General features: G+C 30.4%; 47 protein-coding genes (1 of these 47 running past the window's edge). 9 read left to right on the top strand and 38 right to left on the bottom strand.

Annotation, left to right across the window (positions count from 1 at the left end):
- From addA to N4A55_RS05255, 6 genes are all read right to left on the bottom strand, one after another.
- Positions 1-2462 carry the 5' portion of a helicase-exonuclease AddAB subunit AddA gene (addA, locus tag N4A55_RS05280; RefSeq protein WP_293754460.1) on the bottom strand. 1225 nt of this gene lie to the left of the window's left edge, so 2462 of the gene's 3687 nt are visible here — the first part of the coding sequence; its start codon is at positions 2460-2462; its stop codon lies off the left edge, out of view.
- A gap of 275 nt (positions 2463-2737) precedes the next feature.
- Entirely contained in the window at positions 2738-3607 is an 870-nt protein-coding gene (locus tag N4A55_RS05275; protein ID WP_293754459.1) for an MBL fold metallo-hydrolase, read from the bottom strand.
- Positions 3608-3803: 196 nt separating this feature from the next.
- On the bottom strand, positions 3804-4508 hold the full coding sequence (locus N4A55_RS05270) for a DUF1868 domain-containing protein (protein WP_293754458.1): 705 nt from the start codon (positions 4506-4508) through the stop codon (positions 3804-3806).
- 34 nt (positions 4509-4542) lie between these two features.
- Positions 4543-5403 carry a carbohydrate ABC transporter permease gene (locus N4A55_RS05265; RefSeq protein ID WP_293754457.1) on the bottom strand — a complete coding sequence of 287 codons (861 nt, stop codon included), beginning with the start codon at positions 5401-5403 and terminating at the stop codon, positions 4543-4545.
- Complete coding sequence (locus N4A55_RS05260) at positions 5404-6279, bottom strand: carbohydrate ABC transporter permease (RefSeq protein WP_293754456.1); 876 nt, start codon at positions 6277-6279, stop codon at positions 5404-5406. It lies immediately after the preceding gene.
- Positions 6280-6339: 60 nt separating this feature from the next.
- The gene (locus N4A55_RS05255) at positions 6340-7626 is read right to left on the bottom strand and encodes an extracellular solute-binding protein (RefSeq protein ID WP_293754455.1); all 1287 of its coding nucleotides are present in this window, start codon (positions 7624-7626) and stop codon (positions 6340-6342) included.
- A gap of 458 nt (positions 7627-8084) precedes the next feature.
- On the opposite strand from N4A55_RS05255, the gene N4A55_RS05250 reads away from it, so the two are divergent.
- Positions 8085-10187: a LacI family DNA-binding transcriptional regulator gene (locus N4A55_RS05250; protein WP_293754454.1), complete on the top strand. Its 2103-nt coding sequence runs from the start codon at positions 8085-8087 to the stop codon at positions 10185-10187.
- Between the two features lie 72 nt (positions 10188-10259).
- On the opposite strand, the gene N4A55_RS05245 is transcribed toward N4A55_RS05250, so the two are convergent.
- From N4A55_RS05245 to N4A55_RS05195, 11 genes are all read right to left on the bottom strand, one after another.
- Positions 10260-10868, bottom strand: a complete 609-nt coding sequence (locus tag N4A55_RS05245; protein WP_293754453.1) for a V-type ATP synthase subunit D — start codon at positions 10866-10868, stop codon at positions 10260-10262.
- A gap of 42 nt (positions 10869-10910) precedes the next feature.
- Positions 10911-12305 (bottom strand): V-type ATP synthase subunit B, encoded by a 1395-nt coding sequence (locus N4A55_RS05240; protein ID WP_293754452.1) that lies wholly within the window; start codon positions 12303-12305, stop codon positions 10911-10913.
- A complete protein-coding gene (locus tag N4A55_RS05235) occupies positions 12302-14089 on the bottom strand; it encodes a V-type ATP synthase subunit A (RefSeq protein WP_330666321.1) in 1788 nt (595 codons plus the stop codon). The genes N4A55_RS05240 and N4A55_RS05235 overlap by 4 nt, the downstream gene beginning before the upstream one ends.
- A gap of 13 nt (positions 14090-14102) precedes the next feature.
- Positions 14103-14699 (bottom strand): V-type ATP synthase subunit E, encoded by a 597-nt coding sequence (locus tag N4A55_RS05230; protein ID WP_293754451.1) that lies wholly within the window; start codon positions 14697-14699, stop codon positions 14103-14105.
- A 52-nt stretch (positions 14700-14751) separates the two neighbouring features.
- Entirely contained in the window at positions 14752-15060 is a 309-nt protein-coding gene (locus tag N4A55_RS05225) for a V-type ATP synthase subunit F (RefSeq protein ID WP_293754450.1), read from the bottom strand.
- 24 nt (positions 15061-15084) lie between these two features.
- Positions 15085-15510 (bottom strand): ATP synthase subunit C, encoded by a 426-nt coding sequence (locus tag N4A55_RS05220; RefSeq protein ID WP_293754449.1) that lies wholly within the window; start codon positions 15508-15510, stop codon positions 15085-15087.
- 128 nt (positions 15511-15638) lie between these two features.
- Positions 15639-17567 (bottom strand): V-type ATP synthase subunit I, encoded by a 1929-nt coding sequence (locus tag N4A55_RS05215; protein WP_293754448.1) that lies wholly within the window; start codon positions 17565-17567, stop codon positions 15639-15641.
- A 22-nt stretch (positions 17568-17589) separates the two neighbouring features.
- Complete coding sequence (locus N4A55_RS05210) at positions 17590-18624, bottom strand: V-type ATPase subunit (RefSeq protein WP_293754447.1); 1035 nt, start codon at positions 18622-18624, stop codon at positions 17590-17592.
- 4 nt (positions 18625-18628) lie between these two features.
- Entirely contained in the window at positions 18629-18940 is a 312-nt protein-coding gene (locus N4A55_RS05205; RefSeq protein ID WP_293754446.1) for a hypothetical protein, read from the bottom strand.
- Between the two features lie 86 nt (positions 18941-19026).
- Complete coding sequence (gene addB / locus N4A55_RS05200) at positions 19027-22443, bottom strand: helicase-exonuclease AddAB subunit AddB (RefSeq protein WP_293754445.1); 3417 nt, start codon at positions 22441-22443, stop codon at positions 19027-19029.
- Positions 22444-22569: 126 nt separating this feature from the next.
- Positions 22570-23745 carry a polysaccharide deacetylase family protein gene (locus tag N4A55_RS05195; RefSeq protein ID WP_293754444.1) on the bottom strand — a complete coding sequence of 392 codons (1176 nt, stop codon included), beginning with the start codon at positions 23743-23745 and terminating at the stop codon, positions 22570-22572.
- A 188-nt stretch (positions 23746-23933) separates the two neighbouring features.
- On the opposite strand from N4A55_RS05195, the gene N4A55_RS05190 reads away from it, so the two are divergent.
- The gene (locus tag N4A55_RS05190) at positions 23934-24386 is read left to right on the top strand and encodes a hypothetical protein (protein WP_293754443.1); all 453 of its coding nucleotides are present in this window, start codon (positions 23934-23936) and stop codon (positions 24384-24386) included.
- Here N4A55_RS05190 and N4A55_RS05185 read toward each other — a convergent pair whose 3' ends face one another.
- Both N4A55_RS05185 and N4A55_RS05180 read right to left on the bottom strand, forming a co-directional pair.
- Positions 24387-24671 (bottom strand): hypothetical protein, encoded by a 285-nt coding sequence (locus tag N4A55_RS05185; RefSeq protein ID WP_293754442.1) that lies wholly within the window; start codon positions 24669-24671, stop codon positions 24387-24389. It abuts the gene before it with no gap.
- Positions 24672-24695: 24 nt separating this feature from the next.
- Positions 24696-25592, bottom strand: coding sequence for a YegS/Rv2252/BmrU family lipid kinase (locus N4A55_RS05180; RefSeq protein ID WP_293754441.1), 897 nt, complete (start codon positions 25590-25592; stop codon positions 24696-24698).
- Positions 25593-26114: 522 nt separating this feature from the next.
- Between N4A55_RS05180 and N4A55_RS05175 the strand changes: the two genes are divergently transcribed.
- The 3 genes from N4A55_RS05175 to N4A55_RS05165 all read left to right on the top strand — a co-directional run bounded on the left by N4A55_RS05175 (position 26115) and on the right by N4A55_RS05165 (position 33738).
- Positions 26115-27167: a copper amine oxidase N-terminal domain-containing protein gene (locus N4A55_RS05175; protein WP_293754440.1), complete on the top strand. Its 1053-nt coding sequence runs from the start codon at positions 26115-26117 to the stop codon at positions 27165-27167.
- Between the two features lies 1 nt (position 27168).
- Positions 27169-32574, top strand: a complete 5406-nt coding sequence (locus N4A55_RS05170) for a glycine rich domain-containing protein (RefSeq protein WP_293754439.1) — start codon at positions 27169-27171, stop codon at positions 32572-32574.
- Positions 32575-32757: 183 nt separating this feature from the next.
- Positions 32758-33738, top strand: coding sequence for a CgeB family protein (locus N4A55_RS05165; protein WP_293754438.1), 981 nt, complete (start codon positions 32758-32760; stop codon positions 33736-33738).
- A 77-nt stretch (positions 33739-33815) separates the two neighbouring features.
- On the opposite strand, the gene N4A55_RS05160 is transcribed toward N4A55_RS05165, so the two are convergent.
- From N4A55_RS05160 to N4A55_RS05115, 9 genes are all read right to left on the bottom strand, one after another.
- Positions 33816-34853, bottom strand: coding sequence for an NAD-dependent epimerase (locus N4A55_RS05160; RefSeq protein ID WP_293754437.1), 1038 nt, complete (start codon positions 34851-34853; stop codon positions 33816-33818).
- Positions 34854-34877: 24 nt separating this feature from the next.
- The gene (locus N4A55_RS05155; RefSeq protein ID WP_293754436.1) at positions 34878-37181 is read right to left on the bottom strand and encodes a glycosyltransferase; all 2304 of its coding nucleotides are present in this window, start codon (positions 37179-37181) and stop codon (positions 34878-34880) included.
- 48 nt (positions 37182-37229) lie between these two features.
- Positions 37230-38303, bottom strand: a complete 1074-nt coding sequence (locus N4A55_RS05150) for a glycosyltransferase (protein ID WP_293754435.1) — start codon at positions 38301-38303, stop codon at positions 37230-37232.
- A gap of 114 nt (positions 38304-38417) precedes the next feature.
- A complete protein-coding gene (locus N4A55_RS05145; RefSeq protein WP_293754434.1) occupies positions 38418-39446 on the bottom strand; it encodes a hypothetical protein in 1029 nt (342 codons plus the stop codon).
- Positions 39447-39507: 61 nt separating this feature from the next.
- Positions 39508-40749 (bottom strand): glycosyltransferase family 2 protein, encoded by a 1242-nt coding sequence (locus tag N4A55_RS05140; protein WP_293754433.1) that lies wholly within the window; start codon positions 40747-40749, stop codon positions 39508-39510.
- A 16-nt stretch (positions 40750-40765) separates the two neighbouring features.
- A complete protein-coding gene (locus N4A55_RS05135) occupies positions 40766-41431 on the bottom strand; it encodes a glycosyltransferase family protein (RefSeq protein WP_293754432.1) in 666 nt (221 codons plus the stop codon).
- Positions 41432-41450: 19 nt separating this feature from the next.
- Entirely contained in the window at positions 41451-42500 is a 1050-nt protein-coding gene (locus N4A55_RS05130) for a glycosyltransferase (RefSeq protein WP_293754431.1), read from the bottom strand.
- A gap of 24 nt (positions 42501-42524) precedes the next feature.
- The gene (locus N4A55_RS05125; RefSeq protein WP_330666319.1) at positions 42525-44324 is read right to left on the bottom strand and encodes a nucleotide sugar dehydrogenase; all 1800 of its coding nucleotides are present in this window, start codon (positions 44322-44324) and stop codon (positions 42525-42527) included.
- 3 nt (positions 44325-44327) lie between these two features.
- Complete coding sequence (locus tag N4A55_RS05115; protein WP_293754430.1) at positions 44328-45473, bottom strand: DegT/DnrJ/EryC1/StrS family aminotransferase; 1146 nt, start codon at positions 45471-45473, stop codon at positions 44328-44330.
- 181 nt (positions 45474-45654) lie between these two features.
- On the opposite strand from N4A55_RS05115, the gene N4A55_RS05110 reads away from it, so the two are divergent.
- A complete protein-coding gene (locus tag N4A55_RS05110) occupies positions 45655-46671 on the top strand; it encodes a glycosyltransferase (RefSeq protein WP_293754429.1) in 1017 nt (338 codons plus the stop codon).
- A 74-nt stretch (positions 46672-46745) separates the two neighbouring features.
- Here N4A55_RS05110 and N4A55_RS05105 read toward each other — a convergent pair whose 3' ends face one another.
- Positions 46746-47780 (bottom strand): glycosyltransferase, encoded by a 1035-nt coding sequence (locus N4A55_RS05105; RefSeq protein ID WP_293754428.1) that lies wholly within the window; start codon positions 47778-47780, stop codon positions 46746-46748.
- A gap of 202 nt (positions 47781-47982) precedes the next feature.
- Here N4A55_RS05105 and rfbD point away from each other — a divergent pair, with 202 nt between their 5' ends.
- Positions 47983-48837: a dTDP-4-dehydrorhamnose reductase gene (gene rfbD, locus N4A55_RS05100; RefSeq protein ID WP_293754427.1), complete on the top strand. Its 855-nt coding sequence runs from the start codon at positions 47983-47985 to the stop codon at positions 48835-48837.
- A gap of 16 nt (positions 48838-48853) precedes the next feature.
- Complete coding sequence (locus tag N4A55_RS05095; RefSeq protein WP_293754426.1) at positions 48854-49873, top strand: glycosyltransferase; 1020 nt, start codon at positions 48854-48856, stop codon at positions 49871-49873.
- A gap of 125 nt (positions 49874-49998) precedes the next feature.
- On the opposite strand, the gene rfbB is transcribed toward N4A55_RS05095, so the two are convergent.
- The 5 genes from rfbB to N4A55_RS05070 form a co-directional block, all read right to left on the bottom strand.
- Positions 49999-50967 (bottom strand): dTDP-glucose 4,6-dehydratase, encoded by a 969-nt coding sequence (rfbB, locus tag N4A55_RS05090; RefSeq protein WP_293754425.1) that lies wholly within the window; start codon positions 50965-50967, stop codon positions 49999-50001.
- 18 nt (positions 50968-50985) lie between these two features.
- A complete protein-coding gene (gene rfbC / locus N4A55_RS05085; RefSeq protein ID WP_293754424.1) occupies positions 50986-51543 on the bottom strand; it encodes a dTDP-4-dehydrorhamnose 3,5-epimerase in 558 nt (185 codons plus the stop codon).
- Between the two features lie 6 nt (positions 51544-51549).
- On the bottom strand, positions 51550-52416 hold the full coding sequence (gene rfbA, locus N4A55_RS05080) for a glucose-1-phosphate thymidylyltransferase RfbA (RefSeq protein ID WP_293754423.1): 867 nt from the start codon (positions 52414-52416) through the stop codon (positions 51550-51552).
- Positions 52417-52567: 151 nt separating this feature from the next.
- A complete protein-coding gene (locus N4A55_RS05075) occupies positions 52568-53581 on the bottom strand; it encodes a glycosyltransferase (RefSeq protein WP_293754422.1) in 1014 nt (337 codons plus the stop codon).
- An 11-nt stretch (positions 53582-53592) separates the two neighbouring features.
- Positions 53593-54597: a glycosyltransferase family 4 protein gene (locus tag N4A55_RS05070; protein ID WP_293754421.1), complete on the bottom strand. Its 1005-nt coding sequence runs from the start codon at positions 54595-54597 to the stop codon at positions 53593-53595.
- A gap of 181 nt (positions 54598-54778) precedes the next feature.
- Here N4A55_RS05070 and N4A55_RS05065 point away from each other — a divergent pair, with 181 nt between their 5' ends.
- Complete coding sequence (locus N4A55_RS05065; protein ID WP_293754420.1) at positions 54779-55078, top strand: hypothetical protein; 300 nt, start codon at positions 54779-54781, stop codon at positions 55076-55078.
- A 172-nt stretch (positions 55079-55250) separates the two neighbouring features.
- Here N4A55_RS05065 and N4A55_RS05060 read toward each other — a convergent pair whose 3' ends face one another.
- The 4 genes from N4A55_RS05060 to N4A55_RS05045 all read right to left on the bottom strand — a co-directional run bounded on the left by N4A55_RS05060 (position 55251) and on the right by N4A55_RS05045 (position 57226).
- Positions 55251-55418: a hypothetical protein gene (locus N4A55_RS05060; RefSeq protein WP_293754419.1), complete on the bottom strand. Its 168-nt coding sequence runs from the start codon at positions 55416-55418 to the stop codon at positions 55251-55253.
- Entirely contained in the window at positions 55402-55629 is a 228-nt protein-coding gene (locus tag N4A55_RS05055) for a hypothetical protein (protein WP_293754418.1), read from the bottom strand. Before N4A55_RS05055 ends, N4A55_RS05060 begins: the two co-directional genes overlap by 17 nt.
- A 430-nt stretch (positions 55630-56059) precedes the next feature.
- Positions 56060-56371 carry a hypothetical protein gene (locus N4A55_RS05050; RefSeq protein ID WP_293754417.1) on the bottom strand — a complete coding sequence of 104 codons (312 nt, stop codon included), beginning with the start codon at positions 56369-56371 and terminating at the stop codon, positions 56060-56062.
- 36 nt (positions 56372-56407) lie between these two features.
- Positions 56408-57226 carry a hypothetical protein gene (locus N4A55_RS05045; protein ID WP_293754416.1) on the bottom strand — a complete coding sequence of 273 codons (819 nt, stop codon included), beginning with the start codon at positions 57224-57226 and terminating at the stop codon, positions 56408-56410.
- Positions 57227-57671: the final 445 nt, after the last annotated feature.

Below are 57671 nucleotides of genomic sequence, written 5' to 3'. Positions count from 1 at the left end.
AGTATAGGTTTGGTAAGATCTTGCATATTGAACTGTTTACCTATCCCAGCAATAAAAACTATAGGAAACTCAAGTCCCTTACTCTTGTGTATACTCATAATTCTAACTAGATTCTCACTCTCTCCAAATACAGTAGCTTCTCCCATATCAATGGAATACTTATGTATTTTCTCCAGATATCTAATGAAGTTGAATAATCCTTTATAACTGGTTGATTCATATTTTATAGCTTTATCAATAAGCAGATCTAGATTAGCCCTTCTCTGTCTTCCTCCCGTCATTACTGATACATAATTATAGTAATGTGACCTATCATAGATATCAAGAATCATGTCATTAAGAGGCATGTAAACAGCTTTTTCCCTCCAATCATTCAACAACTTATTGAAATGATTTAATTTTACACTAAGCTCGTCTTCATTAATTGTTCCACTGATATATTGCTCATATGCATCATAATACTCACCTTCTGGTAGAGCTGTCTTAATTCGTACTAATTCATCAGCTTTTAATCCAACAATAGGTGACCTTAATACAGATATCAAAGGAATATCTTGTCTAGGATTATCTATTATCTTTAATAATGAAAGTACTGTCTTAACCTCAATAGTATCAAAATACCCAGAAGTAGCATCTGTATAAGCCGGTACATCATAATTAATTAATTCATTAACAAATCCATCTGCTCTAGTACTGGTACTTCTCATTAATATAACTATATCCTTATACATAGCTGGTCTATATTTATCTAGCTTTTTATCATATACATAATATGGGTTAGATTGATTAACAAACTCTTTTATTCTCTCAGCAATAACTTTTGCTTCTAATTCTTCCCCTTCACTATTTTCTTCACTATACATACCTTTCTTATCTATAAATATAACTTCTGAAGGTCCTGCTGTTTCACCATCTGTAAATTCTTCATAATTAGCCCCAAGATACAAAGCTGCTGTATCATCATATATTACATCTCCATATTGATCGGACATGATTTGGCTGAATAAATAGTTAGTACAATCTATAATACTTTTCCTACTACGAAAATTCTTATGCAGATCAATTTTCTGATATAAGCTTTTTTCTATAGAATATTTCTTATATTTTTCCATAAACAACTCTGGCTTAGCTAATCTAAACTTATAAATACTTTGTTTCACATCACCTACCATAAACATATTAGGTTCATTACTTAATACTTTTGATACACTTTTCAATATAGTTTCCTGTACCAAGTTGCTATCTTGATATTCATCTATTAGTATCTCAGTAAATTTATCTTGTAATTCTATCGCCGCATTAGATGGTATTTTTTTACCTTCTTCATCTTCTCCTATCAAAATGTTTAACGCTAAGTGTTCTATATCATTAAAGTCAATTATATTCTTTTCAGCTTTGGCATCTTGATATTTTTCTATGAATTCTTTCACAAGATTACACAGTGTCTTTATTACTGGGTATGTATTATTTATGTCATTTATAATACTATCCCCACTCTTGAAAAAGAAATCAGATTTTATTTTATTAAATTTTTCCTTAACATCATCTCTGATACCTTTTATTCTCTCCTGTAGAACTTTGTCCACACCTTTTTTACATCTTCCAATAGCACCAAAAACAACCTTAATTATTTCTTGGGAAATATTTTCCAACGAAGTATCTAAGATATTATTAATTCCATTCAAATTCTTTAAATCCAATAATATAGCATCCAAATATCCTATTGGTCCATTTTCACTATTACATATACTCCTACATTCTTCTAAAATCTTTATGTACATTGGTATCTCATCTTTTAGAACCTGTTTTATCATCAAAGCCCACTGAGAATCATCAATATTATCTATCCCTTCCATATTGAGTTGCTCTGACATTTCATCCAACCATTTCTTTGGCCAAGGATTACTCATAGCAAATCTATGTAATTCCAAGATTAATTCTTCTATCCTATCATCTGATTTCCCAGAAGTATAACTCTCAATTAAATCTATAAAATCCCCATTATCCTCTAATTGATATTTCTCTTCCAACAATTCTTTTATAGTATCACTTTTAAGAAGGATCAATTCTGTCTCATCAGCTACTCTAAAGGAAGGGTCTAAGTTAATAAGATGAAAATTATTCTTAATGACATTAAGACAAAAAGCATGTATAGTCATTATATTGGAATTAGGTAATAAGGACAGCTGTTTATGTAAATATCTGTTCTCAGGGTTTTCATCTATCTTCTTCTCCAATGCATCTGATATCCTCTCTCTCATTTCTGAGGCAGCTGCATTAGTAAAAGTTACAACAAGGAGTTTATCAATATCAACAGGCTTTTCCTCATCAACAATCATTTTAATAATACGTTCAACAAGTACAGCTGTCTTTCCTGAACCAGCTGCTGCAGAAATTAATAAATTTCGGTTCCTTGTATTAATAACACTTTGTTGTTCTAACGTCCATTTCACAACTGACATGAGCATTTCTCCTAAACAATTCTTATTCTTTTTTATTATAGTCTATATGTATACTTAGGGCAATAGCTAGAAGTTTTCTCCTACGACCGTCTTGTAAAGTATACATTATTTTATTATATTATGGAATACACGTTATATTACAATCCATATCTAATATAATAAAATAAATCCCCACTTATAGTTTTTAATATATAAGTAGGGGTTTTTATTTTTAACCATGTGAAGATTTGAAGATTGGTTTAATAAATTATTCATTGATAACTCATGTGCTACTACTAATTACAATTAACATTTTCATCGATTATCATACCATCATATGCCACTTCAAACTTGTGATGAAAAGTTTGTTTCAACATATTTTCTAGTTCAATATGTATCATTTGGCTGTTATGTGCAATATGGGTACCTATCAGTCTTGTTGTACTTTTTATTGCATCATATTTAAGCAATTGATGTATTAATTGATTGAATTCATAGAAGTTAGAATGATTCTTTGAGTACTCTCCATCAATGCCGTTGTTGCAATCATAGATTATAACATCAAAGGAATAATTCTTAAGTAACTTTAGGGTTTCGTCGTTATACGAACCTGTATCTGTACCATAAAGAATCGTTTGACCCTCTCTTGCAACAATATAGTTAAATGCAAATTCGTCACCCTTGACATAATGAGATGAAAAAAAAGGTATTACATTATATTCTCCAATTCTATTAACCTTATTAGGTTTCAAAACATTGAACTCAATAGAATCAACACCTTTTTTTGTAATGTAAGAGTTTAATGAAGCTTTCTCAATGGCATCTATAGCATTGTCATTAGCAGCCTCGCTCATATAAATATTTAGTACATTTATACCGTCGCTCATACTGATTTCCTTACCAAAACATTCCGGATAAGCAAAGTGATCACTATGGGTGTGAGTTAATAATGCTGCCTTCAAACCTGTCAAATTGATATTATTTCTTATGCACTGGTGAAAGATGTCAGGTCCTATATCTATAATTAAGTCATCATTAATAATTATGCTACTTCTTGTTCTGACGTTTTTATCTTTATGAGTTCTAGCATATTCGCAGACCTTGCATCTGCAAAACGGGGAAGGAATGCCAATAGCATTACCTGTTCCAAGAAATGTTACTTTCATTTATTTCTCCTTTCTTCAAAGCTAAACGAATATTCATAATTCAACCTCATCACTTTAACACCGTCTAGTCAAGAAATCTCAATTCAGTATATACTGGGTAATGGTCTGACTACCACTTTTGCTCAAGCTCTTGTGATCCTATAATATGGCTATTATACTTAGTGATAGTCTTTGTTGAAGCTCATCACACGAAGGCTCATATCATCTTCACACTCTGTTCACTATCAATGTATATACCAAGATGCTCTCGTCCCGCACCATATTTTCTGAACTCAGACATATCATTAAATACAGCAAAAATTGGTCTGTCAATAATTATTGAAGAGAAATATTTTGAGTAGTCTTGTGTTAATTTCATCTTCAAATCATGCCATTCTTCAACTTCCTCATCTGTCAGGTTATCCATTAAGTATGCAATACTTATGTGAAATTTATAGTCTTCATTTAATTTCATCCCTATGGCATTTGAAACATTTTCTATATAAGTCCAAAGCAACTCATGATCTCTTTTAGTTTTTGGTTTTAGTATTATCTTATTTATACTAAACTCTACAATTGTCATCTCTATGCTCTGTGGTATTTTGACCGCTGACAGTCTCCCCGCAATATACTCATCTATTTCCTGCATATTATTAAGTTGTTTGATATCCTCAGGGAGTATATCACTATCTTTATCAAGAGCCTGTTGAGTTAAGATACTGAATATCGTCATATGAAATGAATCGACAGGTAAGAAAGCACATTTGTCAGCAAATGACAAGCCTTTAATATAATTCTGAACAGATGCCAATACCTCCCTTAAAGGATTTTCTAACAACATGTTAACAATTGTGTTACCTGGGAAATATTTCATGTCTCCATTTTTGTAAAATTTTGCTTCACAGTTACTAGATTTTTTCATCACACTTCACCTTTCAATGTTTTATTAAAAAATATTATCCTTTCACTCCGCCTTTAAGGACGTTATTAATGATTGAACGCTGGAATATCAAAATTATGATAATGACAGGAATAATTGTCGTCATAGCTGCTGCAGAAATCACACCAAAAGGAATTTCATGATCAGATTGATACATAGTGATACCCACCGTCAATGTTCTATGACTCTTGGCCATATTTAATATTTGTGGTAACAAAAACGCATTCCATGTTCCAATAAACTTAAGTATCGACAACGAACCAATACCTGCTTTCAACAAAGGAAAGTAAATATGTATCAGCAATTGGAAAATATTCGCCCCCTCAATTCTTGCACTCTCCTCAAAGTCAATAGGTATTTGTTTAATGAGTGCCGTCATAAACCATGTACTCATGGGAAGACCCATAACTGCCTCTAAGATTGCTACACCTAAATAAGTATTCAGAAGTCCCATTTTACTGAACATTTCATAAATCGGTTGCAGGATTGTGATGATTGGTAGTAGCGTAATAGCTAATATAAATGACATAAACAGCTTCTTGTATTTGATATCTGTCCTTACTAATGCATATGCCGACATAACAGAAATGGAGATATTGAGGAACACTGCAATCAAGGTTATAATAAAACTATTCTTCATATAGTGAAGTATTGGCTGCCGAGTATAGGCAATAATATAGTTATCAAAAACTCCTCTGCTTGGAAGTAGTCTAACTGGAAAGCTAGTTATATCCGCTTCACTCATGAATGAGAGTGAAAGGGTATATAGGAACGGGAATACCATAACTAATGCAAAAGTAATGATTGATATGGAAAAGAGTACTTTTCTTATATAATGTGTTCTTCCCTTTTGAATTTGAACATTCTTTTCATTCATCTATACATCAACCTTTCTCATTAGTTCCTTCAGGAATATCAGACTTAGTAACAGTGATATAATCATCATTACCACTGCAATAGCAGAACCGTAGCTTGTTTTCCCGAATCTAAAAAATGTATTTACAGCATACATAGCAGCTGTCTCGGTTGTACTCCCAGGACCTCCACCCGTCATTGAAACAACTAGCCCATATGATCTCATCGCTGAAATAAGCCTAAACATTATCGTAATTGATAAGGAACTTTTCAACAACGGTAAAGTAATATGGAAAAATTGCTTTATTTTACTTGCCCCATCAACTTTTGCTGCTTCATAATATTCATCAGGTATACCCATCAATCCAGCAAGTATAAGCAATGACATATATGGCGTTGATTTCCATATATCTACAATAATGATTGCTCCTTTAGCTGTTAATGTCTGTCCTAGGAAATTTATCGGTTCTGATAACAGGCCCGACTGCAAAAGTAGCGTATTGAAAAGTCCATAATGTCCAAACATATTCGTCCACATCATACCGGCAATAACAGCAGGAATAACCCAAGGAAGAAGGATTATAGCCCTAATAATGCCCTGCCCTCTGAATTTCTTCTTCATAAGCATGGCAAGGCCTGTGGCCACTATCGTCTGAATTGCCACTGAATATATAGTAAATTCAAGCGTCCATCTCAATGAACTCATAAAATACTTGTCAGTAAATAAATTTATATAATTTTGTAGTCCAATAAACTCACTACCCTGTTGTAGAGTTTGAATCTTTATATTATAGAAACTCTGAGTAATCGTCTTTATAACAGTAAATAATATAAAGGTACCCATTAAAAGCACTGAAGGCAATAACAATAGATATCCACTTCGTTTATTACTTTTCATTCTTTCCTCCTAAAAGTCTCCTGCCAGTCAAGGTTGACCAGCAGGAAATACACGTTAATGTTAATCTATGATTCTTGTAATCTCCTCTTTAATAGATGTTGCTGCTTCTTCAGAAGTAATTAAACCACTAATTGCACTATGGACCTGAACCTGAATGATTTGGGATACCTCTCCCCAGTATGGAGTAATCGGTCTGGATTTACTTGTCTTTACCACTTCAAATATCTCATCTTTATATCCCAGTAACCGTTCTTCCAATCCTACATCATCATATGAACTTTCAATAGTAGGCAAAGCACCAATCATATCGTTTTGTAGTAGGAGTGATTCCTTACTTGCACGATACTTAGCAAAAGTTGCAGCAGCCTCTTTATTATTGGAGTACTTAGAAATCATCAGTCCCCAGTTACCCAATGTTCCATGACCACCTGGCATAATAGCCACACCAGTCTTATCATAATATTCATTTCCTTCTGGATTGAGGAAGTGCTTAGTTGTTGATGTCACCCAATCCCTAGCAAAAATCAGATTACCTGATTTGTATAAAGCCCTATGCTCACTTCCATATGTAGGCATTTTTTCAGGTGAAATACCTTCATCCATCAGATTAACCATAAACTGTATTGATTTTTCCATTTGTTCCTCATCAATATCCACTTTGCCATCCTTTACAATATCCATGCCATTTGGCCACATGTATTCAAGCACTACACAGGAAAGACCTTCTGATTGCTTCCATCCTGCAGCATAACCAACAAGATTAGGATTGTCTTCTCCTGCCATAATAACATTTGCAGCCTCTTTAAGCTTATCCCATGTTGTAGGTACTGATAGATTGTATTTCTCTAGCAAGTCTTTTCTATAAAACAGAGCACCTACATTGGCCTGAAATGGGATACCATACACCTGACCATTCTGCATAAAGTTTTCTGTAGTCATGTAATTGTCAATAATATTTCCCTCTAGAGCATTTGGAATCTCATCATAAGGTACCACCCAACCTGCTGCAGTAAAAATTGTCGGCCAAGTTGCATCTGCTGCAAAGAGATCCATAGAATCATCTTGAGCCTGCAATATAGTTTGTATCGCCTGCAACTTATCATTTGAACCTCCTGTGAGTGCAATGTAGTTCACCTTGATATTAGGATACTCCGACTCAAATGATTCAATAATCTTTAATTCTAGTTCTTCATTTGGTTTTCCATAGTAATTAATAGTCACTTGTTCATCTTTAGCTGGTGCAGACTCTTCTTTTTCAGTTGTTTCTTCTTGCTCTGTTTTCTTTTCTGATGTTGACTGTTCACTATCTTTTGTTTCTATTGTCTGATGCTTTTGGCATGCTGCCAAAGTGAAGGCCATTACAATGACCAAGAGAACTGCAATTTTTTTCATAATAAGCTCCTTTTCAATTTAATTATTAAAAATTATAACCGATTATATATTCAATATAACACATTAATTGATAGGTGTCAATAATTAATTTATTTCTATTGAATCGTATCAAAATTACCACAATTACCATGAACTCCCATTAGTATCAATTTAGTTTTTTGATCTGTCATGTTTAAGTTTACCCCACCTCTGTCAATAAAATACATGAGGTTTTATTACATACTATAATTAATAAATAGTGCATAATCAATTGTGGTACACTAAGACATTATTATAATCAATTAGAACGTATCAATTTGACATAATAGTTTTTTGATTTTTAGTTAATTCTATGTTAAAATAGATTAATTAGAGTACTCTCTGAAAGTAAAAAGTAATGAATAAAGTTTAATTAATTATTAGGAGGAATTACTATGGCAACAATGAAAGACATCGCCAAGCTTGCAGGTGTCTCCTATGGAACAGTGTCAAACGTTTTAAACAAAAGAGGCAATGTGAGTATTGAAAAAATACGTATGGTGGAAGATGCTGCCCATGAACTGGGTTACTACATCAATCAGAAGGCCCAATCTCTGCGTGCAGATAATAGCAGTGAATATGCTTTCATCATCCCTTCTATCAACATATATAAATACAGGAAACTATATAATCTTCTAAGAAAAAAACTAGCAGCACAGAATATCACTCTTCAGCTTCATATATCTGACTTCAACCCAACACTTGAAGAGAATTTTGCATACAACGCTTCTGTTACTTCAGACGTAGTCATTGTTGTAACATGCATGGATGAACCAGAACTAGTATACAACAATAATATCTTCCACGGTGTTACTCTTATCTTAGTGGATCACATATTTAAGAATTTTGAAGAGAACCAATATTCCATTATATTCGATCAGCTTCAAATCCAGAAAGATATGGAATGCTTCCTTCAAGACAAAAGCTATGAGCATATATTGTTTTTTTCTGATAACCACATGTATTCAAAAGTTGTAGAGAAAATGGGAGAAAATGTTAGCTATGAATTATGTCAAACATCCTATGATCTTACACGGGCTATTGAGATTTTGAGCAAGCAGCATTACAATTTAATCATAACAACGTCACTTGAAAAATATGAGGCTGTGGTGAATGCTATGAATGTTCTTAGGATATCAAATGATGTTGAGCACATATCCGTTATATCAAACAAAATGACCTTTGATAATCAAATAAATTACTACTACCAAAGCATGAATGCCTATGCTGAAGCTATTTTCTATGTCATAGATAATCCACCAAACACTCACATAAAAGTGGTCAAGAGTGCTGGCTTTATTAATATGAAATCAAATAGTATAACTTCTGATGCCATTAATATTCTGATGGTTGAAAGTCCAACAACCAGTGCAATAAAAATGGTCAATTCATATCTTGAATCTGATCTGGGCATGAAAGTTAATTTTGATGTCATTAAATACAATCAATATGATGCAATTCTAAACGAAAATAACCTTAAAAAGTATGACCTTATACGTATTGACATGGCCTACCTACCTGAAATATCAGAAAATATTTTTCAACCAATAAGTGATATCTATGATGATCTGAAAGAAAACTTTGTCACAGATTTTGATGAATACTCTAGGCACAATGATATTTGTTATGCACTTCCTCTAGATATTGGATGTCATATTATGATGTATAGAGATGATATTTTGAATGATCAGGTAATCAGAAGAGATTACTTTGAGAAGACACGTAAGAATGTTCTTTTACCAAAAACATTTGATGATTATTCTGAGCTAGAGTATTTCTTTGACAAATATTACAATGGCCAGTATATAGGTGCCTCAGTCTGTAACGGCTCCAATGTTACCTGTGGTGCAGATTTTCTTATTAGAGTCCCTCACAACGATGTGTTAACTTCCCAGAAAGAACTAAATATTTCTGATCCTGACGTATTAAAAGCCTTGAAAGGGTATATTGCATCCTCCTCATACTCACAATCAGAAAAAAATGAGTTTTGGGACGATGTCATAGAAGAGTATGCATACAATGATGTTGCGATGACAATTACTTTCTCCAACTATATCCATCTACTTAATGACTTGAATAGAAACAAAGCTTATAGAACCAAGTTCATGACACCACCTGGTGGAAAATCCATTATCGGCGGTGGTGTCATTGGACTTTCAAAGTATACGGATAAAAAAGCCCTCTGCTATAGGTATCTACGAAAACTCTATAGTGACCAAATGGGTAAGTTGATTACCCACCTAGGTGGAACCATGCCAATTAAATCTGTCTACAGTGATATCAGCCTGACAACAATGTATCCATGGCTCACGCTTTTGCCAGAGGTTATCAAAAATAATACAAGAAGATATTATCGTGAAGATGGCAAACTACGTAAATCAATTTCTTTTGAAAAGAATGTTGGAAAAGAAGTTAGAAAATATATTGCTTACAACCTACCTCTTAATAATAGAATAAACATAGGACAACTTAAACTCGTAAAATCCTGTAATGTATAATAATTACTAACGACACAATGAGTAGAAAAAATCTCTTGTCAGGCTTGTTTTTCGCCAACAAGAGATTTATTATTAATTCTTCTTTATCATCTTTAATCTAGTAAATTCTTCTCTTTCTTTTTCTTCCAGAGCATTTTGTATATGTTTTGTCAAATCAGTATATCTTGGAATCATTATATTCTTAAGAGCATTGGCTCTTTTCTGAGTCCTTTTGATATTTATAGCAAGTCTGTAGATTGCGTTCTCTACTTCTGCCATAACTACTGTCAACTGCTTAACCTTATAGAACTTACTGAATGCTTCGTCAAGTGATAACGTAGTTCTAGCAAAGCCATACTGGGGATGTATTTCTTCCTCAGGTATACTAATTATAGGTATCTCAACACCCATGATACTCCTTGTTTTTATTTTAATATGCTTTTCTTCTTCTACAGCAGTACCTATTTGCTCAACAGTACTTATACCTATAGACATATTAGCATTTTGCAGAGCTTCATATGCCTCCGTAAAAGTTGAATCAATATGAGATTGAATTTCTTCAGCCTTATCAATTAGAAGCATCATTTCTCTTACCAATATATTTCTTTTTTTATCTAATAACTCATAACCCTGCTTAGACAATCTAAGAGTGTTTTTTGCTACAATCAAATTACCTTTAGTAGGAAATAATGTTGTATCCATATCAATCACTTTCCTTTACTGAGTTTAGCTAATATGAGTAATCTAATTCGCTTCCTCATAATAAGGTTTATAATATTTATCCAATACTTCTTCATCAACTCTATCAAGCTCTTGTCTTGGCAATATACCAAGTAATCTCCAACCTAGATCAAGAGTTGCATTCATGAAACGGTTCTCATCTCTAGCCTGTGATACAAATAATTCTTCGAATACCTTACCAAATTCCATATATTTTTTATCTATATCAGATAACTCATCTTCTCCAATTACTGATGCCAAAGCTTTTACTTCTTGAACATGAGCATAAGAGGCAAATAATTGATTGGCTATCTGAGGGTGATCTTCTCTAGTAAATCCTTCACCTATACCGTCCTTCATAAGTCTAGATAATGAAGGGATTACTATTATTGGTGGATAGATTCCTTTTTGATGTAGAGATCTATCAAGAACAATCTGTCCCTCTGTAATATATCCAGTTAAGTCAGGTATTGGATGGGTTATATCATCATTAGGCATAGTTAATATAGGAATCTGAGTGATAGAACCTGTCCTATCTCTTAACATTCCTGCTCTTTCATACAAAGAAGCAAGATCACTGTACATATAACCTGGGAAACCTTTTCTACTAGGAATCTCTCCTTTGGATGAAGATATTTCTCTAAGTGCTTCACAGTAAGAAGTCATATCAGTGAGTATGACAAGTACATGCATATTATGTTCAAATGCCAAATACTCGGCAGTTGTTAAAGCACATCTTGGAGTAACTATTCTTTCTACAACTGGGTCATTAGCACGATTAAGAAACATTACAACTTTCTGTAATACACCACTTTCTTCAAAACTTCTTCTAAAATACTCAGCAACATCATTCTTTACTCCCATTGCTCCAAAAACAACTGCAAAATTATTTTCATCATCATTACCTGTAAGTCTAGCTTGCTTAACTATCTGAACAGCTAGAGCATCATGTGGCAGACCATTTCCTGAGAATACAGGTAATTTCTGACCTCTTATTAGAGTAGTAAGACCATCTATTGCTGAAATACCTGTTTGAATATAGTTTCTTGGATATTCTCTTGAAATTGGATTAATAGGACTTCCATTAATATCTCTACTAACATCAGGTATTATATCACCTAATCCATCAATGGGTCTTCCAAGTCCATCTAATGTTCTACCTAATATTTCTTTTGATAAAGGTATTTCAAGAGGTTTCCCTCTGAAACTTGTCCTTGTATTAGCACTTGACATACCTGTAGTTCCTTCAAAAACTTGAATAACAGCTATATCATCTTTTATTTCTATGACCCTACCTACTCGCTCTTCTCCATTTTCAAGTTTTATGTCAACCATTTCTTCATACGATACATCTTTTACACCCCTAAGAACTACAAGGGAACCAGTTACTTGTTTTAATCCTAAATATTCTATACTCATAGCTTCTTCCTTTCGAAACTCTTATAACTTTCCTTTACTTCATCATAGAAATTATCAACTTTTTCTTTTAGTAAATCAAATTCTTTTAGATTGTTATTACTTACATTATATTTCATCTTAATCATTTCATCATATATACCTGTTTTTCTAAGCTGGGACATTGGTATGCCCCCATTAACCAATTCTTTTGATTTGTCTTGTAAGTATAGAATGATTTCCATCATTCTATATTGTTTTTTCATAGGTACATAAGTATCAATATCATTAAATGCATTCTGCTGTAAGAATCCTAATCTAATCACTTTTGATATCTCAAGAGTTAATTTTTGATCTTCAGGTAAGATATCCGCTCCGATTAATTTAACAATTTCCATCAATTTGCTTTCCGCTTGAAGTAAACTCACTATCTTAGTTCTTAATTCAAAGAAATCATCAGCTACTTTAGTTTCATACCAATTTTCCAAGTCATCTATATATTCGCTATAACTATTCAACCAGTGTATAGCTGGGTAATGTCTCGAATAAGCTAATTGTCTGTCAAGAGCCCAGAAACATCTAACAAACCTCTTAGTATTCTGGGTAACAGGTTCTGAGAAATCTCCCCCTTGTGGTGAAACAGCACCGATTATACTTACTGACCCTTCACTATCATTAAGATTGTCCACGTATCCTGCTCTCTCATAGAATTGTGATAATCTTGATGGTAAGTAAGCTGGGAAACCTTCTTCTGCTGGCATTTCCTCAAGTCTCCCTGATATTTCTCTAAGTGCCTCAGCCCATCTAGAGGTTGAATCCGCCATTATGGCTACATGATAACCCATATCTCTATAGTATTCAGCTAGAGTTATTCCTGTATATATGGAAGCTTCTCTTGCCGCAACGGGCATGTTGGAAGTATTAGCTATCAATATAGTTCTATCCATAAGTGACTTACCTGATTTTGGGTCTATCAGCTTTGGAAAATCTTCTAAAACCTCTGTTATTTCATTTCCTCTTTCTCCACAACCAATATATACAATAATATCAGCATCACTCCATTTTGCAAGTTGATGTTGAGTCATTGTCTTTCCAGTACCGAATCCACCTGGAATAGAGGCTGTACCACCTTTTGCAATTGGGAATAACGTATCAATAACTCTTTGTCCTGTTACAAGAGGTATTGTTAGTCTTCTCCTGTTTTTAAAAGGTCTTGCCATTCTTACTGGCCATTTTTGTATCAAATCTAATTCTTTTATCTCATCTTGATCTGTCTTAATCTTAACAATAGTGTCATGGACTTTGTATCTTCCATTAGGAGCTACATATTCTACTACTCCAGACATATATGGGTGCATCATAACTTTATGTATAACCAGATCCGTTTCCTTAATCTCAGCTATAACATCTCCGCCTTTAATGCTATCACCTTTTTTTACAACAACTTCAACTACCCATTCTTTATCAGTGTTAAGAGACTCTATATCTAGTCCTTTGCTTATAAAAGAGCCAGAAACCTCTTCCATCTTCTTAAGAGGACGTTGAATACCGTCAAAAACGGTGCCTATAATACCAGGTCCTAATTGAAGTGACAAGGGTTCACCTGTTGATATTACAGGTTCTCCTACTTTAATCCCAGTAGTTGATTCATAGACCTGTACAATGATATCTTCATTCTCTATACTGATGACTTCACCTATCAACTTAGCATTTCCAACTAAAACCATTTCTAACATCTTAAATTTACTGCTGCCTCTTACGGTTACAACAGGTCCATTTACACCAACAATCATATCATCTTTGTTCAATTTGCCACCTTCTTTACTCGATTTCAAGATTACAATTATGCAAAAATGTTTCTTTTTGCTCGTATAACTTACTGTAAAATGAATCATCTAAGTATATATTTTTAGTCTTATTAAATATCTTACATCCACCAATCATTTTTTTATTCTTGTCTTCAAGAACAATCTTATTATCAAATTCTTTATTAAGCCTATTAAGATATTTTTCATCGGTATGGGCAATATAAATCAGTATTTCTCCCTCTCCTATTTTAGCTATATCTTCTTTTATCATATTTATAAGATACTCTTGATACTCCTTTTTCTGTGTAAATGCTTCTAATTCCTTTTGAGCATCCCTAAAAGTACCTTTTATGATTTCTTCTCTAGCTTTTAATATCTCTCTTTTACTATCCATAATAGATTTGGATATTATTTCATTTTTTTCTGTTTTTATACTTTTTAATCCACTTTGAATTATTTCATAAGCTTTGGATAGATATGCAAGCTCTTTTTCTTCATATATTGCTTCAAGTTCTTTTTGGGTTTGCTCAATTATTTCTTTTCTTTGATTACTTACATCTGTCATGATATCATGAGCAAACTTATCTATCTTTTCTTCAACAATTCGCATAATTACCCTTCTTCCTTTTTAAACAGTATCGAAAACAAATATCTTGTTATTATTATATCTTTAACCCAATCGCTTCTCTGACATATTTTGTAATTGAATCAGGTGTTCTTCCAGTACCATGTCTATCAGGAATCTCAACAATTAAAGGTGTGTGATAATTAAGTTTTATATCTTTTATTTTATCTCCAATTAATTTTCCTAATTTTTCTGTGATTAATATTATACCTATATCCCTATCTTTTAGAGCTTCATCAAGGGCACTTCTTATTTCTTCTATTTCGTGGACAACTACACCTTCAACACCTGCTAATCTCATACCTGTTTTCGTATCAATGTTATCACTTATAAGGTACATTTTCATAGCTAATCTACCTCCGTTTACTTTTTAACCTAAAATTAATATAGATATAATAAGTCCATAGATAGCAATACCTTCCGCAAGACCAACAAAGATAACTGTTTTACCTAATAATTTTGAATCCTCACTAATAGCACCTATAGCTGCTGAACCAGATACAGCAACTGCAATTCCTGAACCAATAGCAGCCAAACCAGTAGATAATGCTGCTGCAATATATCTCATACCTTCTGCACTAGCAGCTACCTTTTCAGTAGTTTCTGCTGCTAAAGCTGTGGTTCCGCCTGTTAACAAAACAACAGTAGCAACTATTAAAATCCCAAAGAAACTCAAAACATTTATACCTAAAATCGTCTTGGCTTTACTTCCATCAATACCTCTTTTTATTGCATATACTCCAGTTCCCACTGTAACAATCACTAATATAAGTGCTAAACTCATTACTATATCCATTATATTTTCCTCCTTTATTTCCAATAAGCCACATTTTACCTATTAATATGCAGCTTTATTCTATTTATATAATTTTATCTATATAACTCTTTGCAACCAATATCTATGTAAAACATTACAAGTATATATTAAGTTGCTTGTTTATCCTTTATTTTGAATGGATTAAAGCTTATGCCTTCACCACTAAAGAATCTACTAAATAATTCGTAGTATTCTAGCCTTAATCCTTGAATACCTACTATCAAACCTTCCAGACAGATAATCAAGATATTACCGAAAATCATTACAAATATACTTCCTGTACCGCCTACCATATCTGCCATCATGTGGAAAGCTAAGAAGAAACCAACATGGTTAAGTGCAAAAGCACCAACTCTTATAAATGATATGGTATTACTTAATATTGCAAGTAATGTTTCAATAAGTTCAAATATAGCTTCAATAAAATAACCGCCTTTATCTTCTGGTAATATATGTTTCTTTTTTTCTATCAAGTTTCCTAAAGGATGTGATAAAAAGATCAATATTAATGGAACCACAATTAATAATAAAATCTGCCATGTAGCAATTCTATAGTCACTTCTCAATACTTTTGACAGAATCAAATAAATAAGTGCAAGATAGAAAATCAAACCTGTTATTCCATTCCTATCAAAAAGCAACTGTCCCATCTTTTTCTTTTTAACTGCGTTCCATATGTTTAGAACCATTGCCAAAATTAATAATAAAACACCAAATCCAACAGCAATAATCAATACTAATTGTTTATTTTCCATAGGATTAATCATTGGTATAAATCCAAATATCTCTCTTAGAAGCTCTTCATTACCAAATACGGAACCATAGAAGAGACCGAATATCGCTGAAGCTATTCCTGCATATATACCTATTTTCCCTAAGGAGTTTCCCTTCTTCTTATAAACATAATAACCTAATAATGCTATAACAAAGCCCTGTCCCATATCTCCAAACATCATACCAACCATTAACAAGTATGTTATAGCTACAAAAGGTGTTGGATCAAGTTCATTGTAAGATGGTGTACCATACATCTTGACTAATGACTCAAATGGTTTAAAGAATTTATTATTTCTTAGTTTTGTTGGTGGTTTTGTCTTCTTGACAGCTTCATCCTCTTCAACAATACACGTTATATCCTCATCTTCTTTGATCTTTTTCATAAAATCATCTAGTTGACTCTGTGGAACCCACCCAGTAAGATAAAACGCATCCTTTGAATGAACTACATGTCTTCTAACATCAAATACTTGATCTAACTGGTTGATGATATTATAAATATCAGCAATCTTATCATAATTTTCTTTGTAGAAGTTATCTATCTTCTTATCAATTTCTTTTTCTTGATTTGATAACTTGACCAAAGTATCCTCTATTCTCTTAATTACTTCTTTTGGATGTCCTTTTACTTCACCAGATATCCTTATTCTTTCGAAGTATAGTGATGCAAAGAGACTATCAATACTTTCTTGTACTATCTTAGGCATGAAGTATAGTAAGAATACATGGTCATCTTCTTCAAATACTTTGAATACTATTACTTCCAGATCTTCCACATAGTCATTTAGTTTCTTAAAACTATCTTTTGGCATTTTGCCGAACCTGAATTTCATAAACTCAAATTCAAATAGTTTATTGATCTCAATATCTACGTTTTGAATCGGAATAATCTGTTTTCTGATTCTCTTATTTATTGTTATCTTATTATTTATATCTTCTTTTTGCTTCATAAGTTCTGATAATTCATCACTCAAATCTTCTATTACAGGTTCTACATCAAGAGCACAATTAATTTGTTTGTCATCAATATCAATCTGCTCTAATTTGATGTCAAGATTCTCACATAATTTACCTAATTTCTTAATCACATTATCATAGGGATTTTGTATAGAAAATGGGTATAATCCTTTAACTGAATCTAGTATTGAAATTGCATTCACCAACTGTACATCATATGGTAAAACATTTTTTATTACAAAATAATCCAGAGCTTTAATTGGTCCAGCCACATTTACAAAAAACATTTTTTCAATTGACATGAAATCGCCTCCTCCCTATTTTTCAAAAACCGATTAAAAATTTCTTAATCTTGTTTGAATCAACGTTATATCTTATGCCTTCGATAATAGTTGTTATATTCATTATCTCAACCTCTTTAGCGAACATATATCCAATAATGGGTGCTATAGAGAATGGATACATACTTATGTTTTTATCATGGATATTAAGTATATACTCGTAGAATTCCTTTTCCCAATAATGTTCATCTGAAGATAGTATGTCATTATAGGGAGTTTTTTTCAATATTTCCATTATTTCATCTACACTATTAGAATTAATAAGTAATCTCAAATCTTTCTGCCTCAACTTATACCGATAGGGTATATGATACCTGTATAATATCTCTTTGGATATATTATAATAATGTTTTCCTCTATATACCCACATGATATTACGTAAGTCTGCCTCCAAACCTATAATAAGGTTAGCAATCTTTTTATCTGTACCACTTACTAATTCAGGTTGTGCGATAAGTTTTTTATAATAATACATGTCCAGTGCCATTTCTGCCGAAAAAAGGTCTATATGATTTTCATCTTTTATCAACGGATTTAGAATCTCATAAAAATTAGTTTCCTTCAGCCCATTAACAAAAGTTCTAATATCCTTAGCAGCAAACAACTTATTAAAATCAATAACACTATATTTATTAATAAAAAATAATCTTCTATCAATTTGGTGTATATCGCCACCCATTTGTAATATTCTAAGCATTTTCTTCAAGTCTTCTATCTCTTGTCTACGATAAATATATCTAAAAACAGATTTTTCATTTCCTTTGAGATATCTACCTATCTTAAGAGCTTCACTGATAATCGATTTATACAAAAGCGTTTCAACTTGACCTCTATGAACATTGTTCTCATTTAATTCTTGTAAAAAGTCGTTATAATAAGTATTGTTTTTTAGATATATCGCAACTTCTAGTACACTGTTACGTAGAAGTAGTTGCTCATAGTCATCTTTTGTAAGCATTTTACCTTTCATTGCTCTAATCTTAGTAGAAAGATGACTGTACTTGAACGTTGCTAGCATATACTCACCTCTCTAGAACTGCTTTTACAAGCTCATCACTCCATATTTTTCTTTTTTCCTCTCCATAGAGCTTCATTTTTTCTAGTCTTTCTTTTGCTTTTTTAATATACTCATCTGCTTCAGCCAAAGCTTCATCTAGTTCTCTTTGCCTTAGTTGTTTGACTTTTCTATTTGCATCATTTACTATCTTATCTTTTAATTCTTCTACCCTATCTAACATTTCTTTATGTTTATTTTCTTTTTCCTCTTTTGCTGTGTCCAATACCTCCCTAGCTTTATTTTCAATAGAAATTATTTTATTGATGATAGCTTCCATCACCGCACCTCTTTTCTATAACCTCTTATACTTCCTCTGACAAACCTAACTTATATGATATCAAAATTTTTTAAGAAACTCAACTTTTATCTATTTTTATCTATTTTTTCCCATGCCTCATTTTTACCCATATTATGCAATATTCTATATTCATTACAACTCATAGAACTATCAAACTGGCAAATAGATGAATATTTACAATATTCACAAGCATCGTCCTTGCTATTTTTAAATGGATGGATTAGGATATTCCCTTTCATGATTTCTCTACCAATCTCCTCTGTCTTGTCCTTCACAAAATCCATTAATATATCAAATTGTTCCTTAGAAGCAACTGAAGATCTCTTGCCGATAGTACCTTTTTTCGTTATCTGTACTGGTATTATATCTGAGTAATTGTCAATATCTTTATCCATCTTGTTGATAATATCAACGTCTTCTAGAACAAGTCCATTCATCTTCAAACTTTTAATAATTTGTTTTTCCAATTCATCTTTATTAAGGTCTGATTCCGTTTTTATTATAGGGTCATCGATATGATAATAAAAAACACCTGCTGGTACTATTTTTTTAGTTGTTTTTTTATCCTCTAATTCTGTTACAGCATTAAGATATACTAACAATTGTAATTGTAATCCATAATAAAGAGCAGTGATGTCAAATTGTTTATTACCTGATTTATAATCTATTACTTTTACATAAATAGTATCATCTGTCTCATATCTATCAACTCTATCAATTCTACCTTTTAATTTCATAGTTTTTTCGTCATCAAAATCAATTTTCAGAGATTCAAGGTCCCCTTTATCAGGGTCAAATGCTACTTCATAATCAGTAGGCTTAAATTCTCCTTTTTTGATATGATATTGAAGCGCCCAAATAGCTCTTTTGGTTATTCTTGTAAGTCTATTGATTAGGTAAGTATTTCGTCCTGTACTGTAAAATATACTATTGCAATATTTATCAGCAATTTGAATAACGGTTTCTTCTACTAATCTATCCCTTACATTATCTTCAATTAGGTTCCATTCCAATTCCCGTTTACTTAGCTTCTTAGAAAATTCATCTATGGACCTATGAAACAATATTCCAATATCAGGCATAGATATTTCTCTAACTACTCTTTCTGATACGTTTAATCCATAATCCAAGAAGTGAGCAAAAGGACATTTTGCAAATTCTTCCAATCTAGAAACACTATTAATAAGTGTATCTGTATAGATACTTGTGACTAATTCTTCTGGCAAAAATTCTTCTGAATTAATATGATACAAACCGCCCACAGCTGATTTAACTGAATGTCTCCAAGTTTTATTACTATAGTACCAACTATATATGTCTTTCCAATAATCAGTAAGCCCAATATTATTATAATTACGTAATTTGTTAAGCATAATTCTAAAAGTAGGTTTTTGTAGATATATTCTATATTCATCCTTTTGTAATTCTATGTCAATAACTTCTAGATTTCTGAATATTTTTTTAATTCTACTTATAAGTATGGATGGTCGCATTGATTTACCATCTATATCTGTTCTGGCATAGCTAAGATACAGCTTATTAGAGGGTTTTGTTAACCCAGTATATATTAAGAATTGCTCTTCAAATACTTTTTTCTTGGTACTTGGAGCAAGTTCTACACCTTTTTCCATCAATTTATCTTTGTCTGAGTCAGATAAAATATTAGCTTTAACTGATATCTTAGGTATCTTGCCTTCATTAAGTCCTATTATAAATAGTGCTTTTATTTCCCTTAATCTGGATCTCTCCAAATCACCCACTACAACTTGGTCAAGTCCTGGCGGGACAAGTCCCATCTCGCATTGTTCTAAACCTGATTCTAATATAACACTGTATTCATTAAGTGTAATCTCTTTGTCACCTAGTATATCTACTATATTGTCCAATAACTCCATTATAATTTTATAGATAGCCTTATATTCTTTTTCTAACAATAACTCATCATCCAACCTGAATTTTTCACTTCTATTATATATTTTTTCTTCCACATTCAAGGTCACTATAAGATTATATAAATCCTGAGTTATATTTTTAACTTTAACCTTTTTATGCCCTATGTTTCTACCAAATTCTAATAGTGGATTTACTATTTTTTCCCTAGTCACATTTATTCTTTGTAATTGTTCATATGCATATTCATCATTAAATCTATTATTTATGTATGGATATTCAAAATCCTGTTCCCATTGTTTTCTACCTTGTATCCCATAAGCCAGTACATAATTTTCAATGATATCTATATCCTCTATAGATATCCCTGTTAAACTGGTTTTAAGATATCTAAATATAGTTTCATAGGTATATCCTTTATTAATTATTGAAATAGCTGCTCTAATAAATTCTACAAATGGATTAGATAGAATATCTTTCTTCTTGTCTATGAAAAATGGTATATCATACTCCTTAAAACTCCTTGATATAATCTTTTCATATCCATCTAAATCACCAGTTACCACTGCTATCTCTCTATATCTATAGTTGTTTTCTTTTATTAGATAGATTATATTATCAGATAGATTAATTACTTCTTTTCTGATATTAGGTGCTGTATGTATATAAATATCACTTTTTCCTTCATTATATATCTTATACGGGTATCTAAAAATATTTCTTTCCAGATGCTCTAATGCTTTATTTTTATATCTATTGTATTTATTATCAAGTAATATATGTTTTAATACTTTTACTTTACTTTCTTTCGCTAGATTATTAAGTTTGTAGATTGTTTTCTTGGTTTCATAAAATAATTCTGATTCATCAGATAGATCATCTAATTTGTTTATGCTATCTATCGTAAGAGTAAGATAAGTTTCTCTAGATTTCTTTAATATCTCATTTAATACTTTATATTGTATTGGTGTAAATCCATAGAATCCATCTATCCAAACTGTAGCGTTCTCTAATAGATTGGAATCTCTTATCGACTCACTTAATATATCTAATGTATCTTCATTAGTAATATATTCTTTCTTGATAAACTCTTTGAATCCATCATAAACAATCTGTAAATCATTTATCTTAGTTTGTAGTAATGGTTTATTGCTTAATTCCTCTAATGATTTTGTTAGGTCTTGTGATGATATATCATATTGATAGAGTTCTGTTATAACACTTTTCAATTCTTTAATAAATCCTGGTTTACCTGAATTCTTATAGAATAATCTTAGTTTCTCCTTATTCTCCTCAATGACTTTTCTAATAACCATACCTTTACCTGTATTACCAAGCAAAGTTTTGTTGGCTCCACCTATCTCATCAAGTATACGGTAAGCTAATCTTTGAAAACTTAAAATCTCTATTTGCATGATACCAGACGAAGGATGAAGTTTAACAATATCCTTTTGAGTTTCTAGAGTAAATTGTTCAGGGACTATCATAATAAGGGGCTTATCAATATTTTTCATGGATTCTTTTATTATCTTATCATAGCAACAATATGTTTTTCCTGCTCCAGCACATCCTAGTATATATTGTAATGACATATTTATCCCCCTAACTACATATCTATATTTATTGAAATATTTTTTTCATGCATAATTATTTTAACAGATTAATTACTATATGTTAAGAAAAAATGACCCAATCATATGTTGATTAGGTCATTTATATTATTGATTTAATTTATATAAGTAAAGCTCTTTTTGTCCTAATTTATCTTTGTTCACGCTATCCTCATCTTTCTCTAATATGGAAATTCTATGTGGGTTTCCATCAGAGATATATTTTTTTTCTGGATGTTGTTCATAATAGTCAAAGAACCATCCCATATCTTGAATTTCTCCTTTTGACCCTCTAGCTCTAGCTACATTCAATGGATCAAACTTTATATGTAGTGGTGGGTAATATAGCGCACTTGCTCCTTCTTTAAAAGCTACAGAGTAATTATATTTAATATTATTGTATTCACCATCTAATACTAGATTACGCAAGGCTTTTACTGGTCTATTTCCAAATGTATATGCTAATGAATCAACTTTATAACCTGGAACAGCATTCTTGATGATCTGATCAACTATACCGATGTTTTTCATTATCTGTCTAGAATCTAATTTACTTAACATTTGTGTTTTATCATGGGATACTGTATGATTACCTACGTCATAACCATTATCTACTAACCATTTGATTCTTTCCTCAACTGTTCCAGCACCTTCAAATATTTTTTGACCATTTATATACAAACCAGCTTTACTATCAAATCCTGGATGTGATTCAGAAAATCTTTCTAGTATTTCAATAGCCGTACCAGGCTTAGGAACTAGGTTTCCATCTTTTTCAATTAATGAAAAAGTTGAACTGAGTCCATCATCAAAAGTAAATACTATAGGTGTATATCCAGCTTCAATATTAATATTATTATCTATATAGTCTCTAACAGATATAGGTCTATATTTATGGTCATACATGTACTGTAACTGCTCAAGAAATTGTTCTTCAGTTACATGATAAGGTGGTAAATCTATAATACCATGATACATAATAACCATTATATGTCCTAATTCATTAGGTTTAACTGCTTGATAATCAATCTCTACTGGTTTCTTTACTTCCTCTTCATCTTTAATTTCAGTATTATCACTTTCATCTTTTATTTTATCATTTTTTTCATTATCATCTTTTATTTCATCATTTTTATCATTATTAACTATTTGTTGTTCATTATTGTCTAACCCTGTACTATTTTCATCTGAATCTATCATTTTACATGATACAATCATTAATACTACAATCATTATTAACACAACTAATTTAGATAGTTTAAAAACTCTACTTTGTTTTGCCATATATCTTTTCATCCTTTCATTGTTTAAGCAGGTAAACTTTAGTGATTAAATTTCTCCTTCCATATTAAATCAAACATACAGCTTATGGATTTCTAAAAATTATATAAAATAATTTTGCATAACCTTCATATTTTAGTCCTATCTTAAATAAAATATATTAATCGGACTATTTGTATAAGGAGGCAATTATGAGATCAACCAAAATTATCGTTCTACAACTAAAACAAATAATATATACTGTACTATTTGTAATAGTTGGAATATGTTTAATATTATTACTTATCTACATGTTAGGTAATAAAAATGATACTAAAACACCTGTAATGGCTACTTATGTTCCTGGAGTATATACATCATCCATTGTAATTGAAAATCAACCAGTAAATGTTGAAGTTGTGGTTGATAAAAATCATATTAACTCAATTAATCTAACCAACCTAGACAATGCTATTGCTACACTTAATCCTGCTCTAGTACCAACATTAAATGACCTTGAAATTCAACTTGTTAATGATACCAGTTTTGAAAACCTAAGCATTAAAACAGATACTAAATATACGTCCTCACTACTTCTTGGCGCAATAGAAAAAGCCCTAGATAAGGCTAAGCCAGAAGACGTACATAATAACAAAAACAAATAATTATAACCTCCAATCAATAAAGTATTTATCTATTTCGTTATGGGTTACAGCAACTAGAAATTTATCAACTATTTTAAATATATCTGTCTCATCTTTTAACTCTACTTTGATAGAATTAGGTCCAAACTTAATTCTATCATTTTTAATCTTTTTATCTTGTACTTTTGCTACCCAAGCTCTGAATCTATCTTCCCAATCATTTATCATAGCTTCTTCTATTTCCTCATAGCCATACATCTCGGCTTTTATTTCTTCAACAAATTCTTCTAATTCTAATTTAATCATAACTACCTCCGTAATATTTCTTTTTTATAAGTTACATATAACTTTCAAAGCTCTTTTTTTAACTTCTATATGAAGTGGATACTCTGGACCTGTTTCTCCATCAATATCTGACTCTTTAAACATTTTAACACCTTCTACACACTCTATATCTATTTTGTTATCTTGGAAAAATACTATGTTCCTATCTTGAAGATGCTCTCCAATTAATATTTTACCAAATAAAACTGCAACTTCATTAATTGTACATGCTTTGATTCCAATAAAATCCATTTTACCATCATCAATCTGTGCATCTACCCCTAATTTATTGAATCCTCCAGCACTTTTCCCATTCAATACCAAGAACAGATAAAAATAATCATCTAATACTTCATCTTTTCTAGTAATCTTGTAGCGAATCTTTCGAAATCTAGGTAGTTGCTGAACACCCTTTATATAATATCCAAGCTTTCCTAATGTATTCTTTAATTCTAAATCCATATTTTGAGATATATTTGTAAATAATCCTCCACAACAGACATTGATAAAGTATTTATCATTTACCTTACCCACGTCTACATTTTTAACATTCATCTTAGCAAGAGTTTCAATACATTCACCATATCTGAAAGGCATCTTAAGATGAGATGCAAAATCGTTGGCAGTTCCTGCTGGAATTACACCTAAAGGTATATCAATATGGTTTTTCATTATACAGTTTACCACTTGGTTGACTGAACCATCCCCTCCAGCTACAATTATTGCACAACAATTATTTAGATCCTGACTTGTTAAGTAATCAGCCATATCATCTTTGCTTCTAGTTCTATGTATTCTAGTTTCATAGCCTACATCTTGGAATATTGATATAAATAAATCTAGGTAAGCTGGAAAATCTAGGTTTCCAGACATTGGATTATATAATAATTGAACATATTTCATAGGATACCTCAAATCTCCTCTATAATTACTTATTGAATAATGCAAATCAGACTTTCATTAGATACAAATTTCTATAAAAAATTTTTCACTTCTAGATTATAACCATCTTAACATAATCTTATTTATCTTTAATTTTCCATAGTAAAACTGCACTAATACCTTACTAATCATTATACACTACTGCCTATCTAACGCAACCTTTTTTTAGAGTAATTAAAATATATTTAATTAATTCAACTTATCTCTATATCATTTGATTGGATATTTTAGAATAGTGTATGATGCAAATACAATTAGTACTAAATCCAACTTTTTCATAAAATATAATTAATATCATTAATTTTTGCAGTATATTATTAAAGTTATAATTATTATGCAAAAAATATTATATATTGACATTATTTTGTTAATATTTTAAAATAAAACATATAATTATATATCGCAATATTATTACTTAATAGACCTAATTTTTAATACACTTAAATCATAATATCAAAACCAATAATGAGGAGGAGAATTATAATGAAAAAAGTAGTAAATTTAATGGTAGCAGTAGTAATGATGATGACAGCAATGATGGTATCAACAGTAACAGCAGAAACTTATGTAACGGTAACAGTAGAGGGAGAAACTGTAGATTTCCCAGATGCTCAACCATTCATAGATGCTAACAATAGAACTCTTGTTCCAATAAGATTCATCAGTGAAGCATTGGGTGGTCAAGTTATCTGGGATGGTGACCTTCAACAAGCAACTATAACATACGATAATAAAGTTATTAAATTAGTTATTAATAAGAAAGAAATAACTGTTGATGATCAAGTACAAGTCATGGACACTCAAGCTATATTGAAAGATTCTAGAACTTATGTTCCTGTAAGATTTGTTAGTGAAGCAATGGGGGCAAATGTAGAGTGGGATAACACTAATTATACAGTTATTATAACTCTAAAGCGTGATACCGTAGATTTGGAAGGAATGACTAATGAGGAAATTATACAACAATTACAGGAGTATCCATACCAAGAAAATAATTTTACAAAACGCATTGAAAACCATGAGTGGCTCGTCGATCGCTATAGCGAGGACAAGGTAATAGAATTTGTTGAAACTGGAAAAAATTATATGGAAACATTCTATAATGTGGATTATAGAACCTATAATAAAGGAGAGTACGTGGAAAAATTAAAATGGTTCTTTTTAGAAAGTTCTTCTTGGATCGCTGATGACCGTATAGAAAGGGATAATGAAGAACATATAAATTACTGGGCTGATATGATAACAAAAAAACAGATAGCTATACATACGGAATTCATAACAGATGAAACTTGCATATATACTAATGGAGATACCATGATAAGAGGAAGAATGAATTATATCATTGAGAGTTGTAATGATATGAAATGGTTAAAAAATTATACTAGATATGGAAATGTTGAACTTGGTAAGAAATATACTTGTGTAGTGGATGTCGAAATAGCAAATTTAGCACGAAAGTCTAAGGAGAAATGGGAAACAGCAGAAAGACTTATTTCTGATGAACACTTTATAACACCAATCAAGGAAGTGAAGTAGATTGAAAAAGATATTAGGTATATTATTAATATTCGTAGTCATATTAAATACATTCTTTATAACTAGTCATGCAGAAGATGGAGAAAAAATACGATTTGATGAATATGGCAATTTGAAGTTTACAACAGTAGGTATAAAAGCAACAACAGGTACCAGATATTCAACTATTGGCTGGCAAATGTTTGACCAAGATAAAACCTCACATAGTAGAAAAAAATCTGTTGTTCTGAAATTAGATCCAGATGATAAATCAAGTAATAAAAGTGAAAATATAGGAGGTAGCCCTAAACGAATTAGGACTACATTCTATATATCATATAAAATGATTACTAAGAGATTAAAAGAAGAAGAAGAAAATAACCCTGGCTGGGCAAATCAACTTTTAATAGATGGAGGTAAGGTGTATTTAGACCCCGTATATACAATTAAACTTGTCAAAGGAAATGATGAGAATTATCTAGGACATCTTAATAAGCGAGGAGAAAAAGCAAATGCAAAAGATGAGGTCTATTATTCATGTGAGGGAGAAGAAACACTTATTAATGGAAAATTCAAACCTGCAAAGTGGCATGGTGGAATAAAGTATGCAAGAGGTTGGCTTCATCCAGATGATTTTAAGGATGATTATAATAAGCAACTAGAATTTCCCTCATTTATATCAAATGTAATTATCCGTCATATGACAAAAGATATACGCGGAAATGATGTAATGATGCCTAATGAAAAGGAAAAAAAAGATTCTTTGGAACATGGCATGTCTCAAACATATTCAAAAAAAGTATTTCCAGGATATAAATACCATTCATGTACTATACAGAAAGATAATGGCACAATTGAAACAAAAACAGATGAATTCATAACAATAACAGGTAAAAATAAGTATCAAGCAAAAAAATTCAACCAAATAGAAGAAGGTTCCTTTAAAGAGGCAAATGTAATCTTCTACTACGTACCCGTCCAAGTAACAGGAACTCACCAATTAAAAGCTGAACCAGATAGTCAGCAGGTTGAAGGCGAAAAAATTGAGCAAATGGCGAATATAACTATCAACCTCACCCAAGGTGCTAAAAGTTTAGAAAACTGGAAAGTTTTTGTTGGTAATAGCCCTGTACAACTCACTGTAAACTTAAAAAGAGATAAAAGCGGAGCCATTATTCAGCCTCAAGCAAATTATACATATAATATTAGTGCTAGACAATTACTTAACTACCTCAGTGGTGAAAAACTATATTATACTGATGATCTTACCCAATATCCAATAGCTGGTGGAGAAACCATAGAATTTGAATATGATGCAGATATAAGTGTGAAAGTACATGATAAAACAATTCCCCTTAGTGGATCCGCAGATGTAGCATCATTCTATAGGAAACCTGAAACAGATGGGTATGTGTCTTCACCAAGTTATTGGTCAGAAATCAAACAAGGTGATGTCTATCATGAACAATTTGAAGCAATGGCAGGAACACCTACAACACGAAATCTCTACTATGCATCAGGAGGGTCAGAATTTATAGTTGATATTGAAGTTGAGTATGTTCCTAACGGAACAGCAACAAGAAGGTATTTATCAAAATATAATGAAGTTTGGTGTGAAAATAGAGATAATCATATAGGTCCTTTACATAACTGTAATCTTCCCCGTAAAACAGGAGGATGGTCCAAATCTAATCCTGGACCTCCTACACCAAGAACCATAACAGGATACGATGGAACAGTACATGCAGAAAATACCAGTGTTAAAAGTAAAAAAGTTGTAACGAGAAAGGCTACTAAAACACAATCAGAAAAATCTCATACCGAATATCAGCAGGTCTGGTCTGGTCTTTCTAGCCATACAGGCTGTGGTCCATGTTGTAACCATAGAGTTGGCGGTTATAGTGATACATGGAGTCAAAATATAACGTTTGATTATATGAAAATCAAAAAAGTGAATGTATGGGAGATTAAACAGTCAAAAGTTGATGGTATGAGAGAGATTATCGGTACAGATGAAGTAATAGCTACAATTAAGAAAGGTAATCCAAACATATTCTGGAACATAGCAAGTAATGATACAAGTAGAAATCATCGCTTAAGATATTCTCTTGAAACAGATCAACATGATTTTGTAACGTGGACTGAAGGAGATTCAGATAATAAATGTAGTAATAGTAAAGACTCTGGACCAGTTAATGAGCAAAAACAGTTTAACTATAGAAGAAATCTACCAAACAATGCCATTGCTATTTCAGACTTCTTAATACTACAAACATCATCAGGAGATCAGTCTGTCATATACTTTCAGTCAGACCCTTCGCCTACAATGAAAACAACGGATTTACTAGAGGTACCTAAGACAAGTAAAGAAGAAATGTGGGATAATAATCCCCTATCAGCTTCTAAGTGGAGTGAAGATCATATCAATATTGGTTCATATAATGGTAAATATTATCGACCAAATGAAAAATATAAAGGAAGCGGTAATCGTACAAGAGTATCAACTATATTTGATAGTAACCCATTTGGTAAAAACAGGCCCTCAAGACCATCCACTGAATTACGCTTAATAAATACCTCACTTGATATAATGGATGAAATACCTAATGGAGAATATATAACAGGACACTCAAGCATATTTTATGAATTAAGATTATCACGTGGTAGTGGAAGCACAGCATATAGTAAATCAAGAAATAGTAAATATGGTATGAATGGACAAGAATTCAAAACAACCTATTCTGATAACCATACCAAAGTTAACGATATTGTTATACATAATCCAGTATCAGCAGAAAATGCCATAGTCATACCACTCCCAAAAGCAAGAGATCAAAGAACACCATCAACCAAAAATATTGGGGGTAATTGTCAAGAGGATTTAGAAGAAGTAGAATGGGTTTTAGACTGTAAATATACAGGTGGACATGAACATACACCAAGTTGTTATACAACAACAAGAGTAATTAACCCTAATTATGTACAACCCCAAGAGGCTACCACATATACTTATAACTATATTGGAAGACAGCAGACTTTTACAGCACCTTGTGATGGTATCTATAAACTTGAAACATGGGGCGCAGCAGGAGGTACAAGCTATAGTGATGATAGAGGCTATGGTGGTAAAGGCGGTTATTCCTATGGAGAAAAATATCTAAGAAAAGGAGATATGTTATACCTATATGTAGGTGGAAAAGGTTCTGATGGTTATCCAAGAGATGGTTATGCATACGGAGGATATAATGGTGGTGGTAGTGGTTCCCAATATGGTCGTTCAGATGAATGTGGTTCTGGAGGCGGTGGAGCTACAGATATAAGAACTAGTACCTCCCTATTTTCAAGAATTATTGTCGCAGGCGGCGGCGGTGGTGCTGGAGAAGATAGCGAAGAAGGCGGACATGGCGGAGGTATGTCGGGAACATTTGGAGGTTCTAATAATTCACCAGGGACACAAACATCAGGTTATCAACTAGGTAGAGGTGAGAATTGTTCATCGTCAGATAGCGGTGGCGGTGGCGGTGGTGGTTATTACGGAGGTCGCACGGATACAGAACAAGCAGGGGCTGGTGGTTCAGGGTATATTGGTGGTGTATCCAATGGTACCACATCATCAGGAATTAATAGTGGTTACGGTAAGATAAAAATAACTACTCCTAAGATTATTTCATCAGAACCTCAGTATATCACAGTAAAAACATTAAATTGTACAGAACCACACCATGAAGGAGGACATTATCCAGAATGCTACAAAGAAATAAGTGATACAATCTCTGCTAATAAGCCAGTAATTATTTATGATGAAGGATCAGGTCAAAATGAAAACGTTAGCCCTGGAAATTTTATAAACTTAGACTACCCATTCCAAATATATTTTCCAAGTACAGGAGACTTTTATGGTAATGGTCAATTAGGGATTGGTAAGACAACCAAAACAAGAGGTAAAGGTTTTGTCAATGATATGGATACAAGCGAATGGATTGCCAAAAAAAGTGTAACCTTCGGATTCAATGTCATCTATAACGGTAAGATGTATGAAAAATGGGAAGAAATATCACTCCCCGTAGGCGGTAGTAAGTACAATTTCTATTGTCCTCTTGCTAATAACGAAGAAATAAGTTCATTAGTAACATTTAAGGTAATAGCTAATAATGGTGATATAGATAATAATAAATATCCAACTAATAAAGTAAGATATTACAATAAAGGAGCTTTACACAGTGCACTTAGAAAATATAATATTGATGTTGTAGGAAGAATTGGCAATCTCGTCATAGAAGATACACAAGACTTCAGATATTCTAACCTATTCAAAGAACCATTGTCTAGTTGGTATACAGATGCTGATTGGTATGTTAATCAAGTAATTAAAAAAGTAGATATAATGAAACAGAATAATGTAGTTGGAAGTTATATGGATATAAGGGGTGATAAAGCAGATGATAGTAATCATTTTCTTAATACTTATGGGTTACTTGAACATCTTAATAAACCAAGTGAGTACTTATGGAGACAACACAATAAGCCCAATACAAGTTGGAAGCCTATCTACTTCCCTCTTTCACCTAGCGATAATAATATAGAGTTATTAAAAGATAAACCACTTACCATTGGATACAAATTATTAGCAGATGTACAAACAATAGGCAACTATTATACGGATGTTCAGATAATGCCCTACTATTACTATTTGGATATGACAAAAAACCCCTCAGATCCAGATTATATTACACCTCTAGATATTTATATTAATGTAAGTGGTGCGTATAAACCCTTTAATATATTTGACGCAGCTAGATCAGGAGCAGATACAAGTATGCTATATCCCTATAAGTATGTTTATAATTGGGACGAAGAAAAGATCAGAAGAAATTATTCACAAGAGGAAGGAGAGTTAACAAGACGTGTAGCTGCGAAATATGGCTATACAGATAGTAATGGCAATACTAAACCTCTAGTAACTCCATCAGCAATTAGCAATCAATTAGGAAATGGACAAGTCATTTTTCTAAAAGGCAGAAATAGGACATTCATAGGAACTGATCAAACAAAAGGAATGGATAAGAATCCAGGAAGGAAGGTATCATCGTTATTTTATGGACTACAAGCTCAACGATGGCATTTTACACTTGGACTACCATCATCTGCAGTAGCAGTAAAACATGGTGATATGTTAAAAAATGAAAATATAAGGAAATTGCATTCTAAAGATGGTCTAATCCTCATGGCAGCAAATATAGAATCAGTGGGTAATGTCTATACATTACAATATGCCCATACAAACAATCCCATAAAGATTGGAAAGGTAGGAACCAGTAATTATCGTGAATACCCAATACCATCGTCAGATATACCTTATTCAGTAATTAGTGTATATTCAGCATGGAAATCATCCCGAGATGACTTAACCATATCGGGTACCCATTAAGGAATAAACCAAAATAACTTAAGAAAACAAATTAATAACTAATGGGTAAGTTATATTTAATAATTCATATAAAACTTACCCATTTCATTTTACGAATTTATCTCTTAAATATAAATGTATAATGTTCTATTTCATTAATAACTGTAATACTGTTATTATATAACTTAAAAATAAGGAGTTTTTATGAAAGTATTGTTTTTTGAAAAAGATGACCGTTTTGTATTTGGACTTCCACTGGGTTTTCGTGATGCAGGACACAAAATTCTAGTCTCTGGATCAATAAATGAAGAAAAAGTATATAGACTTATTAATAAATTCCAACCAGATCTAATTATTCTAATGGGATGGACTGTAGAGCATACTGACTCTAATCTAAAACTAATAGGAGTAACCTGTGACAAATATAAGATTCCTCTAGTATATTGGGCTACTGAAGACCCGACATTTATTAATGAGTTTTCTATTCCTTTAATAAAAAAGACCAATCCCAAATATATATTTACAATTTCGCCATCTTGTATCCCTATATATAAATCTCTTAGAATTGGTGCAGCCCATTTACCTTTTGCATATCAACCATGTATTCATCAACCTGTTACATGTGAAAAATGGTGTAAAAAAAATATAGCGGTTGTGGCTAATGCTTATCCTAATGTCCTCTCCTGGGATGAAAATCATTATAGACATAAATCTCTTAACATATTAATTAAACCACTAATACAAAATGATATCCCAGTTGACTTCTGGGGAAAATATTGGGATAAAATGGAACCTTATCTAGGAACAACAATAAACTCTAACAATATCCATGGCCACCTAAACTATCTACAAGCTAATAATGTTTATAGATGCTCTAACATGATAATAGGTCTCCAAAATTATCATGATGAATCAATAACAATGAGAACCTATGAAATACTTGGTTCCAGAGGATTCTTAATAACTTCTTATAACAGCAAGTTATGCGAATTATTTACTCCTGATAAAGATTTGATTGTATCTTCTTGTGAGAGGGAAACACTAGATTATGTTGATTTCTATTCAAAGCATCCAGAACTTAGAGAAAAAATAAAAGAAAATGGCAATAAGGCTGTTAGTGAACATACTTATAAGCATAGAGCAAAAAAAATGATTTATACATTACAAAAAGAGGGAATACTATAAAAATCTTGCTGATATGTAGGGTTTATGATAATAATAATCATGGACTGCCTGTAGCAGTCCTTTTTCGCTTTTCATAGTTATCTATTATAATAATCCCTATACCAATCAACAAACTCAGTGATACCGTCTTCAATATCAGTCTTGGGTTTAAAACCAATATCCTTTTTTAGGTCACTAATGTCTGCATATGTTTTTGGCACATCACCTGACTGCATGGGAAGATAGTTTTTAATTGCAGATTTTCCTAATTTATCTTCTAAAACTGATATGAAATACTCTAATTCTACTGGACAGTTATTACCAATGTTATATACCTTATATGGAGCAAAACTTTTACTACACTCATTATTCTTATCATTCCATTCTTTGTCTCTTTTTGGAATATGATTTAATAACTTAACAATACCTTCTACAATATCATCTACATAAGTAAAATCTCTTACCATCTTACCATAATTGAAAACATTGATTGGCTTATCCTTAAGAATGGCATCAGTAAATAAAAACAGTGCCATATCAGGTCTTCCCCATGGTCCATACACAGTAAAAAATCTAAGTCCTGTTGTAGGTAGATTATATAAATGGCTATAAGTATGTGCCATTAGCTCATTAGCTTTTTTAGTGGCCGCATACAGACTTACTGGATGGTCTACATTATGGTTAGTTGAAAAAGGGACTTGCTTATTACCACCATAAACTGAACTTGAAGATGCATATACTAGATGTCTGATATCATGATTTTTACACGCTTCCAATATACTTAAGAATCCAACTATATTAGAATCTATATAAGCTTTTGGATTTTTCAAACTGTATCTTACTCCTGCTTGTGCTGCCAAATTAACTACATACATAATATTATTATCTACAAAAATATTATTAATTTCTTTTTCATCTTCTAATGATACTTTATATAATTTAAAATTATTATATTTCTTCAGAATATCAAGTCTTGAATATTTCAAATTAATATCATAATAATCATTGATATTATCAACACCTATTACTTCTATGTTTTCCTTCAATAGATATTCTGACAAATGAAATCCTATGAAACCAGCACAACCTGTTACTAATATTTGTTCATTAGGTAATTTCAACTTTTCTTTGTTCAATTATAGCTCCCCTCACTAATAGTTTTATAATAAATCATTAGACTTATATCCAAGCTTTTTAAAAAATTCTATATTTTGTAATATACTTTCTTCATAGGGATTAAGACTTTTAGCTATTTCATTATATTTAAAAGCTTTTTTTGCATCACCTTGTTGATAATAGCATACACATAATTGTACATAGGGTTTCCAAGTCCAAGAATCTTTGTCAATTATGAATTCATTATTTCTAGGCGGCTTTAAACTAGTTGCTAACTCATACCAAAATATAGCCTTATCATAATTTTTTTCTTTTAAGTATGTAAATCCTATAAAACAGCATTCTTCTGCTCTAGGTAATGTATATTTAAATGTCAAGTAACAATACAACCTGCTTTCATCATACATTTGTTTATAATAGTAACATAAATATATTTTTCTATATGCTTCGATTATTTTTTCCTTATCATCATTATATTCATTAATGAATTCAATAAAACTGTTAATTGCTTCATCGTATAATCTATTATTGAAAAGTCTCATAGCATAATCGTACATTTCTTCCATTTTTGATATATTACCCTCCTTTATAATATTTCTACCATTATTTTTTATATAACTTTTTATCTCTTCAGCCTTAGATATTATATCTATAATAAACTCTTCATATACGATACCTTCACCTAATACATTTATTTCTTTGAAGATTTCACTAACTTTTTCTATATGTTTTTGTTTGCATAGAACTAATAAATATAAGAAATAAAAATCCGAATATTTTTCTTTTTTATTTAACTCCTTATTTATTAATTGTATAGCTTCATCAAGCTTATTTGTTTTTAATAAACCGTATACTAACCACTTATTATATACACTATTATCCTCTATTGATAATCTATTTCTAAGATATTTTATAGCTTCATTATATTTACTAGCCTGTAGTATTATATATAAATTTTTAATTTTTTCATCTTCTATAGATTCAATATCTCCATTTACCTTAGTATAACAATACTCTTTATCATTACACTTAACATATCTATATGCAGCCAACTCCCATCTTGCTATGTTGAATTCATTGATTACTTTATATATTACAGGCACATATACTTTATCTCTTTGGGTAGTATGCAATATACTAATGAACTTCAAATACTCCTCTTCGTTTTCAAAATCTATATCTTGAAATTTTATTGTCCAATCTTCTATACTATTTATATTCTTAACTTGATACATATTAATATAATTATAATGATTATTTAGCTCATTTATTATTGAATTCCAATTGAATTTTCTTACTGTCTTTAGTCCATTTTCAATCAATATCTTTCTTAGAGAATCATTATTAATTAGTTCCATAATTTTTTGAGCCATTTCATATGAATCTTTTACCTTTGTTACTAAAGCATTATAATAATTAACTACATAATCTCTAATTCCTATACTATCAGTAGTTATCACTGGACATCCACAAGACATTGCTTCTAATACTGGTAATGAAAAAGATTCATAGTGGGATCCACTAATAAACATCTCTGCATTTTGATATAATCTTGCTATTTCTTTTTGACTAGGTGATATGAATACTTTTGTTATAATATCTTCATTATAAGTTGAAGGTATTACTGGAGTTATCCAATATACTCTCATCTCTGGGATACTTGTTTTTACAATTCTACATGCAGTCACAACATCCTGTATTCCTTTAAAATTAAGCTTATCAGAACCCATAATCAATATATACTTTTCTCTTTCCTTATTGACTTCTTCCAAAGTATTTTTATGAAATGTATTATTATCTATGGCATTATAGATTACATGTGAATCCATACTATAATTTTTTTTAATAAGTTTAGCAGCTTCATTGGAAACTGTTATTATGCTGTTAGCAAGTGAAAACTGCAGTTTGATGAACTCTTTATATTTATCAAGTAATCTATCAAAATGAAAAAGATGATAATCACCTTGCTCAAAATATATAACTGGTGCTATATTAGTTCTTACACAATCACCTATATGAGTATAATAGGTCGCAACTATCAGATCACAAAATGGTATGCACATTGATAATTTGGTAGTAAATGGTACTTGAATGTAATTACATTCAATATTGAACCAATTAGGTTTTGGAAAATATGCTACAATAGTTACTTTATTACCCAACCTCATCAATCTATTTGCATGTTCAAAGATAATCTTAGCAGCTCCACATATGGTAGTATTACTCATCACATATACAATGTGATAGAATTTGTTATTTTGTCTCTTTTTAACTAATATTTCTTTAGTGATATCATAGTTACTCTCTATACGTTTATCAACATTTTCTTTTAATATCTCTTCTATCATACATATCTCCTAACCTCTAAATGAAATACTAGATAGTAGAATTTCTAATTATTTATATCCCAGTTCTCTGAAAAACTTTTCATTATATTTTATGCTCTCATTATTACTATTATATCTTGAAGCAATTTTATTATGTTCATATGACTTATCGGTATCTCCTAATTTATAATAGCAGACACATAATTGTAAATGTGGTAGCCAAGTATAAGTATTTTCATTAATATAACCCCAATCACTTGATGGCTTTTCTAATTTCGTTGCAAGTTCATACCAAAAGGCAGCTTTTTCTATTTCATTTTGGTTCAAGTATGATAATCCTAATCTACAACAGGCTTCTCCACGTGGTAAATCATATTCAAAGGTCTTGAAGCAATATCTTCTACCTTCATCATATTCTTTTATATTAAAATAATAATCAGCTATTTTCTCACAAGCAACAATGTTATCCTCTTTCCATCCCTTATTATCCTCTAAGTATTCGTCAAATACCTTTATCCCCTCTTCATACATTTTGTTATCAAATAGTTCTTTTCCATAATAATATTTCTCTCTAGGATTTAATCTATATCCCTCTTTTATTTTCTGTTTATATATATTAATATTTCTTGGTCCAGCATTATGAACTCTCTTGTGAGTTATACAGATATCTGTATTAGAAACTTTTCCTTTTACATCAATATATTCATGAACGAATCCATGCCATTTATATTTTCTTTTTCTTTTAACCATTCTATTCCTTCTAAATCTTAGAATAACATTTCCCATATCATCAAATGCATAGTTATAAAACATTGAATAGGCGTCTATTTTCTTATCAATGCTACGCTTTAACTTTTTGAATTTCTTTCTATCTTCTTCCAACAAAACATCATCTGCATCTAACCACAATATATAATCACTTGTCGCTTTTGCAAAACTATAATTTCTTGCTGCAGCAAAATCATTTATCCACTTGAAATCATAAATTTTAGCTTTGAATTTTTTTGCAATTTCCTTTGTTTTATCTGTAGAACCAGTATCAACTATAATAATCTCATCCACTAGATTCCCAACTGATGAAAGGCAATTACCTAAAACATCCTCTTCATTCTTAACTATCATGCATAAACTTATTGTGTACACTTTATTCCTCCAAAAAATATCTTTCATAATTATTATATGCATATTAATTTATTTAGCGACGACTACAAATAAATAACTAAAAATAAAAGAATGTACAACACCCTTTTATACATATTAAGCTCTTTTAACATCAGCTATTTTATATATAGTAAGTGCATAATAATCTTGGAAACTACCTGAGCTAGGTGGCCTTACTAATACTATACCAAGACCAACACCTACTATTGTAAGGTTTTGAATATTATCAAAGTTATCATCACCGAGTGTATTTATGTTAACAGTACTAGATCCTAATTCAATTAATACCTCTCTTAATGGAGCTTCACAGTATTCACACTCTCCAAGGATTGGCGTTGTTGGTATTGTTAATCCTTCTAATAATTCTTCTTCAGTATTAACTCGTGTATCTATAGTGTATCTTAATCCTACTAATTGACATATAGGAACAATGAAGTCTCCTATTACTGTAATATGATTAACTACATGTGTTAATGGGCTTTGGTTTATTCGCTGTTGCTGAGTTGTTGTAGAAAAATCAACTGTCAAGATACCTAAATCTATTAGATTATCAATAAATTTATCCCATGGCTCAACACAACATTCACATAAACCTGCTCCTGGTGGTCCAGTGTCCCCTGTTGGTCCTATTGGTCCTATTGGTCCTATTGGTCCTATTGGTCCTATTGGTCCTATTGGTCCTATTGGTCCTGTTGCCCCTGTTGGTCCCATTGCCCCTGATGATCCTTTTGGTCCCATTGCTCCCCTTGGCCCTGGTGGTCCTGTTGGTCCCATTGCCCCCATTGGCCCTGGTGATCCTGTTGAGCCTTTTTTACCTTTTTTACCTTTTGGGCCTCTTTCTCCTGTTGCACCCCTTTCTCCTGTTGGACCCATTGGTCCTCTTAATCCTTTTGGACCTCGTAGTCCCATTGGCCCTGGTGGTCCTTCTTTTCTTAGTGAACCTTTTATACATAATTTAACTGGGGTACAAACAATACAGCCATCCTTATCCTTTTCTTTCTTACATTGAAATAAAATATTATCGTTGCAACAATATGACAAATAATCTATACAAGTTTCTTTATCAGCATCATTACAATATTTATATTTATTAGAACATGGATGAACGTCGTGTGTCTTACTCAAATCTTTTCACCTCCTTAGTTCAATATATGAAAACATTGTTAAGTTGGTTAAAAGGGGTTGTTTATAAATATATTTTTTTTCTTAATTTATTTGCTAGATACACTATATACTTGTTAACAAAATCTTCTTCAATCTGTACAATATCATCAAATTCATTGATAAACCCTAAAATATCCCTATGCCTAATATTTTCGTTAATATATATAACATTATTTATATTATCTGAATTAAATTTACGTAAAGTATTCATTTTAATAGAACTCACTACATTATGAAAGTTATAATAATTACTTGGAATCCATAAATAAATTCTATTATACTCATGATTATTGATTGTTTTTTCCAGTTTTTCTTTCCACTTAGAATATTCGTTCTCCCAATCGGCAATAAACAATATTTTATTACCTTTTTTATCCAAATTGCTATTATCACAAATCTGATATCTGGTATAACTACTAGGTATATAATCTCTATCTCTAACATAAGGATTTTTCTTAATATACTCTTCTCTGTCTATGTAAACACTATTTATATTTCTATCCTTAGATAATTTCCATTTTCTGTAGAATTTACTTCTATTAATAGAAACAAAATGATTTATATCTTCTTTTATTGTTTTAAAAGTTTTACTGCCTATATGATATACAAATGAGCTACCTACTACTGCAATCTTATATCCAGCTATTCTTATCCTTAAACACCAATCATCATCATCAAAATGTCCGATTCCGAAGAAAAAATCATTGCCTCCGACTTCCTGTAAAACCTGCCTTTTGATAATCATGCATGCTCCTATAACCCTCGTTATATAGGTTATATTTCCTTTATTCTTACTAATAAATTCTTTGGAAAAAACATTTATTTCATCTATAGAATTAAATCTTACATCAGTTCCTTGTATACCATATGCATATGATAAATATGGTGCGGCCACTCCTATTATTTGATTATTTTCTAATACTTCCACTAACCCATTAAACCAATTAACTGGAAAAATCAAATCATTATTCAGTACACCTATAATTTCTCCTCTACAATGAGATAACCCAATATTTATTCCCACTGGATACCCCCTATTTTCTATTAATCTTATGTAGATTATTTCAATTTTCTGCTTTGTATTAGATGATATAATATTTTTTACTACTAACTCAGTTGAGTCTATAGATCCATTATCAACAACTATTATCTCTATACCTCTGTCAATAAAAGTAATTTCTAAAGAATTTATTAGTGTCTCAATAGCTTGTTTAGTAAGTTCATTGTTGTTATGACATAATATTATAAAACTATAATAAGGCATATATACAATCCTTTCATTACTTTAATTCATTCTTATACTCATTCAATAAAATTAATCTATATCTATCATAATTATACAGATTAACAATGCCACAATCATGAATGCACCACGGTTCTTCTTGATATGGAACAGCTATTTTATAACCTTTTCTTATAAATTCCAAACATTGAGATATATCATAGAAATGCCAACCAGTGAAAATATCATCTCTCCAGGGTATATCGTATTGAGTTATCATTATTAGACCATCTACCCCACCTACTAATTCATCAGTTTTACTATTACCCTGAAAATCCAATAATCCTATCTTCCCTCTATGACTATCATATACTTTACCTATTTTTTTATTAGACTTCCACCAGATTCCATCAGTTGGAATATATTTTGCTCCTATAACACCTATTAGACCTATCTCTGCATTTTTATTAAAAACCTCTAATATATCACCTATAAAATTCTTATTAGTTATAAATACATCTTGATGAAGATAAATCTTGTATTTTGCATCTGTACTCATCATTCCTTTATTATATCCACTTGTCATGCTTCTTTGATTTCTTATATCCACAATTTCTATAACAAAACCATAAGGAACTAATAGATTATTAATATATTCTACAGCCTTCTGATACAAATCATCATTATTAACACATATAATAAATGCTACTTTTTTATCATTCATTTTTTTATCCCCATTACCATTAATTATTATTATCTTCATAGTTAACTAATTGAGGTATGCTTGAACATATCTCATCTGCTACTTTATTAATATCAAAGTTCTCTTTTACGAATTCATATGCATTACTGCTTATATCTAATCTTTTTTCCACATTATCAATTAAATACATCAAACCATTTGTCCATTCATTGATGGTATTATCAACCAACAATCCATTTTCTTTATTTTTAACAATATATGTAAATGGTTCTACATTGGAATAGATTCCTGTAGCTCCTATTGAGCTATATTCTAAGAATTTATTAAAGTATTTACAGGAATGAAATTCAGTGTTGTTTAATGGTGCAACAGCCATATCCCATTTTCTAGAAAGCATAAAAGAAATATATTGTTCATAATTCTCTCTGTATGGAAAAACAGTTATTGGAATATTCCTCATAGAATAATTCTTGAATCCAACTATCTCAATCTTAATCTTATGACTATATTTATTAATTATTGATTGAAATGGCTTATACAATATTTGGTTAAAATACGTTTTATGATCTGTTCCCCCTGCAAAACCAATTGTTATAGTTCCACTGGGGTTATTAGATTGCATAATTTTAGGTTTATCATTTTCTAGTAATAATGCAGGAGCATTGGTTAGACTTACTTTTTCAAACGAGTCTTTATATTTCTCTGCGATATTCTTGTTTGTAGTCCATAAACAGTGGCATGTATCCATTATTGATTTTATATTATCCTTTATATCCTTTCGTTCAAAATATGCTTTATTATAGGACCTAGATAAACCACCAATATTAAGCAAATCATCATCTAAGAAATAGATTAAGTATTTACCCTTATTTTTGCCTAAGGTAATTATATTAATATCTAATTGTTCTGCTCCTCTAATACATATTATTACATCTGCTATGGAAATATCCTCATTAGTAACTTGTCTGCTCTCTTTATAAACAAAATTGAGTAATTGTTGTTTCTGTAATAGTTGTAAAGGTTTAATTATTCCTATAATAGCAGATGGTATTGTTTTGAAGCAAAAAGCTAACACATTAGTTTTTTTCATAAGAACACATCCCACATCTCTTTTTTACAATCTCCAATAATTAAAGATTCTATTTGCCTTTTTCTTATCATATATTCCTTTTACATCAATCAAAACAGGATATGAAATATTGGTGTTATAGTATTTTCTTAAGTCTTCTATATTAATCTCTTTATAATACCTATGAGCTACACATACAATAATCGCATCAATATCTTTCACATTTTCTAAATCCGTTTGATTAATATTATAATCTTTATAGACTTGGTCATTATCAGCTACTGGATCTGTTATTATAACATTAACATCATATTTTAATAATCCATCAATTATATCTTTTACCTTGGAATTTCTTAAGTCTGGTACGTCTTCTTTAAATGTCAATCCCATAACTAATACTCTGGCGTCTTTCACTTTTTGATTATTCTCAATTAATTTTTTTATCATTTTGTCAACAATTATTTTGCCCATATTATCATTTATTCTTCTTCCAGATAAAATAACTTCTGGTCTATAATCTAGTTGTTGAGCTTTGTATGTTAAATAATAAGGATCTATTCCAATACAATGTCCTCCAACAAGTCCAGGAGTAAAGTTAAGAAAATTCCATTTGGTATTAGCTGCTTCTAGTACTTCTCTAGTATCAATCCCCATTTTATCAAATATTATTGCAATCTCATTTATAAATGCTATATTAATGTCTCTTTGTGAGTTTTCAATGACCTTTGCAGCTTCTGCAACTTTTATTGATGAAGCTCTAAAAACCCCTGCATCTGTGATTACTGAATACTTTTCTGCTATAATATCTAGTGTTTTTTCATCACAGCCTGAAACAACTTTCTTTATTTTATCTACTGTATGTATCTTATCTCCTGGATTAATTCTTTCTGGTGAATACCCCACCCAAAAATCTTTTTTATATATTAACCCTGAATGTTCTTCTAATATAGGTACACAAATATCTTCTGTAACTCCAGGATATACTGTTGATTCAAATACAATAATAGAACCTCTTATAAGATTATCTCCTACTATCTTTGTTGCACTAATAACTGGTGCTAGATTAGGAACTTTATCCGGAGTAATTGGTGTGGGAACTGCTATTATATGAAATCTTGATTGCTTCAGTTTTTTTTGGTTTGAAGTAAATTCTAAATTTTTCAAACACTTTAATCTATCTTCACCTATTTCATTAGTAGGGTCTTTACCTTGTTTGTATAATTCAACCTTATTATTGTTGACATCAAATCCAATTACTTTTTTACCTCTCTCAGCAAATGTAACTGCCAAAGGCAGACCAACATAACCTAATCCAATTACTGAAATGTTTTCTGTATCCATTTTTAAAAACTCCATTCTCAATAAACTCTTGTTATTAGCTTCGTATTTATAGCAGAACCTAAAACCACATTTCTCATAAACACTCTTGGCTGCTATATTATGCTCAAGTACTTCTAAATAAACCTTTTGTATCTTTAACTTTTGTATAGCAAATTGGCATACCATCTTTACAACCTTTGTACCTAAACCTTTACCTCTAGCCTTGTCTACTCCTATAAAAAATCTTCCAAATTCTGCTTCATCATCTTCAATATTGTATAATGCTACCATACCAATAGCTTGTTTAAATTCTTTATCTTCGTCTATAATAAATATATAATCATTAGGAGTATTTAGGTATCTACTAAACCAATTCTTCTGTTTTTCTAATTCTATTAAATTATCATTTATAAACCATTTTCTTACAAAACTCTTATTTCTCCATAAAACAACTGATTGAAGGTCATCTATATTAATTGGCCGCAAACTAATATTATCTTCATTAACAACATATTCATGTTTCAATATCTAGTCCTCCTTAACACTACTAGCCAATTTTATTACCTTGGATGAGATTTCATTGACATCTTTCTTGGTTAATCTCATATGCATTGGAAGAGATAGAATCCTTGAACTTAATCTATGAGCATTTGGACAAGTACCCTTTCCATAAGAATACATACTATACTCAGTGTTATCTCTATAATGTACTCCTGGATATATCTTATTAAGGTTTAGTGCTATTATTAATTCATCTCTATTATTTACTTCTATGATATACAAATGTCTAGAACATTCACATCCTTTTGCTACAGGTATTGGCCTAATTAGATTTTTATGGTATTTGAAGGATTCATCATACCATGATGCAATCTGTCTTCTATAAGCATTATCCATGTCCAAATATCCTAGTTGAACTAATGCAATACTTGCCATTATTGAATTACCATGATATTTATACCCTAAATAATCTACGTCGTATCTCCATTTATAGGTTTCCTTATTAATTGAACGAGTATAAGTATCTTTATTAATACCTAACCATGATAATTTTCTTGCGAGTACATCATATTTTTTTTCTTTAAAACATATCATGCCAGAATCAGCAGTGGGTAGATTTTTAACTGCTTGAAAAGAATAAATGACAGCATCTGCTTCTTTACCTACAATCTCACCATATAATCTTGTACCACTCATATGTGCCGCATCTAAGATTAATTTTAAATTGTACTCTTTACATATTTTTACTATCTCTTTATACTGTCCTGTATTTCCACCTAACCCTACATACATAATAGCTTTTGTTTTATTGGTTATTTTTTTTCTTACGTCCACAGGGTCTAGACATAGATATTTATCTACATCAGCAAATACTACTTTCATATTTTCATAAGCAATAGCATGGTTAGAAGATATAAATGTCAATGGAGTAGAAATAATCTCATCACCATCTTCCCATTTACACTCACTCTTAAATATTTTTACTGCTAGATGAAGTCCAACTGTAGCAGAATTTATAAAATGAGCATTAGGGAGATTAGTATACTCTTTCCATTTTTTTTCGAATTCCATAGTTTTATATCCTAACCCTGTCCAACCTTTTTCCAGACATTCTTTTATCTCTTTAAGGCATTCTTCCACCCTAAAGGTCGGGACAAATAATTGTATTGACATATCATTTCACCTCAATAAAATCAGTCATAAATATATTAGTTTGCAATCTAAGTGTTACTATATTATATTTTTCTTGAATTTAAAACGTTCCAAATATTATTTTTTAATTATATGCACTTCTTTTAATTATCAAAAATATAATGGATTAGAATTATAAAAATATGACTTAGGTGATTATAATATGAATATTGGTTTTTCAAGAATCCCAGTTGGTAAAGGTGGTGCTATATCTTGGATTAAAACATTCAGTAATTATTGTGTCTCACAAGGACATCAAGTAAGATTTAACTATAAAAATAATATAGATGTATTTTGCTCTGTAGCTAATTATAACCAACCTGAAGAATTGAAATATTTAAGAAAACATAATATAAAAATATTGCACAGATTAGGTTCAATTTTTTTAGATTATAATTATGATGATAAAAAAATAATTAGTGATGGTAATGAGCATTTCAAACAATTAATTTCTTGTGCTGATTATCTTGTATATCAAAGTACGTTTTGTAAAACAGTACTTTTTAGAAGTCTTTATGATGAAAAAGAACCTGATGGAGATATTATTTATAATAGTACTAACTCCACTATTTTTTCTCCAAATGTTAAACCTATTGCTAGACCTTTAGATAAAAAAATTATTTTATGTAGTGCTTATTGGGGTGCTCTAAATACTTCTTTAGAATGTATTAAATTAGTAATACAAACTGCAAAAAAACTTCAAAGTCATAGTGAAATAGAATTTTGGGTATTAGGGCTTGCTCCCAAAGAAGTTGAGGATTATATTAAAAAAGCCCATTTACCTAATATCACTAGATTAGACTTATCAAAGCCTATTGACTATAAGCTAATGCCATGTTTAATAAAAACAGCAGATTTATTTCTCCATCTCAAGGCCCATGAAGGTTGCTCAAATGCAGTTATAGAAACTATGAACATTGGTACACCTCTTGTAGGATTAAATTCCGGTAGTTTACCTGAACTATTAGGAGATGCTGCTCTTTTAGCAGATTGTACTAGTGATATAAGGAAATTTCCTAAAGTAAATATTGAAGACTTAGTTGAAAAAGTTTTAGCAACATTAAATATGGCTTCTAGTTATAGAAATAAAATGCTTAACCGTTCCAAATTATTTTCAGAAGAAGAGCAATGTAGTAAGTACTTGGCCATTTTAGAAAATTTATATAGAATAAACCATTAAAATATCTAAAACATTTAGCATTAACACATAAAAATAAACCTTCTTATCAATATATGAAGGTTTATTTTTATGTGTTAATTAGAATTATTCATTAATATTCTATTAAATATCTCTAATGCCTTTAATGATGCATAATCTAAAGTATAATATTTCAAGACATCTTTATAAGTGTTTTCTATTATTTTTTCTCTTAATTCATCATCTTTATATAGCCTATTAATTGCAGCAACCCACTCTTCTACAGTATCGTTAACTAATAATCCATTTTGCTTATTTTTAATTGTATATAAAAAAGGTGCTGTCTTACTAGATATAATTGCATTTCGTGTAGCTCCTGCTAATGCATATTTAATCTCTGTTTTACAATTTAGGAATTCTTCTATTGTCTTTTGACTTCTTTTTTCTATTTTCTCTTTAAAATAATTATCATGAGTTGGTACTGGATTTAATAATATATGTGTTCCCTTCAGAAAACTGATCATATTTTTAAAAGGAACATATCTATAACTAATAACATTTTCTACTCCACTTAAAAATGAAGAACCGCTCATGGTAATAAATCTTATATTTGAATTTTCTTTACTAATTCTATTAATTATGTCAAATATTAACTTTCTACCTATAGCTCCTGTACTTACCCATGAAACATAAAATTCTTCATCTAAATTTTTTTTCTCAACATTTTTTATTACATCCATATCTACATAAGTACGTAATACATAAATATTCTTATTATATTTATTAATTTGTTGACTCATTAGTTTATTATGACATATCAATGCATGGCATCTTTTCATAAGTTCCTTTGGTAATCCATATTGATCTTCTATTACTAAATCATCTATCATATAAACAAATTTTTTAGTATTATAATATTTGTCTATTAACATAAAGATATTTCTTTTATCTTCTTTAGAAATTATTATTCCATTAGCACCTATACGTTGGAATATAATAATATCATTATTCAATACTATTTCTTCATTTAACTCTTTATAAAACAAAGCTACTGACGATTCTACATATTTTTGTAATCCCTTTGATAGTTCATAACAGTATTTCCTTGTACATGGATCATCTTTATTAGAATACACAAATACCAATTTCATATAACATCCCCCTCCAAAATCGGTACATATATTATTACAATCATATTTATAGATATAATAATCTTAATTCATATTATTATATATTATCAAATATGTTACACAAGCTTACAATTACATGTAATATATAAATATAAAAATTAATATAATAATTCTTTTTTAAAATAAAAATACATATATTTATATATAAACCTAATAATACGAGGTGACTTCTATTAATATTCTTATAACAGGTGTCAATGGGCAATTAGGATATGATGCAGCAAAATTATTATCACCTTTTCATAAAATAATTGGTTTAAAAAAAGATGAATTAGATATTACAAAACTTAAAGATGTACAAAATGTTATTTCTAATGTTAAACCTCAAGTAATTATTAACTGTGCTGCTTATACCAATGTAGATGGGTGTGAAGAAAATATTAACTTAGCGTATAACATAAATGCATATGGATGCCATAATCTAGCTATACTTTCAAAAAAATATGATTACTGTTTAGTTCATTTTTCTACAGACTATGTTTTTGATGGAAAAAAAAGTCAACCTTATATTGAATCAGATAAAGCAAATCCTCTAAACATTTATGGAAGTTCAAAATTATTAGGAGAAAATTTCATTAAGTCACTATGTCCAAAACATTATATATTAAGAACTTCTTGGTTATATGGGCAACATGGTAATAATTTTGTTAAAACAATGCTAAAATTATCTAAAAAAAATGATACCTTGAATGTAGTTAATGACCAAATAGGAACCCCAACATATACTGTTGATTTAATAAAAGTAATTGCTATGCTTATTAAAACTGATAATTACGGAATTTATCATGTATCCAATGAAGGTGAATGTAGTTGGTACGATTTTACTAATAAGATACTTCAATTAACTAATAATAAAACTAAAGTATTCCCCATAGATTCAGAACAATTAAATAAACCTGCTAAAAGACCTAGTTATTCAGTACTTAAAAATTATATGCTTAAGCATGTATTTAATTATAAAACTCGTTCTTGGGAAGAAGCATTAGAAGAATTTTTAATAGTTTCAAAGATATTATAAAATTGGAGTGAATCCCATGAAGTCATATTTTTTTATTATCCCTAGTGGAAACCCAACCACAACCTATGCAAATTTGCTATTTGTAAAAGCTTTAACAGATTTAGGATATGATATAGAACCCGTTTTAGATTTATCTACTAAGTATACAATACTTAAAAATCCTGACTGTGATGCAATATTTTTTCAAAAAACTATTCAATGTCCAGCACATACAAAAAAATACATAGAACACCTTAAAGGTAAGGTGAAACTAATTCATATTGATAATGACTTTCAAGATATGTATAAAATAGATAAATTAGAAACATTAAAAATAACTGACCTTATTATAGTATGTACCTCACAACATAAAAGAGCATTAAAAGAATATACTAATGTACCTATTGAAATAGTTTCTAATATAGTTGATTTTGAAAATTATAATTATGTACCAATTACACAAAAATCAAATAACCCTTTAGTTATCAGTTGGCAACAAGCTTGTGCTGATGCCTACATACAAGATCTGCTTATGATTGCTAAACCATTATGCGAAATTCATGAACGTTATAATACCGAACTTCATCTATATGGATGGTATATGGGAAAAAATCATCCTGATCAAAGACATGAAATACGTGAAGTAATGCCTTTCGCTAAATTCATAGAGTATCAACCATTAACCAAGTATTTAACAGATATAGTACCTAATTTATCCCAATCTGATATTTTTATTATGCCATATATTAATCATAAAGGCAGATGGGGCAAAAGTAGTTTTGGATTAAAAAGAATAATGTTATTAGGACTACCCATTGTAGCCTCAAATACAGAACATCATAGAACTTTAATAAAAAATGGTGAAAATGGTTTCCTTGCAACTACAAATGAACAGTGGTATGTTAATCTAGAATCTTTAGTTAAAAGCAAAGATTTGAGAGAAAGTTTTGCAATAAAATCTAGAAAACTAATAGAAACAAACTATAATCATGAATTAATTATTCAACAGTTAATAAACGCTGTAAACAAACATATATCCCTTTTTACCAAAACTTGAATAATTACATCAGTTATATTGAAGATAAGTAATTTATTAAAATAAAGAAGAAAATATCTCTAGGGATAACATTATTACTAATAATCTATCCCTTTTTTGAATAAATTGTATTCACTTCAAAACCTCTATTTCATTATTTTTCTCCACCACTCTTGATTATTCACATACCATTTAATCGTTTCTTCAATTCCCTCTTCAAATTTATAGCTTGGTATCCAACCTAATTCCTCTCTTATCTTAGTTGCATCTATAGCATACCTTATATCATGTCCTAATCTATCATCCACAAACTCTATTAATGATTCGTCCTTATCTAGGAAATCTATTATTTTTCTTACTATAAGAAGATTATTTCTTTCATTATTAGCACCAATGTTATAGACTTCCCCTATTTTTCCAAGATGAAGCACTCTATCTATTGCAGAACAATGATCCTTTACATGAATCCAATCACGAATATTCAACCCATTTCCATAAACTGGAAGTTTCTTGTTATCACATGCCCTACTTATCATTAATGGTATTAATTTTTCAGGATATTGATAAGCACCATAATTATTGGAACATCTTGTAATGTTGATAGGCAGTTTATATGTCTCATAATATGCTCTAACCAACAAGTCTGCACTAGCCTTACTTGCAGAATATGGATTATTAGGTGATATAGGTGTCTTTTCTGTAAAATAACCAGTTTCTCCTAATGAACCGTAAACTTCATCTGTAGAAATTTGAATATATTTTTTTATCTTATATCTTTTAGCTGCATCTAATAAAACCTGTGTTCCCATCACATTTGTTTTAATAAATGCATTACTATTATCAATACTTCTATCAACATGGCTTTCTGCAGCAAAATTAATAATATAATCTACACCTTTTCCCATAACTCTATTTACTGCTTCTATATCTGATATATCTCCTTTAACAAAGAGATAGTTAGGATTATCTTTCATCTTTACCAAATTATCTAAGTTACCAGCATAAGTTAATGCATCAAGATTAATTATTCTATAATCATCATATTTATTTATAATATATCTAATGAAGTTGCAGCCAATGAATCCTGCTCCACCTGTAACCAAAATTGTTTTCATTTATTATTTCACCTCTAATCATATGATTTTTTTATTATATCCAAATCTCGGCCAAATAGTATCTTTATCTGATAGTAATATATTATCAACCCTATCTATTGGCCAATTGATATTTATTGTAGAATCATTCCACATAATTCCAGCTTCATATTGTTTATTGTAGTAGTTAGTACATTTATATATGAATTTAGCATAATCTGATAAAACTAGAAAACCATGTGCAAAACCTTCAGGTATGTAAAACTGTTTATTATTATCACTTGATAGAATTACACCATAAGATTTTCCATAGGTATTACTGTTTACTCTTAAGTCAACTGCTACATCGAAAACTTCTCCCATAACAACCCTTACCAATTTTCCTTGAGGACATTTATATTGATAATGCAAACCTCTAATAACTCCTTTTTTAGAAACCGATTCATTAGATTGTACGAATACTGCGTTAACACCTGCTTCTATAAAATCTTTACTATTATAACTTTCCATGAAATACCCACGGTTATCTTGAAATACTTTTGGCTCTATTACATACAGATCTTTTATAGTAGTTTTAATAAAATTAAACTTCCCCATTAATTTTTACCTTTCTAATATATTTTTTAAGTACTGTCCATACTCAGTCTTAATCATTGATTCAGCTAATTTTTGTAATTGATGTTTATTGATATATCCTTTTTTATATGCTATTTCTTCTATACAAGCTATATATATTCTTTGCTCTTTTTGTATAGTCTCAACGAAGTTAGCTGCATTAAGAAGCCCTTGATAAGTCCCAGTATCGAACCATGATATGCCTTCTTCAAGTATTTCAACTTTTAGTTTATTTTGATCCATATATACCCTATTAACATCTGTTATCTCCAGTTCATTTCTATTGGATGGTTCAATATTTTCAGCTACAGAGATTACATTATTATCGTAAAAATATAATCCTGGTACAGCGAAATTAGACTTTGGATTTTTAGGTTTTTCCTCAATAGAAACTGCATTGGATTTATTATCAAATTCTACTACACCATAATGAGTTGGATCTTTTACACCATAACCAAAAATAGTTGCTCCTTTTTTTCTCTTAACAACCTTTTGTAAAATACTATTCAATTTTTCCCCATAAAAAACATTATCTCCAAGTATTAAAGCAACTGAACTATTACCTATGAATTGCTTACCTACAATAAAAGCATCAGCTATACCTTTGGGCTTTGTTTGAATTTTAAAGGATAATGAAATTCCAAATCTTGAACCATCTCCCAATAGTTCTTCATAACTACCTATATCTCTTGGGGTAGAAATAATAAGTATATCTCTAATATTTGATTGCATCAATATGGCAAGTGGATAATATATCATTGGTTTATCATAGATTGGTAACATTTGCTTTGATACTGCTTTTGTTAAAGGATATAGTCTTGTACCAGATCCTCCTGCTAATATAATACCCTTCATGTCTCACCTCTTTTATATACAAGTTGTCTTATTTTATTTTATTACAATTAATTTAGAAACGTTACAGTATAAAAATTAACTAAAAAGAATTTCCTTAGGCAATCTTAACATCTAAAGTAATAATGGTAAAGAACATAACTATATTAATCATTTAAAATTTAGGTATATATTTTTTAATTGCATCTATAAATATATTAACACAATTATCATAACTATATTTAGTATCCATTAAATTCTTAGAAGTAAGTGAAAAATCTTTTCTCAAATCTGGTTGAGTAATTAGTTGTTTAAGTTTCTGATACCATTCATCTGTTGTTGTTGCAATATATCCATTTACTCCATCTTGAATTATTTCCTTATGAATACCTATATCAGAAACAATAACTGGTACGCCTAACATCATAATTCTTTTTAATCCGAATCCAGCTTTGCCATATCTATCAGGTATATCTAAGTAAGGAACAATAAATATATCTGTCATAGCTATTTTAGGGACAATATGCCTAATATAACTATCATATGGCATAAAAGAAATAAATTCAGCAAAAGGAAAATAATTACTAACGAATCTACGGTTATCTGGTTTCCCATAGTGTTTTCCTTCATGCCATCCATATAGTTGTAACCTGATTCCATATTCTTCATGAAGCTTGATTAAGGGATATTTTATACTTAATAAATCAGATATATAAACATCAGCTAAGCTTTGTTGCCAACTAATTATTAATGGATTATTTTTTCTTTTTTCCAAAGGTATATAATTATAATTGTCAAAATCATGTATTGAAGTAATAGTCTCTACTGGTGTTTTAGTATATTTATGCATTAATTCCTCATGTTGTTTGTTTCCTACAAGAATAAGGTCTGCTATATTTAATGTATTTATATGATTCTTGTCATTCATTCCTAAAAAATCGTCATCTATATATACTAGATGGACTTTTCCTTTTAAGTGTTGTACTTCGTTATAGCTATGTCCTTTATCAAAAGTTTTTTGAAATATGATCATGTCACAACTTAGTCTATTCAGTATATCTATTTTTCTATTAGATTTTTGTACTATTTCAATATCATAACCACGGTTTATTAACGCATTAGCAAACAATTTTCCTGAAACAGTTGTAGGAGCTAAATCATTATCTGATAAGAAAAATTTAATATTCACCCTATCACATCCTAATTATTAACTAGATTATTTATTTCTATAAAATATTTTTTACACATTTGTTCAAGAGTAAATCTTTTACTTCTTTCCTTTATTTTCTCTTTATAATACTCATAGTTATCAAATGTTTTTAATAACTGGCTAGCCATACTTTCAATATTAATTATTGGAAAATGTTCAAAGGATGGTTCACATTCCCCTCGTAAACCAGCATCTCCTAAAAGCTCTGGCGTACTGCCTAAGTCAAGACCTACTATGGGCTTACCAACATTCATTGCTTCAATAATCAAATTGGAACAAGCATCGTTTGGTCTAGTGTGTAATATTATATCCGAAGTACGTATATAATCCGGCATTCTTCCTCTTGGAATTGGTGTTCTTAGATTATATCTTGTAATATTGTCAAGACCTGCTTTCTTTATTCTTTCTTCTACGAATGGATAAGCCTCTCCAAGAACCCAGAATTCAATATCTTTTCTATCAGATAATTCTTTTGCTATGTTTATTATATTTCTAATACTATACTCTGCCATTAGTTCTGGTCCCCAATAGGCTATTGATAGTATTATTTTCTTATCTTTTGGTTTTGGAAGTATCTTACCCTTTTCTTTGAATACATTTGTATCCGCTCCATTATAGATTATAACCCCTGGTAATTCTTGTCCATTAAATAATTGACTGGCCATATTTTTAGAAAAATCACTTTGATATATAATTCGGTCTGCTAATTTCATAGAATCAGCTATTAGACCATTTAATCTAATGGTAGTTCTATTGTCTATTAGATAATTATAGTAAATACCATCCATCCTATATAAAATCTTAGTATTTCTTTGCTTCATTCTCTTTAATTCTTCAGGTGTGGTATAGAAAGCTAAGGTTATAAAAACATCAACTTCTTCGTCTTTAGTAAAATATACTTGATGTCCTTTAGATACACAGTAATTGCTAAAAGCTTTTACCCAGGTTCTGGTTCCGCCTTTTCCTTCTGGCTCTACTGGAAATCCAATTTTCATATAACACCTCTTTTTTATACAAGCTATAATTTATTATATTAATACTATTTGCATAATGTTACTAGACATACCTCTGATACTTCTATTTCATATGGTTTTATTACTACTATTACTATAAACAATTATTAAGTAGCTTGTCACAATTTTGTTGATTAGCGAATAATATAAACTAGGAAATCATATGAAAGGAGTGTTATTATGTTTGGATATGGTTATGGCTGTTGTTGTAGAGGTTATGGTGGATACGGTTACGGCGGTTATGGTTATGGTGGCTATGGTTATGGCGGCTATGGTTACGGCGGTTATGGTTGCTGTTGTTCTAATTGCTGTAGTTTATGTTGCGGTTGTGGTTGTTGTGGCTGTAGAAGAAGATGCTGCTGTGGTTTTGGTAGATATTAATAATTTTATATTTAAATCGGACATGTTTATGGATAAGAGGGTTTTTCTCTTTTATCCTGTTTTTTATTATGCTCTTTCATAGTTTTTAGAGTATCAATTATATATTGTAATTTCTCTACTGCTAAATATGGGTACATTGGAAGGCTGAAAATTCTTTTACTTATATATTCAGCTATAAAAAACATCTATTTCATAACTTAGGTTTTTATATACTTCTTGGAGATGTAAAGGTTTTTGGTAATAGATAGTTGTTTTTATACTTTCTTCTTTCCTATGCTTTCATAATCACATGGTAATAAAAATAAGTCTACTACAAACACAGGTGTAGCCCCTACCAAAGTTATTACTAGATGTTGATTTAAATGTAAAATGTCTGATTTTAATCTTTTATACTGCAAAGCTAAATCATTCATTTGTATCATATTGTTTTACCTGCTTGATACCATCGTTTATTATTTTATAAAATCTTTGACATTTCTTACATATTAAATTCTCTTCCAACTGTTCACCACATTCAAATACCCAACCTTTTTGTCTAGCTGGTACACCTATCATCAATGCATAATCAGGTACATCTGAATATACAACAGACCTACCCCTATTTTTTATATTAGTACAAAAAAAGTCTACCAAATAGGTAGACTTAAAAAAGTAATAATAGTGAAACTAATATAATTGTAAGTATTGCCCAAAATCCGTATTCTTTTTTGTTATCATTAAGCCATCTGCTAGTATTTTCATAACATGTTTTTTTCATACACGTTCCCCCCAATACTAATATGTCTTATATATATATCTTATCAGATAATTCGTAAAAAATCAAATAAAAACCCTCGGCAAGCACTTAATTGCAAACCCAGAGTTTCTGTGACGTGCGCAGAAGGATTCGAACTCTCGGCCTTCTGATCTGTAGTTGGTTATATTTGGTAATAATCAGTTATAATATATATTCTTTAACAATACTTTCTACTCCCCCTACTCTATTAATATATTTTTTGTTCTAAAAATAGCATAAATAAAGAGTTAAAACTAAAATTGTCTTAACTCTTATACGATACTTTCATTATTTAATACGAACAAATTTTATACTCACTAATAAAAAAATAATAGGAGCAGTAATAAATAAAAATATACCCAAGTATATCAATGAATCATTTTTAAATATAAAAGCAATAGATATCAATAAAAATATAATTCCCATACAGTTAATTACAAATCCTATATATCTAATAAACTTTTTTTCGTTTTTTATCTCAAAACGTCGTGGTATTAAATGTTTATTTATATTTTTAGCTTTTTTTTCTGTAAAAATTAAAATTCCATCAATAATTAAATAAATACTACCAATTGTTAAAATTATATATTTCCACTCCATATTATTCTCCTATATCACTTTTCAATTATATGAATATTAATAAATATTGGCAGGATTATCAAAATCACATGGCCATAAAAGCATATAGCATGTTGCTTTAAATTCTTGTTCATAGATGTCATCTTCAGTAGTACCATATACTTGACCTATAAGTGTACTTGTTGATTCCTTTATTGTGTAAACATCGTTCCATTGAGTTTCACAGGTACTATGATCATCCGCATCATAGCTATACCATGTATAACGAACAGCATCAACATTAAGAGACTTGATTCCTTTCCAGCTCTTTATTGCACCACCAACAACAAAAATTAGTGAATTATAAATAAGTACACTAATATAAGCATTAATAATAACAAGAGGAATTGCTACTGCACCTGCAAGTATCATAGCAATATCTATAATATTTCCTAGTTCGTTTTGTACATTGTATATAGTTTCTCTCATAGGACCTTTTTCTAAATATAAATCAATTCGATGGTCTGATACTTGATATGTAAGCGTATCGATATAGTTTCCTTGACTTTTTATATTATTAGCAGAAAATGCTGGTATATTATATATATTTGCTGAGCAATCCTTATAAGATATTTTACCGTCTTGTTTTATTTTAATAATATTACTATTTTTATAAGCTTCTTCTTCTACCATTAAAATATTATTTTTATACTGTTTACCAATTATTTTATTTCCCTCTTCATATAATTCTATTCTAATAAGTTCCCCTGAATTATCTACAAATTCAAAATTTTTTTTATTAGATAACTCCTTAGCTGATACATTCGCTGTATTATAACTAATTATAATAGTGCATGTAAGTAAAAGACATAATACTCTTTTTAGTTTTTTCTTCATTTCTTTCTCCTTTATTTTATATTTTAACTATTAATCGAGCTCGATAAAACAATTATATCATATTAGCATTTAAAATTATATAATTTGCATATAATTTATTTTTTTTATAAATTTAAAATTTTTAATAAAACTTTGTATTATCCATATATCAAAAAAGTTGTTAAAGGTTTAATTATGCGTTAAAGTATCATTTTATGTATAATACTGTAGTGCTTAATCGGATAGGAGGAAAAGTTAAATAACTTTTCCGACCTTCCACGGCACCGTACGTACGGGTCTCGTATACGGCGCCTCCTAAGTTTACGCTCTGACAAGTTTGTAGTAATCTGAAAAGAATTGATATCCCTGCTTTCTCAAGCGGTTATCAGTAATAGAGCAATTCAGTATTTGGCTACCGGCTACTTGCCAGTAGCCTTTTCTGGTATTCGCATACTTTATTGCGTTT

The organism is Vallitalea sp. (genome assembly GCF_025211055.1).
Classification (GTDB): Bacteria; Bacillota; Clostridia; order Lachnospirales; family Vallitaleaceae; genus Vallitalea.
The sequence above is the reverse complement of the archived record's forward strand: the minus strand, read 5'-3'. Positions and strand labels throughout refer to the sequence as shown.

Coding starts and splice junctions, on each gene's coding strand:
- N4A55_RS05050 (WP_293754417.1), bottom strand. CDS start 56,371: ATGGAGTGGAAATATATAATTTTAACAATTGGTAGTATTTATTTAATT.
- N4A55_RS05095 (WP_293754426.1), top strand. CDS start 48,854: ATGAAGTCATATTTTTTTATTATCCCTAGTGGAAACCCAACCACAACC.
- N4A55_RS05275 (WP_293754459.1), bottom strand. CDS start 3,607: ATGAAAGTAACATTTCTTGGAACAGGTAATGCTATTGGCATTCCTTCC.
- N4A55_RS05130 (WP_293754431.1), bottom strand. CDS start 42,500: ATGAAAAAAACTAATGTGTTAGCTTTTTGCTTCAAAACAATACCATCT.
- N4A55_RS05250 (WP_293754454.1), top strand. CDS start 8,085: ATGGCAACAATGAAAGACATCGCCAAGCTTGCAGGTGTCTCCTATGGA.
- N4A55_RS05135 (WP_293754432.1), bottom strand. CDS start 41,431: ATGAATGATAAAAAAGTAGCATTTATTATATGTGTTAATAATGATGAT.
- addB (WP_293754445.1), bottom strand. CDS start 22,443: ATGTCATTACAATATATACTAGGATGTGCTGGAGCAGGAAAAACATAT.
- rfbC (WP_293754424.1), bottom strand. CDS start 51,543: ATGGGGAAGTTTAATTTTATTAAAACTACTATAAAAGATCTGTATGTA.
- N4A55_RS05185 (WP_293754442.1), bottom strand. CDS start 24,671: ATGATTAAATTAGAATTAGAAGAATTTGTTGAAGAAATAAAAGCCGAG.
- N4A55_RS05165 (WP_293754438.1), top strand. CDS start 32,758: ATGAAAGTATTGTTTTTTGAAAAAGATGACCGTTTTGTATTTGGACTT.
- N4A55_RS05110 (WP_293754429.1), top strand. CDS start 45,655: ATGAATATTGGTTTTTCAAGAATCCCAGTTGGTAAAGGTGGTGCTATA.
- N4A55_RS05155 (WP_293754436.1), bottom strand. CDS start 37,181: ATGATAGAAGAGATATTAAAAGAAAATGTTGATAAACGTATAGAGAGT.
- N4A55_RS05115 (WP_293754430.1), bottom strand. CDS start 45,473: ATGTCAATACAATTATTTGTCCCGACCTTTAGGGTGGAAGAATGCCTT.
- N4A55_RS05220 (WP_293754449.1), bottom strand. CDS start 15,510: ATGGATATAGTAATGAGTTTAGCACTTATATTAGTGATTGTTACAGTG.
- N4A55_RS05195 (WP_293754444.1), bottom strand. CDS start 23,745: ATGGCAAAACAAAGTAGAGTTTTTAAACTATCTAAATTAGTTGTGTTA.
- rfbA (WP_293754423.1), bottom strand. CDS start 52,416: ATGAAGGGTATTATATTAGCAGGAGGATCTGGTACAAGACTATATCCT.
- N4A55_RS05245 (WP_293754453.1), bottom strand. CDS start 10,868: ATGGATACAACATTATTTCCTACTAAAGGTAATTTGATTGTAGCAAAA.
- N4A55_RS05215 (WP_293754448.1), bottom strand. CDS start 17,567: ATGTCAATTGAAAAAATGTTTTTTGTAAATGTGGCTGGACCAATTAAA.
- N4A55_RS05210 (WP_293754447.1), bottom strand. CDS start 18,624: ATGCTAGCAACGTTCAAGTACAGTCATCTTTCTACTAAGATTAGAGCA.
- N4A55_RS05225 (WP_293754450.1), bottom strand. CDS start 15,060: ATGAAAATGTACCTTATAAGTGATAACATTGATACGAAAACAGGTATG.
- N4A55_RS05205 (WP_293754446.1), bottom strand. CDS start 18,940: ATGGAAGCTATCATCAATAAAATAATTTCTATTGAAAATAAAGCTAGG.
- N4A55_RS05175 (WP_293754440.1), top strand. CDS start 26,115: ATGAAAAAAGTAGTAAATTTAATGGTAGCAGTAGTAATGATGATGACA.
- N4A55_RS05180 (WP_293754441.1), bottom strand. CDS start 25,592: ATGAAATATGTTCAATTATTATATAATCCAATGTCTGGAAACCTAGAT.
- N4A55_RS05260 (WP_293754456.1), bottom strand. CDS start 6,279: ATGAAAAGTAATAAACGAAGTGGATATCTATTGTTATTGCCTTCAGTG.
- N4A55_RS05270 (WP_293754458.1), bottom strand. CDS start 4,508: ATGAAAAAATCTAGTAACTGTGAAGCAAAATTTTACAAAAATGGAGAC.
- N4A55_RS05045 (WP_293754416.1), bottom strand. CDS start 57,226: ATGAAGAAAAAACTAAAAAGAGTATTATGTCTTTTACTTACATGCACT.
- N4A55_RS05065 (WP_293754420.1), top strand. CDS start 54,779: ATGAAAGGAGTGTTATTATGTTTGGATATGGTTATGGCTGTTGTTGTA.
- N4A55_RS05070 (WP_293754421.1), bottom strand. CDS start 54,597: ATGAAAATTGGATTTCCAGTAGAGCCAGAAGGAAAAGGCGGAACCAGA.
- N4A55_RS05140 (WP_293754433.1), bottom strand. CDS start 40,749: ATGCCTTATTATAGTTTTATAATATTATGTCATAACAACAATGAACTT.
- N4A55_RS05240 (WP_293754452.1), bottom strand. CDS start 12,305: ATGAGTATAGAATATTTAGGATTAAAACAAGTAACTGGTTCCCTTGTA.
- N4A55_RS05060 (WP_293754419.1), bottom strand. CDS start 55,418: ATGATACAAATGAATGATTTAGCTTTGCAGTATAAAAGATTAAAATCA.
- rfbB (WP_293754425.1), bottom strand. CDS start 50,967: ATGAAAACAATTTTGGTTACAGGTGGAGCAGGATTCATTGGCTGCAAC.
- N4A55_RS05265 (WP_293754457.1), bottom strand. CDS start 5,403: ATGAATGAAAAGAATGTTCAAATTCAAAAGGGAAGAACACATTATATA.
- N4A55_RS05230 (WP_293754451.1), bottom strand. CDS start 14,699: ATGCGAATTGTTGAAGAAAAGATAGATAAGTTTGCTCATGATATCATG.
- N4A55_RS05190 (WP_293754443.1), top strand. CDS start 23,934: ATGAGATCAACCAAAATTATCGTTCTACAACTAAAACAAATAATATAT.
- N4A55_RS05105 (WP_293754428.1), bottom strand. CDS start 47,780: ATGAAATTGGTATTTGTGTATTCTAATAAAGATGATCCATGTACAAGG.